Raw genomic sequence first — 56262 nt, 5'->3', positions numbered from 1 at the left:
GGCCGACTATCGCCGCCAGGTCCAGATGGTGTTCCAGGACAGCTACTCGTCGCTGAACCCGCGCCTCACCATCGAGGAATCGATCGCCTACGGCCCGAAGGTGCACGGCACGCCGCACCGGGAAGCGGGGGAACGCGCCCGCGATCTGCTTCAGGCCGTCGGGCTTGCGCCGCGGCAATATGCGCGACGCTTTCCGCACGAACTCTCCGGCGGCCAGCGGCAGCGCGTCAACATCGCCCGCGCGCTGGCACTGCGGCCGCGCCTGATCATCCTCGACGAGCCGGTGTCGGCGCTGGACAAGTCGGTCGAGGCGCAGGTGCTCAACCTTCTCCTCGACCTCAAGGAGCAGTTCGGCCTCACCTACCTGTTCATCAGCCACGACCTCAACGTGGTGGAGCACGTCGCCGACCGGGTGCTGGTCATGTATCTCGGCAAGATCGCCGAGCTGGGGCCGGTCGACGAGATCTTCGGCCGGGCGGGCCATCCCTATACCCGGGCGCTGCTGGCCAGCCGCCCGTCGATGGATCCGACCCGCAGGCGCACGCAGCCGCCGCTGGTGGGCGACCCGCCCAATCCGATCAACCCGCCGTCCGGGTGTCGCTTTCGCACCCGCTGCGCGCTGGCGCGCGAGATTTGCGCGGAGCGGCAGCCCGCCCTCTACGACATCGGCGCGGGCCATCAGGCGGCCTGCCACGCGACGCGGGCGGACAGCGGCTACGGCGACAGCCGGAGGCTCGCGGCATGACGGCCTCCGCTCCCCTCGTCCGCGCCCGCGACCTGCATGTCCGCTTCGTGTCGCGCGACGCGACCGTGAAGGCGGTCAACGGCGTGGATCTCGATCTGGAGGCCGGCGAGGTGCTGTGCATCCTCGGCGAGAGCGGCTCGGGCAAGTCGGTGACGCTGCGCGCGATGATGCGGCTGAACCCGCCGAACAAGACCGTCGTGTCCGGTGAACTCACGGTTGCCGGCAACGACATGATGGCCATTCCCGACCGGCAATTGTCCTCCCTGCGCGGCAAGGTCGTCTCGATGATCTTCCAGGAGCCGATGACGGCGCTCGATCCGGTCTACACGATCGGCCGCCAGATCAGCGAGACGCTGGTCCGGCACGAAGGCATCGGCCGGCGCGAGGCGGAACGGCGCGCGCTGGAACTGCTCGAACTGGTCCAGATCCCGTCGGCGAAACGACGGCTCCAGGCCTATCCGCACGAATTGTCGGGCGGTCTGCGCCAGCGCGCCATGATCGCGATGGCGATCTCCTGCCGGCCGCAGCTGCTGCTCGCCGACGAGCCGACCACCGCGCTCGACGCGACGGTCCAGATCCAGATTCTCCTGCTGCTGCGCCAGCTGCAGCAGGAACTCGGCATGGGCGTCATCTTCGTCACCCACGACCTCGGCGTGGCGGGCGAAATCGCCGACCGGATCGCGGTCATGTATGCCGGGCGCATGGTCGAGGCGGGCTCGACCGTCGACGTCATGCGCGGGCCGCTGCATCCCTACGCCAGGGGACTGCTGGGCGCCACCGTGCATTCGGGCCTGCGCGGGACGCGGCTGACGACGATCCCGGGATCGCCGCCGGACCTGCGCCATCCGATCGAAGGCTGCGCCTTCGCGCCGCGCTGCCCGCACGCGCTCGATGCCTGCTCCGCCGCCCTGCCGGAGCTCCGGCCCGCGCGGGCAGGCCGTGCGGTGCGCTGCTTCCGCACCGAGGAGATCGCGGCGTGACCGCCCGCATCGCCTCCGCGACGACCCGACCGGGAGTGGTACAGCCATGATTGCCTACATCCTCAGGCGCGTGCTCTACATCGTGCCGATCTCGCTCGCCGTCAGCCTCGTCTGCTTCCTGCTCGTGCACATCGCGCCCGGCGACCCGATCGACGCCATGGTGCAGCCCGACACGCCCAAGGAGGTGATCGACCGCGTCCGCGCCGAATACGGACTCGACCAGCCGCTTCCGGTCCAGTTCGGCCTGTGGCTCATGAAGGTCGTGCAGGGCGATTTCGGCACGTCGCTGATCAAGGGCCGCCCGGTGCTGCCCGACCTGATCTCGGCAAGCGGAGCCACCTTCGTGCTGGCCTGCACGGGCGGCCTGCTCGGTTTCGTGACGGGATGCGTCTTCGGCGGCATCGCCGGGGTCTATCGCGACAGCTGGATCGACCGCGTCCTGCTTGCCGTCGCGGTGGCAGGCGTCTCCGTGCCGCATTACTGGCTGGGCATGGTGCTGGTCATCATCTTCTCGGTGAACCTGAACATGCTGCCCGCCATGGGCGCCGGCCCCGGCGGCTCCGCGGTCTCGCTGTTCGACTGGGACCACGTCCGCTACCTGATCCTGCCCTCGATCACGCTCGCCGTCATTCCGGCGGGCATCGTGACGCGCACCGTGCGCGGCCTCGTCAGCGACATCATGAGCCAGGACTACATCACCACCCTGCGCGGCAAGGGGCTGCTGCGGCACGGCATCGTCGCCCATGTCGTTCGCAACGCCGCCCCGACCACCCTCGCCGTCATCGGCCTGCAGCTCGCCAACCTGATGGGCGGGTCGATCCTGGTGGAGACGGTGTTCGCCTGGCCGGGCACCGGCATGATGCTGAACACGGCGATCTTCCAGCGCGACATCCCGGTGCTGCAGGCCACCACGCTGGTGCTGGCGCTGTTCTTCGTCGTCCTCAACCTGCTGGTCGACCTCGTCCAGACCTCCATCGACCCAAGGATCAGCCGCCGATGACGACGACCTACGGCTCCGAACGCGCGGAAGACGCGGCGCCGCCAAAGGTGGCGGAGAACGACGACACCTACTGGCGGGCCGTCGGCCGCCGGCTGATGCGGGACAAGGTGACGCTGTTCTGCGGCGGCATCCTGATCCTGATGGCCGGGCTCATCCTGTTTGCTCCACTGGTGGCGCCCTATGGACCCACCGACGGCAGCATCGTCCGGCGCCTGAAGCCCATCGGCACGCCGGGCCACCTGCTCGGCACCGACGAACTCGGCCGCGACATGCTGAGCCGGCTCCTGCACGGCGGGCGCTATTCCTGGTTCGTCGGCATCACGCCGGTGGCCATCGCCTTCCTCGTCGGCGGCTCGATCGGCATCATCGCGGGCTTCGCGGGCGGCAAGATCAACATGGCCATCATGCGCGTCACCGACGTGTTCTACGCCTTTCCCTCGGTGCTGCTCGCCGTCGCCGTCAGCGGATCGCTCGGCGCGGGCATCGCCAACGCCATCATGTCGCTCACCATCGTCTTCATCCCGCCGATCATCCGCGTGGCGGAAAGCGTCACCACCGGCGTTCGCAGTCTCGACTATGCGGAGGCCGCGCGGGCGACGGGCGCCGGCGCGCGTTCGATCGTCGTCGTCCACATCCTGCCCAACGTGCTCGGGCCGATCTTCGTCTACGCCACCAGCCTCGTCGGCGTGTCGATGATCGTGGCCTCGGGCCTGTCGTTCCTCGGGCTCGGCATCAAGCCGCCGGATCCCGAATGGGGCCTGATGCTGAACACGCTGCGCAGCGCGATCTACTCGCAGCCGATGATCGCCACGCTTCCCGGCATCTGCATCTTCATGACCAGCGTCTGCTTCAATTTCGTCAGCGACGGGTTGCGGACTGCGATGGACGTTCGCGCCTGACCTTCACCTCCAACCGACAACCGGGGAACCTGCCATGCCATTCGAACCGACCCGCCGCGGCGTCCTCCAGGGACTGACGAGCACGCTGATGATGGCGACCGCCGCCGCGCCGTTCGTGCCGCGACCGGCGCGCGCGGCCGGCAAGACGCTGCGGATCGCCATATCGCTCAGCGACATCCCCAATCTGTGGGCGGTGCCGACCGGCGGCTTCGAGGGCGCGCGCTTCGGCGGCTACACGCTCTTCGACCCGCTCGTCTCCTGGGACATGAGCTCCGCCGACAAGCCCTCGGGCCTGGTGCCGGGGCTGGCCGAATCCTGGTCCGTCGATCCGGACAACCAGAAGCGCTGGATCTTCAAGCTGCGCGCGGCGACGTTCCATGACGGGTCCCCGTGGAACGCGGACGCGGCGATCTGGAACTTCGAGGGCTACCTGAACCGGGACGCGCCTCACTTCCATCCCGGACGGGCGGGAATGGCGGGCGCGCGCACCCAGTCGATCGCCGGCTACGGCAAGATCGACGACAGGACGATCTATCTCGAGACCAAATACCTCAACAGCCTGCTGCCGTTCGAGCTGTCGACGCTGTTCTTCGCCAGTCCGGCCCGCCACGCGGAGGCCGGCAGCTGGGAAAACTTCGCGATCAACCCGTCTGGGACCGGCCCCTACGCCTTCGTCTCGCTCACGCCCGGCTCGGAGCTCAGGCTGAAGGCCTTCGAGGGCTACTGGAACCCGGCGCGCGTACCGAAGACGTCGGAACTGGTGCTGCTGCCGGTGCCCGACGCCAACACCCGCGTGGCGGCGCTGCGTTCCGGCCAGGTGGATCTGGTCGACACCCTGCCGCCGGATTCGATCCCGTCGCTGGAGGCGGCCGGCTTCACGATCATCGAGAACACCTATCCGCACTCCTGGATCTGGCGCCTCAACTTCACCGCCGACTCGCCCTTCTCCGACATCCGGGTCCGCAAGGCGGCCAATCTCGCCATCGACCGCGACGCGATCGTGGAGTTCCTCGGCGGGCATGCCACGGCGGCCAAGGCATTCGCCCAGCCCGGCTCGCCCTGGTACGGCAAGCCGGCGTTCGAGTTCCGCTACGATCCGGAAGCGGCCAAGGCGCTGCTGGCGGAGGCGGGATACGGCCCGGACAAGCCGGTCGAGCTCACCATCGTGATCTCCTCGTCGGGCGGCGGACAGATGGTGCCGCTGTCGATGAACGAGGTGATCCAGAGCTACATGCGCGAAGTCGGCATCAACGTCACGTTCGACGTGCGCGATTTCGGCACCATGATCACCATGCTGCGGCAGGGCGCCAGGGAGTCCGGCGCCGACGCGCTGAACGTGGCGATGACCATGCAGGAGCCGGCGACCGGCGTCATCTCCTTCACCTCGACGCTGGCGCCGCCGGCCGGCGGCAACTGGGGCTTCTACGACAACCCGGCCTTCGACGAGGCGTTGACCAGGGCGCGCGCGACCTTCGACCCGGCGGCGCTGGACGAGGCCATGTCGCGGGTGATGGAAGTGGTGACCGACGACGCGGCGGCGCTGGTCGTGGTGCACGACACCAACCCCCGCGCCCTGTCGCCGAAGCTCAGGGGCTTCGTGCAGGCGAAGAACTGGTACCAGGACTTCACGCCGATCGAGGTGATGGACTGATGGACGCGATGGCCCCGTTCGAGATCGCGGAGGCGTCGGTCGCCGAGATCCAGGAAGCCTTCCGGACACGCCGGACGACGGCTCTGGCGGTCACCCAGGCATCGCTCGACCGTATCGAAGCCTTCGACAGGCGCGGCCCGCAATTGTGGGCCGTCGTCGCCGTCAACCCCGACGCGCTCGCCGATGCCCGCGCGCTCGATGCGCATCTGGCCGCGACCGGCGAACTCATCGGCCCGCTGCACGGCATCCCGGTGCTGGTGAAGGACAATTACGACGTCGCGGGGCTGCAGACGACCGGCGGTTCCTCGGCGCTTCTCGGATGGGTGCCGCGGCGCGATGCGACGGTCGTGGCGAAGCTGCGCGCGGCGGGCGCCGTCATCCTCGCCAAGACCACCATGTCGGAATGGGCCAGGGGCGGCTTCGACAACATCAATTCGGTGCTGCCGACCTTCGCGCGCAATCCCTACAACACCGCCCACGCCACCGGCGGTTCGTCCGGCGGCACGGGGTCGGGCCTCGCCGCCAGCTTCGGCGTGGTCGGGCTCGGCTCCGATACGCTGGGATCGATCCGCAACCCCTCCTCCAACAACGCGCTGGTGGGGCTGCGGCCGAGCTGGGCGCTGGTGTCGCGCGCGGGCATGGTCGGGCTCTACGACGAGCGCGACACGGCCGGCCCGATGGCGCGGAGCATGGAGGACCTCGTGGCGCTGCTCGACGTGATCGCGGGCGTCGACCCCGCCGATCCCGCCACAGCCCATGCGCAGGGCCATGTCGAGGCGAGCTACGGGCCGTTCCTGCGCGCCGACGGGCTGAAGGGCAAGCGGCTCGGTGTCCTGCGGCAGGCCGTCCCGGCCGATGATTCCGATCCGCAGGTCGTCGCCCTCTTCGACCAGGCGGTGCGCGATCTCGCCGGGGCCGGCGCCGAGATCGTCGACCCTTTCGAAATCCCGGAATTCGAGCGCTTTCCGCAGAACATGCACCCCCTGAGCAAGGTGCGCTTCGCGATCGAGACCTATCTGGCCGGCACCGGACCCGGCTTCCCGAAGACGCTCGCCGAGATCGTGGCGGCGGAGAAGTTCCACCCGGTGCACGAAGGCAGCCTGCGGGTGACCGCGGTCGCGCCGGAGCCCCTCACCGACCCGGTGGTGCTGGCACTTGAGGCACTAGAGATCCGGATGCGCGCGGCCTACGACGCCGCGATGACGGCGGCCGGCGTCGATGCCTTCGTGCTGCCGGTGGCCACCTATCCGCCCAAGCTCAACGGCGACCGCAACGTCACCCCCGCGGGCGCCAGGACCTGGATCGCGTCCGGCCTGCACTGGCCGGCGATGAGCGTCCCCATGGGCTACACCTATGTGGACCTCCCGTCCGGTCTCCAGATCGTCGGCCGCCCGTGGAGCGAAGGCAGGCTGATCGAGATCGCCTATGCCTACGAACAGGCGACGCACCATCGCAAGCCACCGTCGACCACGCCGGCCCTGCAGGCGCGGCCATGATCGGCGAGATCGACACGCAGACCACGGTCGCCGCGGTGCGCGACTGTTTCGAGCGCTACAACGCGGCGCTCGACCGGGGCGACGTCGAGGCGCTGAACGGCTTCTTCTGGAACTCGCCCGCAACGGTCCGGTTCGGCCCGACGGAGACGCTGTTCGGCTACGAGGCGATCGCCGCCTTCCGCTCCCGCACGTGGAAGGGCACGGCGGGCGGGCGCGTCATCGAGACGGTCGTCGTCACCGCCTTCGGCCCGGACATGGCGACGACCAACGCGCTGATCCGCTCCGCGGACGGGGCGGTGAGCCGGCAATCGCAGACCTGGGTCAACCTGCCCGAAGGCTGGCGCATCGTGGCCGCCCATGTGAGCGCAAGCCCGCCCTGACGCCGTCGGCGGGTAAAGCGACGAGACCGACACATTCAGGCAAGGACCAGAGGCGACAATTCATGGCGATCCATACACTCGACGCGACCCCGCTCACCATCCGCCGCGGCGTGCTGGACGGCAGTTTTCCGCCCGTGCTGACCATCCGGTCGGGAGACACGGTGACGATCCAGACGGTGTCGGGCAACGAACACGCGCTGCCGCCGGCCGGATCCGGCTTCGACATGCCGGCCGGCCTCACCGACATCCTCGCCGCCGTTCCGCCGGGGACGGGACCGCACATCGTCACCGGCCCCGTCGCGATCGAGGGCGCCGAGCCCGGCGACATGCTGGAGGTGCGCATCGACCGGATCGAACTCGGCATGAACTGGGGCTACTGCCTGTTCCGGCCGCTCGCCGGCACCGTGCCCGACGCCTTCCCCTATCGCGAACTGAGCTACATCCCCATCGACATGGAGAAGCGCACCTGCACGCTGCCCTGGGGACCGGAACTGCCGCTGGCGCCGTTCTTCGGGGTCATGGCGAGCGGACCGAAGCCGTCCTACGGACCGCTGTCGACCAAGGAGCCGCGCGACTTCGGCGGCAATCTCGACAACAAGGAACTGACGGCGGGAAGCACGCTGTTCCTGCCCGTCTGGGTTCCAGGCGCGAATTTCATCGTCGGCGACGGGCATGGCGTGCAGGGCGACGGCGAGGTCTGCGTGACCGCGCTCGAAACCTCGCTGACGGGCACCTTCACCTTCGTCCTGCACAAGGGCGGCGGCGCGGAAAACCCGAAGCTTCGTTTTCCCCGCGCGGAGACGCCCACCCACTATCTGAGCATGGGCATCGATGAGGACCTGGACGTCGCCATGCGCGAGGCGGTGCTCGAGATGATCGCCTTCATCTGCGAACGCACCGGCTGGTCGCGCGGCGATGCCTACAAGAGCTGCTCGCTGGCCGTGGATTTCCACGTGACGCAAACCGTCAACGGCGAAAAGGGCGTCCACGGGATGCTGCGCAAGGGGTTGCTGTTCTAGGACCACATCCGAGCGGCACGTTCCGACATGGGATACGGTATTCGGGACGCGATGCAGAAGCAGATGCATGCGTGTCGCCGCACCCGAACGGGGGAAGCGTTCGATGGCCCGGCTCTGCAGGCACGGAGGTGGCACGACCATCCTTTTGCGACGTTCGTGACCCGACCGCCAGCAGCTCTCCCATGTCCGTTCGCAGCGCCCCGGTCGCCGATGGCCCGGCTGGCCGGCGCCGCCTGGACGCTGCCGGGGACGATGCTGCCGGGTCGCGTCCCCCGGGCAGCGGCGACGCCCCGGCCTCAGCCGCCACCGGGCGGAGGCGCGAGGGCACGGAGGTCGTGGCGGCGGGATTCGCCGCGCAGCCACAGCGCGTCGATGCCGATCAGGGTGTCGATGCCAAAGGTCGGGTGGAAGACGGTGACGCTGCCGTTCGGCTGGCGCAGGATGCGGTAGTCGGACGCGGCGCCGTCATATTCGACCAGGTTGACGCCGCTGCCGCCCTCGTAGCTGTCGTCGCCGAGCCCGCCGTAGAAGGTGTCGTCCCCGGCGGAGCCGATGAAACGGTCGGGCCGGTCGGTGCCGGCGACGAAGCCGCCGGTGGCGGCGACCAGATTGTCGTCATAGGCCGCCTGGACGATGTAGCCGGGCGCGAGCCCGACCGCGGCGAGGCCGCCGAAGAGGCCGAGTTCCTTGGCGAGACGCCGGGGATCGACGCGCCGCCTGGATGGCGCGGCGGCGACGTCGGGCAGGTCGGCCAGCGCGGCGTCGGTGGCGCGGGGGCCTGCGCCGGGCGACGGGAGGCCGCGCGGGCCGGCGCCCGCAGCGCCGTCGGACGCGTTGCGGGCGAGCCGGGCGAAGGAGGGGCGCGGCAGACGCTGCAGCGATTTCGGAAGGAGCGCGGCAATGCGTGCGCCGAGCGTGCCGGCCGCGCCGAGATCGGCCGGCTTCGGCGGGGGCAGATTCAGGAACAGCCGGGCGCCCGGCGTAATTCGCGGCGGGGGAGCGGGCTTCGGCACGCGGGCACGCGGCGTCGGTATCCGGCTCAGGAAGCGGAAGGCGCCCGTCTGGGCGACGCGGTAGCTGCCGCGATCCGCACCGATCGGATCGACGGCCTCCCGGATCGCCGCCGACGGCGGGATGACGAACGGTTCGACCTCGGTCGGGCCGGGTCCGACCGCCGCCAAGGCACAGACCGGCAGGGCGGCAAGCAGCAGGACGAGCGCGTTTCGCAGCATCGGCATGATCGACCTTTCTCCATGAGACCGGCCGCCGCCGGCGGGCGGCACGGGGCCGCCCTATTCGACGAGCTTCTTCACTTCCTCGATCGCCGTCTCGAAGCCCTTCTCGACGTCGTCGAACGCCGCCTTCACGTCCGGCCCCATGTCGACGACCCCGCCCCGCTCGAGGCCGAAGGTCGCGGTGGCGGCGAGACCGGTGACCACGATCACCGTGCCGGTCCCGAGGACGGCACGCTTCAGATAATTGGGCCGCTGGACACGCGGCATGCCGGCCGGGGGCACGTAGAAGTTCACGCCGTTACCGGCGGCAACGGCGCCGCCCGGATTGGCGGGCGGCAGGCCGCCGCCCGGCACGGCATTGGCGTTGGCATTGAGAGCGCCAGCCGGCGGCAGGCCGCCGCCTGCGACGGGTGCCGCCTGGCCGCCGGGGGCCGGCGGGGCGCCGGCTGCGACGGGTGCCGCCTGTGCTCCAGGAACCGGCTGGCCGCCGCCCGCGACGGGCGCCGCCTGACCGCCCGGGGCCGGCAGACCGCCGCCTGCGACGGGTGCCGCCTGGCCGCCGGGGGCCGGCGGGGCGCCGGCATAGATGCCGACGTTCACGCCGCCGCCCGCCGGCGCGGCTCCGGGTGCGGGCAATGCGGCCGGCGCGGGCGCGGCCTGGCCCGCGGGATTGGCGGGACCGGCGGTGTAGATGCCGCCGGGAGCAGGCTGGGCGCCCGGTGCGGGCAACGCGGCCGGCGCGGGCGCGGCCTGGCCCGCGGGGTTGGCGGGACCGGCGGTGTAGATGCCGCCGGGCGCAGGCTGGGCGCCCGGTGCCGGCAGCGCGGCCGGCGCGGGCGCGGCCTGGCCCGCCGGGTTGGCGGGACCGGCGGTGTAGATGCCGCCGGGCGCAGGCTGGGCGCCCGGTGCCGGCAGCGCGGCCTGCACCGGCGCGGGAAGGGCGCCGGGCGCTGGCAGCGCGGCAGGCGGGGGCTGCAAGCCGCCGACGTTGCCGACGCCGCCCCATGGAACGGTGTTGGGAGGAAGGAGGGCAGGCGCGGCGCCATCGCCGGCCCCGCCCGCCGGAGCCGCCGCGGCACTGGCCGGTCCGGATGCCGGCGCCGCGGCGGCCGGACCGGCCGGCACGGCGGCCGCGGCCGGCAGGGCGTTGGGCGGAGGCAGGAGGTTCGGCGCGGGCACCGCGCCCGGGGCCGGAAGGGCGTTCGGTGCAGGCAGTGCCGCGGCCGGGGCAGGCAGAACGTTCGGCGCCGGCGCGGCGGCGGCGGGCGCAGGCAGCGCGCTGGGCGCGGGCAGCGCATTCGGCGCCGGCAGGGCGTTGGCGCCCGGCACGTCGTTCGGAAGTGCCGGCGCGGGGCCGTAATGGTGCGTCATCGGGGCCATCGGCACCGCGTTCGGATCCGGCGCGGCGGGGCGCGGCGGCTTCTTGAAGAGTTTCAGGGCGACCTGGAAGGAGCCGTCGTCGACGGGCCGAACGGCGAAGGTCTTCTCCCCTCCCCCCGGACGGTCGGCGCGCGCCGAAGGGGTCTCGGACACGGCGGCGGCGGCGCTGCCCGCCCATGCGAGCAGGCCGGCGGCGACGACGATCAAACGGGTTCCTGCCATCGGGACGATCCTTCTCTCGGCTGTCTGCACGGGGCTCATCGGGCGGCCTCGCGGTAGCGGATGACCTGGACGGCGGAGGCCGAGAGCCGGTAGTCGCCGACCCACTCGTCGTTCTGCGCCAGGGCCCAGAGCGTCTCCGGCGGCGCCATCTGGACCAGTTGCTGCCCCGGACCGACGGTCTGGACATAGGCCGGATCGGCGTTCGGAACGTCGAGGAAGACGTCGATGGGCGCGGCGGAAAAGTTCTGGACGTAGAGCTGGATCAGCGGCACGCCGGCCGCCGGCTGCGCCGGGGGGAGCGCGCCACCGCCCTGCGGCAGCGGGGCGGCGGCGACCGGCGCGGCTCCTGCCGGGGCCGGCCCGCCGGCGGGCGCGACGATCCACATGGCGGAATACCAGCCGGGCTGCACGGCCGCGGCCATGACGGGGCCCGTCTCGTTGGTGAGATACTGGTCGGGCCGGAAGCGGTTGCGGATGCGCACGTGCTGACCGTCGACGCTCTCCTGGATCCACATCGCCGACCACCAGCCCGGGTCGACCGGGCCGGCCTGCAGCACGCCGTACTCGACGTGGAGATAGTTGCCGCTCGCGGCGTTGCGCAGGCGGGCATGGTCCGTCCCCTCGACGAGTTCGGCGATCCAGATGGTCGCCTGCCCGTCCGGTCCGGGAAGCAGCGCCACCCCGCCGGCGTCGGCGAGAAAAGCCGACGTCCAGCGGTTCTGGATGGTGACGGACTGCGCCAGGGCGGCCGGGACCGACAGGCCGAGCGCCAGGGCGGCGAGAAGATAGAGCAGGAAGGAGGCGTAGGGTCTCATGGTGTGCTCCGCTGGCTTGCGTTCCAGGCCATGTGTCATCTCACGTCCGCACAGATCGGATGGTTGTAGGCGCGGACGATCTCGGCCACGCCCGTGGGGTCGAGCGATTCCCAGGGGAAATCGGCGGCCGGGTCGCTCTGCTCGGCGCCTTCGAGCGCGGCGGCGACGGCGGCATCGACGACCCTCGGATCGATCTCGCCGCCCGTCGCGTAGCCCGCATCGAAGGCGTCGCGGACCTGGCCGCGCATCGCGTCCTTGGCCTCGGCCGACATGGCACCGTAGATCGAGCCGGACAGGACGGCGGAGACGGCGACGTCGATGGCGAGGTCGGTCGCGACGGCCCTCGCCACGGCATTCGTCGACGCCCGCGTGAGGGCGGCCATGACCTGCTGCTTGAGGGTGGCCTCTGCGGCGGCGCGGCCGGCGGAGCGCGCGGCGATCTGGCCGGCGGTCTTGCCGGCCGTCGAGGCCGCCGCGCGGGCGGCATTGGCCGCCGCGGTGGCTCCGGTCGCGCCGCCCGCGGTGACGGCGATCAGCGTCACGCTGGCGGCGGTCATCAGCGGGCCGATCACCTGGTCGGTAACGTTGAGGGCGCATTCGGCCTGGTTGGCGGCGCAGCCCGCGCCGCAGTTGACCGGAAGTTTCGCGGGGCACTGGTTCCAGCAGACCGGTCCGACGCCGGCATAGCCGGGCTGGCAGCGGTCGTAGCAGAGGCCTGCGTCGCGGTCCTTGCCGGGGCCGCACTGCATCGGCTTGCCGACGCCGCGGTCATAGGTGGTCTTCTGACAGGAGAAGCCGATGTCGATGGTGCCGGCGGGACAGACCGGCGTGCAGAGGCTGGTGGCGACCGGTGCGGTCCTGTAGCCCGGCCGGCATTCCGAATAGACGATGGTGTTGGAATTGTAGGTCCCGCAGCCGTAGCGCCGGCCTTCGGCGCTGCTGCGGCAGCGCGCACGGGCGTCGTCCAGGCTGAAGGGCGTGTCGCCGAGCTTCCAGACGAAGGCGGAGCGCTCGTAGGGCGCGGGCTTCAGGCAATGGAGGCCGGTGTCGGTGAAACCGGCGGGACAGGTCGGGACGCACATGGTCACGAAGGGCTGGAAGCCGGCGCGGCAGTCGTCGTAGCAGAGCCCGGCGGTGGATTCGGTCTGCCCCGCCGGGCAGAGGCGCGGGATGGTGCCGACGCCGCGGCCATAGGTGTCCTTCCAGCAGAACCGCGTCTTCGCCTTGTCCTCCTCCGCCAGCCGGACCTGGTCGGCGGCGAGGCGCGCCAGCACCAGCTGCAGCTGGGCGTCGGTCAGGAGAAGGCATTTGCCGGGGTCGCTGTCGTCCGGCCGCGGCACGTCGACCTGCTGCCGCAGATCGCGCGAGACCTGGACCATGCCGCCGACCCATTCGAAGGTTTCCATGGAGGAGAAGCCGAGCATGGTGCAGGGACCCGACAAGAGGTCGACGGTCTCGCCGGCCCGGATGCTGCCGATCATCTCCGCGCTCGCCCCGTCGACGACGCTGATGCCGAGCGCCTGCCCGCCCGTGTTGGTGAGGCGCGTCGCGACCGAACGGTCGCCGGTCGTCAGCGGCAGCGGCGCCGCGATCTGCTGCATCGGGTCGGGGCCGACCAGATGATGACCCCCGGCATAGCCCTGGTCGTCGGCAAATCCCAGCCGGACGCCCGGATCGGCGAGGACATCGACGGTGCCTCCATCCGGCAGGATGCCGAGATTGCCAGCCACGCCATCCGCGCCAGCCGGCACGTCGACGACGGCCAGTGCCCGGCCGGAGCGGTTGACGACACGCACGGTGACGCTTCCGGTGCCGGTCCGGAGCGGGAGCGGCAGCGTCACCGCCTCGCCCGGCAGGCCGGCGACGACGAGATTGCCGCCCAGGAAGTCGCCGCCGGGCGAGAAGCCGAACCGCATGCCCGGGTCGGCCATGAGGACGACCGTCTCGCCCGGTCCGACGGATCCCAGCGGCTCGGACTCGTCGCCGGACAGGAGGAAGATCCCGAGTTCCTGGCCGAAGCCGTTCGTGACGGCGACCGGCGCCGACCCGGCGCCCGCCAGGAACGACCGCGGAAGCGGAAGGACCGGCTGCTGAAACGGCTCCGGCGTGACCATGTAGATGCCGCCGAACCAGTCCGTACCCGGCGAGAAGCCGATCCGGAACCCGGCCTGTGCGGGAAGATCGATCGTCGCACCGGGGTCGATCGCGGCGACCAGCTGGGTTTCGGCGCCGTCCTCCGGGACGACGTGGACACCGAGCGGCTGGTCGGTCGGATTGGCAAGGCGCAGCGTCACCGAACCGTCGCCGACCCGGCCGGGGAGCGTTCCGGCCGCGGCGGCCGGAAGCGGCAGCGACAGGATTTCCGGCGCGACGCCGGTCACCACGTGCTGGCCACCGATCCAGTCGACGCCGTCGGAAATCCCCAGGATCGCGCCGGCCTGGGCCGGGAGGTCGAGGAAGAAACCGGCGTCGATCTCGGCCACCAGCGGCGCATCGCTGCCGTCGTCGAGGATGTGGTGGACGAAGAGCTTGCGCGCCGAGGGATTTTCGAGCCGCACGACGGCCGAGCCGTCGCCGATCCGCACCGCCGCAGCGTTCTGACCAAGGTCCTCCCCGGACCGGGCGACGGGAAGCGCCACGACCTCCGGCGGCCGGCCGGTGACGCGGTACGGATCGCCGATCCAGGCGCTGCCGTCGGAGATGCCGATCAGCGCGCCCGCTTCGGCCGCGACGTCGATCGCGAACCCCGCCTCCAGCTGCGCCACGAAGGGTGCCGCGCTGCCGTCGGGAAGGACGTGGTGGATCTGCAGCCGCATGGCCGTGGGGTTCTCGAAGCGCACCATGGCCGAGCCGTCGCCGATGCGCGGTGCGGCCGCGGCGGGAGGCCCGGTCCCCGCCGGCGGCGCCGCCGCGACCGGAATCGTCACGACCTCCGGCGGCCGGCCGGTGACGCGGTACGGATCGCCGATCCAGGCGCTGCCGTCGGAGATGCCGATCAGCGCGCCGGCCTCGGCGGCGACGTCGACGAAGAAGCCTGCATCCACCGCCGCCACGAAGGGCGCGGCACTGCCGTCGGGAAGCACGTGGTGGATCTGCAGCCGCATGCCCGACGGGTTCTCGAAGCGCACCAAGGCCGAGCCGTCGCCGATCCGGGGAGGAGCGGTCGCAGCGGCGGGCGGGATCGGCAACGAGACCGCCTGGTTCGTCGCCTCCCCGACCACGTAGGACGCGCCGACCCAGCCCTCAGCGCCGGCGAAGGCGATCTGCCAGCCGGGCGCCACCGGCAGGTCGGCCACGGTGCCCGCCTCGATCCGCGCCAGTTCGACCGGTGCCGCGTCCGGCGCCGTCACGGCATAGGCGGCGAGGGGCTCGGCCGTCGGGTTGTCCACCCGCAGCATGACCCGGACCTCCTGCGCGCGCGTCGGGAGACAAAGCACCGCCAGGACCAGCAGGACGACCGCGACGACGCACTGAACCCGGTTGCGCAAGCTATCTCCGCACGATCAGGGGAGCCTGCCGGCTTGTCGACGGGACGAGCGGACGCGTTGCCGCCCGACCCTATTCGAGCCGGTCTGCCCGACATTGAGTTTCGCTCAACGACGTTCGTTCAACACACAAAGCAGGCACGACGGGCGCTCGATGCAGCGCGCGTCCCGGGAGCCCTTGTCAGGCTTCTCCGCTACAGTCGATGACACAGGGTAAAGCGCGACGTCTCCGGAAGTCAAACGCATTTCTTGCACCGATCCGTCACTATAGGTCTCGCCATTTTCCGCCCCCTGACGTAACGTCCCAGCGTTTTCGACTGAGGGGATCGACTGTCGCGGACACGTTCTGCTCGCGGGGCGTGTGGATGATAACTGCAGATAGCCGCCGATTTCGTTCTCCGCCTCGTCGCGTGACGGCTTAGACTTTGGTCCGAGGGCACTGTTTCATGCAGAAGATGTTTCTGTGCGTCGCTCTCCTGGCGAGCCTGATCGGCCCTGCGACGGCCGTCCGGGCGCAGACCGCCGACGACGACGCGTTCTCGGTGACGATCCGGCTGCAGAACGCGACGAGCGGTCTCGTCGACTATTATCTGCTCGATCCCGGGACGGGCGGGCTCGAATACTACGCGACGATGCCGCCGGGCGGGGTCGTCGAGCAGCTTTCGGCCGAAGGCATCGTCTGGGTGTTCGGTGCCAACCAGCGCGAGATCGCACGCTATTCGACCACCGGAACGCCGGACCAGATCTTCACCATCGCGCCGCAGACGGCACCCGCCGGCGCGGTCGCGCTCGTCCAGCCGCCGGAGCCGACCGGCATCCCCGACGGGGACATCCCGCAGAGCCTGAACGGCCCGGCCCATGCGGACGGCTTCAGCTGGAACTATGCGCGATACGTCGACGACGTCCGCAGTTTCGGCCTGACGGCGAGCCTGTCCCTCAGTGTCGCGGAAACGGACCAGTCGCGGTTCTCGGCGACCTGCAGCCGCGGGAGCGGCGGCCGGATCGCCGCCGAAATCGCGGCCGATCTCGGCGCCATCGCGCCGTTCTCGGACGTGGCGATCGATTTCGTCGCGCGCGGCGCGAGCCAGACCGTGCCGGCGCGGAGCTTCGTTCCGGAATCCTCGGAAGGATTTGCCGGTTTCCGGCTCGACACCGGTGCCGACGACCGGCTCTGGCAGGTGTTTTCCGCCATGACCGAACTGCGCTACGGCCCCCGTGGAGCGGCTGCGCTGCGGCTCGACCTCGCCGGCATCGGCGGATCGCTCGCCGCCTTCCTCGGCGATTGCCGCCGGTTCGCCGCGGAAGCGGCGAACCCCGCCCTGGCGATGACGATCCCGCCCGCCTGCGGGCCGCAAGGCGTCAAGCGGTCCTTTCCCGGGGCACCGGTGACGGTGGAATTCGTGAACGCGACGGGGGAATTCCGAAACCTGACCTGGGTGGATGCGCAAGGGACGTTCGTGCAGATCGTCGGCCTGAACGACGGCGAGGCGACCGTCGTGAGAACTTCCACCGGCCATGTCTGGGAATTCACCGACGGTCCCGGCAACTGCATCGAGGCCTACCGGCCCGCCGCTACCGAGACGCGGCTCACCATCTCGCGCAAGAGCCCCGGTTTCGGACCCGAATGACGATGCCCTGCGCCGATGTCCCGCCAAACCGCAGCCCGAGGTCCGCGATGAGACACCCGAACGTGCCGGCCCGCCTGTTCGCCCTGTCGCTCGCGATCGCCGCATGGCCGGCGGCAGCGCAGCAGCAGCCGCTGGGCACGCAGCAGCCCCTCGGCGGTGCCCGGGTCTCCCAGCCGCCGCCGGCCGCGCCGCAGGCGGTCCGGCTGCGCTTCGTCAACGCGATGAGCCAGCCCGTCGACTATTACCGCGCCGATCCGCGCACCGGCCAGTTCGCCTACGTGGCCACCATCGCGCCCGGCGCGAGCGCCGACCAGAATTCGGAGCCGGGCGGGGTCTGGGTCTTCGGCGTCGCCCAGCAGGAGTTCCAGCGCCATCAGGCCGGCCCGGAGCCCTACCAGAGCCTCGTGCTCGCTCCCCCCGGGCAGCAGCGGCCGGCCACGGTTTCGGCGGCACCGCCCGGCGGCCCTGCGCCGCAGGGTCAAAGTTCCGCCGGGGTGGTGGTCCCGCCCGAGGTCGTCTCGCCGCCGCGCCGGGTCGCGGCAGCCCCGACCGGCGGCGGGGGATCGTTCGGTCCCGCCGCATCGTGGGGCGGAGTCGTCCGGTCGGGACCGGGCATGGAGAACGCAAGGCTGGCGAGCCTGGCCGAGCGCGAACCGATCGAGCTTCTGGAGAATACCGGCGTGATGATGAACGGCTATCCGTGGTTCCGCATCCGTTACCGGGGCCAGACCGGGTTCCAGTGGGGCGGCATCATCTGCGGCGACGGCGCTCCGGTTCCCGGCACGCACGAGGTCTGCCGCTAAGCGTGTCGCCATCCTTCAGATTTGCGCCGCACGCTTCAGGTCCTTGTTTTCGCGCATGTCTTTCACCCCAAAACCGGGGCCCCACTCCCGGGAGACATGCTTCAGACCGGGCCGGACACGCACCGCCACGGCGCGCGCCCCATCGCACGCGAACGGGGGACGACGGGCGCAAGGTCTCCACCAGGCGACCGCCGTCGCAACCGCCCGGCCCTCGGTGGGGCATCCGTCTCCCGCACGTCGATCTCCCCGATACCCGCGGAACGGGGACGCAGCGCCCCGCGGCGGCTTTCGATCCATGCGTCGGCGACCGTCCCGCCCGTCAGCTGTTCAAATTCCCCCGCAAGGTGTCGTGGGTGTACTTCGTGCGCATCAGGCCGCGGCGCTGGAGTTCCGGGACGACGAGTTCGCAGAAGTCGCGCAGCGCGCCGGGCGCGGCGTAGCTCTTGGTCAGGATGATGCCGCCGTTGCGGCCGCCGGCCTCGTGCACGCCCTCGATGTGGTCGGCCACTTCCTTGACGCTGCCGACGACGAAGTTCGAGCGCTCGGTGATCCAGCGCCGGCCGAGATCCTCGATCTCGGTGTCGGGATCCTCGGTGTTGAGCAATTCCTGGAAAGGTCCCCAATAGGTCTTCTGCGACTTGATCAGGTCGACCATGTCGACGAGCTTCATCTTGCCGTCGAGCCTGGAAAAGTCGAAGCCGAACTGGAAGGACAGTTCGATCAGGCCGGCGTTGGGCGGCAGGGTCTCGAGGAAGCGGCGCTCCTTGCGGATGGCGTCCTCGCGGGTGTCGCCCGCCACCACCCTCACCTGCCAGAAGACGCCGAGGTCGCGCGGCTTGCGTCCGTGCTTGACGGTCAGGTCGTCGAGAACGGCGCGGTGGGCGGCGATGCTCTTGTTGGTGCGGCGCGAGACGAACTGCATGTCGGCGTGCTTGGCCGCGAGGTTCATGCCGTCGTCCGACTGGCCGGCCTGGATGACGACCGGCCTCCCCTGGCGCGAGGGCAGGCAGGGCAGCGGTCCGCGCACCTTGAAGTGCTTGCCGACGTGGTTGATCAGGTGGACCTTCGAGGGGTCGGCGAAGATGCCGTTCTCGCGGTCCATGAGGATGGCGTCGGCCTCGACGCTGTTCCAGAGGTCGATGACCACCTGCAGATGCTCGCGGGCAATGTCGTAGCGCTCGTCGGGCGGCAGCATGGTGTCGAAGCCCCAGTTCGCCGCCTCGTTCTTGTAGGCCGAGGTGACCGCGTTCCAGCCGACGCGACCGCCGGTGACGTGGTCGAGCGAGGAGAACAGCCGCGCGACGTGGAAGGGGTGGTGGTAGGTCGTCGACATGGTGATGCCGAAGCCGAGATTGGGCGCGGCCTTCGCCATCAGCGAGATCATCGGCATCATGTCGTGCTTGGGCCAGCGATAACCCTCGCGCAGCGGCGTGGCGTAGCCGTCGCCGAAATTCTCCGGCGTCTCGGCGGCGTCGCCGAAGAAGATCATGTCGAAGAAGCCGCGCTGGGCGATCCGCGCCAGGTCCTCGTAGAAGCTCGGGCCGTAATAGTCGTAGTTCATCCACGATCCCGGCGTGCACCACAGATGGTCGGTGTGGATGAAGGAACTGTCGATCGCGAGGTGGATGGATTCGGATTCACACATGGAGCGCTCGATCTCTCATTGAATGGAGCGCCCGCCAGGCCGTCCCTCCCGGGACATCGGCGGCCGTGCATGGCGGCCACCTGGTTCGTTCATGCGGCGACCGGCGAGAGGCGCCTGAGCCGCGAGCCGTGGAAGACCAGCGGCTCGACGCCGGGCTGCGTGCCCAGCGCGTGGATGGCCAAGAGCACGATGACGTGGTCGCCGGCATCGATGGTCGAATGCACCGAACAGTCGAGATGCGCGGCCGCACCTTCGACGAAGATCGCGCCCTGCGGCGTCGCGGACCAGTCGACGCCGTCGAAGCGGTCGCCGGTCTTCGACGACAGGCTGCGGCAGGCCGCGTCATGGCCCTCGCCGAGAACGGAGACGCCGATGCGCGGTGCGTCCTTCAGGCGCTGCCAGGTGGCGGAACTGGTCTGGATGCAGACCGAGACCAGCGGCGGATCGAGCGAGACGGAGGTGAAGGAGGAGGCGGCCATGCCCGTCGGCTCGCCCTGCGTCACCGCACAGAGCGCGGTCACCCCGCTCGGATAGCAGGCGAAGGCGTCGCGCAGGGCGCGGGCATCCTTCGGCACGTCGATGGCAATCGTCATGATCGGTCCTTTCCGGCAGTTGCGGACATGCTGTCCATTTCGTCTCTGGCTCCTCCGCAACCGTGAACGCCCGCAGGCACGTCCGTCGAGCCGGTCACCGCAGGAGCGGCCGCGTCTGATCCTCGAAGAAGTCGCGCACCGCCTTGCGGTTCGGCCGCTGATGCTCGACCATGGCCGCGACCGTCGCCTCCACGTCGCGGGCCGCCAGCGCGGCCAGCAGCGCGCGGTGTTCGCGATTGGCCTGGTTCAGGCGGTCCTCGATGCGCCGCACGGTGATGTTGAGCATGACCGTGAGCGAGTCGCGCAGCGGATTGATGATCGCGCTCAGCCGCGGCGCGCGCGTGCAGTTGGTCAGGAAATTGTGGAACACCCGGTTCAGCCGGACGAATTCGGTGACGTCGGTGACGACTTCGAGTTCGTCCTGAAGCGCGTTGGCGTGCTCGAGCTCGGCCTGCGTGATGTTTTCCGCCATCAGCCGCGCCGACAGCGGGATGAGGGCCGCCAGGATGCTCGTCGTCTCGATCATCTCCTCCTCGCTCATCTTGCGCACCACGGCGCCGCGATGCGGGTCGAGATGCACGAAACCCTCGGCGCTGAGCTCGTTCAGCGCCTCGCGCACCGGCGTGATGCTGATGCCGAGGCCCTCGGCCAGGTCCTTCTGCAGCAGCTTCTCGCCGGGCCTCACCTCGCCGGCGAGAATCGCGGCGAGGATGCCCTCGCGCGCGAACTGCTTCAGCGTCTGCCGCCGCGTGCCGTCGGCCCGCAGGTGCCGGACGGCGCCGGCGAAATCGGTCACGCCGGCGTCGCTCTGTGCGACGCCCTTCGGTGCGGTATTGTTCATGGCTTCCTCCCTGGTGGTGGACGAGCCCGCCGGAGCGGGCCCGCCCGTTCTAGCTGTTCAAGTTGCCGCGCAGCGTCGTCGATGCGTATTTCGTGCGGACCAGACCGCGCCGCTGCAGTTCGGGCACGACCATCTCGACGAAGTCGCGCAGCATGCCGGGAGCGGCGAAGCTCTTGGCCAGGATGATGCCGCCGTTGCGGCCGCCCGACTCATGCACCGCCTCGAGATGGTCCGCCACCTCCTCGACCGAGCCGACGACATAGTTGGAGCGATCGGCGATGTAGCGGCGCCCGACCTCCTCCAGCGTCGTCTCGGCCCCTTCGGTCTTCACCAGTTCCTGGAAGGTACCCCAGTGCACCTGCTGCTGCTGCACCACCTCGAGCAGGTCGCAGAGCTTCATCTTGCCGTCGAACCTGGAGAAGTCGATGCCGTAGAGGAAGGACAACTCGATGATGCCGGCATTGTCGGGCAGCGAGTCGAGGAAGCGCTTCTCCTTGCGGACGGCGTCCTCCTTCGTGTCGCCGACCTGCACCCGCACCGACCAGAACACGCCGAGGTCGCGCGGCGAACGACCGTGCTTCACGGTCAGGTCGTCGAGCACGGCGCGGTGGTCGGCGATGCTCTTCAGCGTCCGGCGCGAGACGAACTGCATGTCGGCATGGAGGGCGGCGAGATTCATGCCGTCGTCGGACTGGCCCGCCTGGATGACCACGGGGCTGCCCTGCGGCGAGGGCAGGCAGGGCAGCGGCCCGCGCACCTTGAAGTACTTGCCCGAATGGTTGACGAGATGGACCTTGGAGGGATCGGCGAAGACGCCGGTCTCGCGGTCCATGACGATGGCGTCGGCTTCGACGCTGTCCCACAGCGCCCGCACCACCTTCATGTGCTCGCGCGCCTTCTCGTAGCGTTCGGCGGCCGGCATCATGGTGTCGAAGCCCCAGTTCGCCGCCTCGTTCTTGTAGGCGGAGGTGACCGCGTTCCAGGCGACGCGGCCGCCGGTGACGTGGTCGAGCGAGGAGAACAGCCGCGCGACGTGGAACGGGTGGTGGTAGGTGGTGGACATGGTGGTGCCGAAGCCGAGGTTCGGGGCCACGCGTGCCATGTAGGGGATCATCGGCACCATGTCGTGCTTGGGCCAGCGGATGCCCTGCTCCAGCGGCACGTCGTAGTTTCCGCCGAAGTTCTCGGGCGTCTCGGCGGCATCGCCGAAGAAGATCATGTCGAAGAAGCCGCGCTGGGCGATGCGGGCCACGTCCTCGTAGAAGTCGGGTCCGTAGTACTGGTAGTTCACCCAGGAGCCCGGCTGCGCCCAGAGATGGTCGGTGTGGATGAAGGAACAGTCGACGGCGAGGTGCATGGTCTCGGACTGGCACATGGAGACGGCCTTTCGTGATGCGGTGAATGCGGCGGAGGCGACGGGTTCAGGCGTGGCTCAGACGGGGCGGCTCCAGGACAGGAAGTGGCGCGACGCGGCGACGACGATGGCGTGGAGCGCCACCCCCAGCACCGACAGCACGATCAGCACGGCGAAGATGCCGGCCGAGTTCATCCTCGCGTCGTAGATCTTGATCAGCGTGCCGAGCCCGACCAGCGTGCCGGAGCCGAGCAGTTCGGCCACGACGGCGGCGGTGAGGGCGAGCACCAGGCTGACCTCGAAGGCGGCGAAGACGAAGGGCAGCGCGACATAGGCCTTGACGCGCGTGAGCGTCTGCCAGCGCGTGGCGCGATAGGCCTTCATCAGCTCCATCTGTTCCTCCGAGGTGGAGTCGAGACCGGCCATGGTGTTCACCAGCACCGGAAAGAACAGGATGCTGATGACCAGCGCGATCTTCGATTCCATGCCGAAGCCGAACCAGATCAGGAACAGCGGCGCCACCGCCACCTTCGGCACCGCCTGCAGGGCGACGATGTAGGGCTGCAGGATCGCCTTGAGCACCGGGATCTCCGACAGGATCACGGCGAGCGCGATCCCCAGCAGCGCGCCGATCACGAAGCCGATCACGGTCTCCTGCATGGTGATCCAGATCGCACCGACCAGGATGCCCGAGACCGTGAGGGCCCAGAGCGATTCCAGCACCTCGGCCGGCCCCGGCACGATGCGCGGATCGACGTCGAGACCCCGCACCAGCAGTTCCCAGGCGAGGATGCCGCCGAGAAGCTGGAGGATCTTGATCGTGACCTGCCGAATGATCGCCCCGAGGCGGGAGTTCTGCAGCCCCGCCAGCGTGGCGGCCATCGCCGCCGTCGCACCGGCCTTGTCGTCGGTCATGGCCATGGCTTCCTCCGGTCAGTGCGGGATCAAGGCGCGGATCTCCGCGCCCAGCTTCGCGAAGCGCGCTTCGCCGCGGATGTCGGCCCGCCGCGGGCGCGGCAGGTCGATGCGGATGTCGGCCACCACCCGGCCGGGACGGGCCGCCATGACCAGCACCCGGTCGGACAGGTAGACCGCCTCGGCGATGTCGTGGGTGATGAACACGACGGTCGGGTGGCTGTATTCCCAGATCGCCAGCAGCTCGTCGTGCATGTGCTCGCGGGTCAGGGCGTCGAGCGCGCCGAAGGGCTCGTCCATCAGGAGCACGGACGGCTCCGTCATCAGGGCCCGGGCGATCGACACCCGCTGCTGCATGCCGCCGGACAGTTCGCCCGGATAGCGCTGCCCTGCCCCCGTCAGCCGGACCATGCCGAGCAGCTGCTCGACGCGCGCGGCGATCTCCGCCTTCGACTTGCGGCCCTCGAGCTCGGCCGGCAGCGCGATGTTGCGCGCCACCGTCAGCCACGGCAAGAGCACCGCCTTCTGGAAGGCGATGCCGATTTCCGGCGACGGCGCGGTGACGACGTCCTTGCCGAGCAGGACGGCGCCCTTGGAGGCATCGATCAGCCCGGCGATGATGCGCATGACGGTCGACTTGCCGCAGCCCGACGGACCGACGATCGAGACGAACTCGCCGCCGGCGATCTTGAAGGTGGTGTCGGCGAGCGCCGTCACCTCGTCGCCGGTGCGCGTCCTGAACACCTTGGTCAGGGCCGAGACATGGATGGGGCTGGCCTTGCTCGACGTCGGCAGCCCCGCCGCCTGCGAGAACTGCATGTTCATTGGCTGGCCGCCTGCATGATCGGTGCGCGGTCGAATTCGTTCGCCTTGGCGTTGAATTCATTGGTGAAGAACCGGGTCGGGTCGAAGTCGGTCTTGATCTGGCCCGTCTTCTTCAGGAGATCGTAGTGGCGCTGCCAGGTGGCCGCATCCTGCGAACCCCACATGAAGTCGATCGGGAACTCGTCGATGCGCATCTGGCCGATGGTGGCGCCGAGGATGCGCATCTCCTTCTTCATCGCAGCCGCGACGTCCTCGCCCGGCAGCGGTGCGCGCGTGGGATAGGTCTCCCAGAAGGTCTCGACCACCTTCTCCGGATTGGTCTTGATGAAGACCGCCGACTTGGCGACGCCGCGGGCGATCGTCTCGACGATGTCGGGGTTGGCGGCGATGTAGTCGTCGCGGGCGACGAGGCCGATGCCGTAATAGTCGTTCTGCCAGTCGCCGTAGGGCAGCAGCCGCAGGTCGTAGCCGGCGTTCTGGTAGGCGGCAAACAGGCCGGGCCAGGCAATGAAGGCGTCGATGGTGCCCGACTTCAGCGCTTCCATCGAGGTCACGCCATAACCGGTCTCGACCACGCTCCTGGCGGGCGCCTCGGCCTTGTCGTCGTCCATGCGGATCCTGGTGAAGGCTTCGAGCGTGGTCGACAGCGCGGGCATGCCCACGACCTTGCCGGCCAGATCGCCGAAGTCCTGGATCGGCGAACCGTCGAGCACGGCGGCGGTGTAGATGCTCTTGCGGATGAGCACGTAGATCATCTTGACCGGCAGGTCGCCGCCCTTCTCGGCGGTCAGCAGGACGCTGTCGGGTCCGAGCATGGCGAACTGCGCCTGGCCGGAGAGCAGGAGCTGCATCACCTGGCCGCTCGTGCCGGCGGTCTCGATCGTCACGTCGAGACCTTCCTCCTCGAAATAGCCAAGCTGCGCGGCGAGCGGACCGTAGGGTTCGTAGGAGACGTCCTGGTCGGTCGTGCTGAGCACGATGGTGGCCTTCTTCATGTCCTGCGCCGAGGCGGCAACGACGGGAAGCAGGGCGAGGACGGACGCACCGGTGATGGCGGCCCGGAGCCAGGCGCTGCCTCCGAGTGAGCCCGTGACCTTGAGATATCGAATTCCAGACATGACGGCGGTTCCTTGTTCGCTTTCGAGCTGCACAACGATCCGCCTTGGACGTTCCCCACGTTTTTTATAATTTATAAAATTCCCATGGCCAGCGGCTTGTCAAGCTGTTAAGCCTGTTTTTGTGACGATTTTCGTTTCTGCTTAATCCGTGTGCACGTCGTGATAAGAACCGCCATCTGCCGCCTCCCCCGTCCTGCCGAACCAGGCCTTGATCCGGCGTCGCCCCGGACCGCACCGCGGGCCGCGCGATGAAACAGAACGCCGCCTCCGTTCAGATCGGACGCACGGTCCTGCTCCTGTCGGCCTCCGGATTCGCCGCCAGCGTCAACCTGCGGTCGATGGACATCATGCTGCCGAGCCTCTCGGCGGATTTCGGCGTCACGGTCGGGCAGGCGTCGGTCGTCATCACCGCCTATGCGCTCGGCTATGGCGCCTGCCAGTTCGCGGTCGGGCTGATCGGCGACCGGTTCGGCAAGTACCGGCTGATCATGATCCTGTGCCTGCTCAGCGCGGTGGCCAGCGCCGCCGCAAGCCTCGCGGCGTCGATCGGCCAGCTCGCGGTGGCGCGGCTGTTCGCGGGGGTCGCGGCCTCGGGCATCGTGCCGCTCGCCATGGCCTGGATCGGCGACCACGTGCCGATGGCCGAGCGCCAGCCGGTGATGGCGCGCTACATGTCCGGCACGATCTCGGGCGGCCTGCTGGGCCAGGTGATCGGCGGGATCCTGGCCGAGCATTTCGGCTGGCGGATGACGACCATCGTCTTCGCCGCCGGCTTCCTGGTCGTGGCCGCCGCGCTCGCCTGGGGAACCCGCTTCACGCGCCGGAGCCTGGCTGCTCCGCCCGAACGCATGAGCATGATGACGCATCTCGGCGCGCTGCGGCACAACCGCTACGGTCTCATCGTGCTCGGCGGCGTCGTCATCGAGGGCATCGCCTTCTTCGGGCCGCTCGCCTTCACCGGTGCGAGCCTGCACCACCGTTTCGGGATCGATCTCGGCACGGTCGGCCTCGTCATCGCCTGCTTTCCGCTCGGCGGTCTGGTCTATTCGTTCTGGCTTTCGCGTCTCCTGAAACGCTACGGGCAGACCTCGATGATCGCCGCCGGCGGCGGCTTCGCGGCCGTCGGCCTCTGCACGCTGGGCGCGAGCCCCTATCTCTGGTCGATGCCGATCGCCGTCGCCGTGCTGGGTTTCGGCTTCTACCTGATCCACAACCCGCTGCAGGTGCATGCCACGCAGATCATCCCGGCGGCGCGCGGAACCGGCGTGGCGCTGTTCGCCACCAGCCTGTTCGTCGCCCAGTCGGCGGGCGTGGCGCTGGTCGCGCCGATCGTCGACCGCTGGGGGCTGCCGCCAGTCTACTTCCTGTCGGCCGCCGTGCTGGCGGTCAGCGCCCTCTGGCTTTCGAAGGGACTGGGGCGGCGCTCCGCGCCCGCCCCGGCAGCCGCGCCTGCAGACGTGTGAGGCAAAGCGCCCGGCTGGGGGCCACCACGCCGGTTCCCGGCCGCATCAGTCGGCCGGCCGCCAGAGCGGACCGCGCTGCCGGACCGGATCGAGCAGCGACCAGTCCGTCGCGGGCAGGTCGTAGCCCTGCGGAAAGGGCGGCCGCGCCTCCATGCCGATCGACGCGAGCACGCGGTCGTCGCGATAATAGGCGCGGGTCACGACCGCCTCCACGACGGCGAAGGCCGCGGGCTCGGCCGAACGCATCGCCGACAGCAGCGACGCCCGGGCGGCGGGATCGAGATCGACCAGACGTCCGCCCGCCGCCGCGTCCACGCTTTTCAGGAGGACCGCGAGAGCTGGGCCGTCCCGGCCGAGCGGGCCGGCCATGTCGGCCAGGATGGCCTCGTCGTCCGCGCCGGGAACGCCGAACGCCGCGCTCGCCGGGATCATGTGCCCGGCGATGCAGCGCAGGCAATCGGTCTCGGCCGCCGAAAGAAGCGGCGGTTGCGGTTGGAAAGCCTGTTTTCCGTCAGTCGAAGAGGTCATGGATGCGGCTCTTGATCTGGTCGGCGACGTAGAGCGCGATCGCCTGGATGGTCGACGTCGGATTGACGCCGCCGGAGGTGACGAAGACGCTGCCGTCGACGATGAACAGGTTCTTCACGTCGTGACTGCGGCCCCATTCGTTGACCACCGACGTCGCCGGATCCGTGCCCATGCGCGCGGTGCCCATCAGATGCCAGCCGGCATAGGAGAGCGGCGCGCGGGTGACGATGTCGCGCGCGCCGGCGGCCTTCAGGATCTCGGTGCCGCGGGCGACCGAATGGTCGAGCATCCGCTGCGTGTTTGCGCTCAGGCGATAGGTGATCTTCGGCGCCGGAATGCCGTTGCCGTCGCGCAATCGAGGGTCGAGCGTCACGCGGTTGATCGGCTCCGGCAGGTCCTCGCAGATCGAGACCATGCCCGCCTGATGGTCGAACAGTCTGCGGAAGGCGGCGTGATGCCCCTCCCCCCAGGGCAGCAGGCCGTCGGCCATGCCGTTGATGGCGGTTGCCACCGGCCCGGCGCCGCGCGTGAACTGGTAGCAGTAGCCGCGCAGGAAATTTCGCGCCGGATCGGTCTCGTAGAACTGCATCGACCACATGAAGACGCGCGAGCCGCGATAGCCGTCCATCGGCTGGTCGAAGCGGCCGCGTACCAGCGCATAGGGGTGGAACATCAGGTTGCGTCCGACCTGGCCGCTCGAATTGGCGAGGCCGTCGGGAAAGCGCTCCGACGCCGAGTTCAGGAGGATGCGCGGCGTGCCGATGCCGTTGCAGGCCATGATCACGATCTCGGCCGGCTGGAAGACCTCCTCGCCATCGGCGTCGAAATACCAGGCGCCGGTCGCCATCCGGTCGTCACTGGTCTCGATGCGGCTGACCCGGCAGCGCGTGCGCAGCTCCACGCGGGCGCGCAGAGCCTCCTGCCAGTAGGTGATGTCGGTCGAGGCCTTGGCGCCCTGCGCGCAGCCATGGCCGCAATGGCCGAGGTTGATGCAGGCCGCCCTGCCCTCGTGCTCGCGCGCATTGATGGCGGTGTCGGAGGGCCACCAGTGCCAGCCGAGCCCGTTCATCGCCTGCCCCAGAACCTCGCCGGTGCGGCCGAGCGGCAGCGGCGGCATCACCGCCTCCTTCGGCGGATAGGCCGGATCGCCTTCGAGCGCGGCCACGCCCGTCATGCGGTCGTTGAGCGCGTAGAAGGGCTCGAGCGTGCGGTAGTCGATCGGCCAGTCGTCGGCGACGCCGTCGAGGGTCCGCACCCGGAAGTCCGACGGGTGCATGCGCGGAAAATGGCCGGCATAGAGGATGGTGCCGCCACCGACGCCGTTGAAGTTCGCCACCTTGATCGGCGAGTCGTCGTCGTTGACGGGATAGTCGGCCGGCATGGCGCGCCGGTTGGGACTGATCGCATAGTCCTCGAACTGCCGCGCCTCCCAGTCGCGGCCCGTGCTCGGATAGCGCGACGACTGCTGCCAGTCGCCCTGCTCCAGGCACAGGATGCGCATGCGGGTGTCGGCGAGGCTCCAGGCGACCGCCGCGCCCGACGCGCCGGCGCCGATGACGAGCACGTCGACGGGATCGTTGATCTTCGAGCGGTTCACGAGGGATGCCCGGCGGTTCAGAGCGCCAGGCGCGGCGTCTGGGTGCGGTTGATCAGGCCGGTCTTCCGCAGCGGCGGATACTTCGCCAGCGCAGCCTCGTCGGGTTCGGTGCCCCAGCCGGGCCGGTCGGGCAGGATCAGATGGCCGTCCTTGTATTCCGGCGCGTGGGTGAACACCTCCGCATCCCAGGCGATGCGGTCGATGTCGGTCTCCATGATGCGCATGTTGGGCACGACCGCGCTGAAATGGGCGTTCATCATCGTGCAGAGGTGGCCGTAGAAATTGTGCGGCGCGACGTTGATCTCGTAGGCGGCGGCCGCGGCGGCAATCTTCAGCGACTGCCAGACCCCGTTCCAGGGCGTGTCGATGATGGCCACGTCGACCGCCTGGTTCTGGAAATAGGGCAGGAACTGCTGCAGGCCGATCAGCGTCTCGCAGGACGAGATCGGGTGCGGGCTGTGGGCGCGGATATAGGCCAGCGCCTGCGGGTCGAGCGTGTCGATCTCCACCCAGAACAGGTCGAGATCGGCCGTCTCGCGCAGGATCTTCAGGAAGCCCTCGGTGCGGGCGTTGAAGTTCAAGTCGAGCAGGATGTCGATGTCCGGCCCGGCCGATTCGCGCATGATCTCCAGATGCTTGCGCAGATCCTTCAAGGTCTTGCGTTCGACGTTGAGCGAGGGCTCGTGCGGCCGGCCGAAGCCCGGCGACCAGGCCTCGATGCGGTCGTCCGCGTCATAGTGGAAGATGTTGGTCTTGAGCGCAGTGTAGCCCTCGTCGCGCACGTCGCGGGCGATCTGGCGCACGCCATCGGCGTCGACGATGCCGGGCGAGAAATGCTCGGTGCGCATCCGGTAGGCCACGCAGTGCGACCAGTAGACCCGGATCCTGTCGCGCACCTTGCCGCCGAGCAGCACGTGGCAGGGGACGTCGAGCGTCCGCGCCTTGGCGTCGAGCAGCGCGTTCTCGATCGCGCCGAGCGCCTGGCCGACCACGCCGCCCGACGCCGGACGGGTGACGTTGTGCAGGTCCTCGCGGATGTGCTCGTGCAGCATGGCGCTCTGGCCGATGACGCGGTGGCTGATCTGCTCGATCACCGAGGTCACGCCCGGCGAGCCGAAGTTCTCGTCGTATTCGCTCCAGCCGACGACGCCGTCCTCGGTGGTGATCTTCAGGAAGTGGTAGTTGCGAAACGAGTTGCTGCAGGACAGCGTCTTCACCTCGCCCACGATCGCCTTGTTCTTCACGGTCATTCCTCGGCTTCAGAGTAGTCTGCTGATGAAGCGCTCGGCACTTGCCGGCGCAGTTGGATGAGTTCGATCCGCGCGAAGCACCCCCTCACCGTCACGCTTCGCGTGCCACCTCTCCCCCTGCCCGGGGGAGAGGAAAAGTGCTGCCGCGCTGCCGGCACTTGTCCAGCCTGGCTTCCTCTCCCCCGGGCAGGGGGAGAGGTGGACGCGAAGCGGACGGTGAGGGGGTGGTTGCCGCCGGGCATTCCTTTCGTTCAAGAGACTGGGAGGCGCATCAACTTCACCCCCAGCCCGAAATCGACTTCACGTCGGTGAACTCCTCGATGCCCCAGCGTCCGCCCTCGCGCGCCCGGCCCGAAGCCTTGACGCCGCCGAAGGGCGAGCCGGCGCCCCGCGGCTTGCCGTTCATCTCCACCATGCCGGACCACAGCAGCCGGGCGATCCGGTTGCGGCGCGCGCCGTCCTGGCTCTGCACGTAGTTGGTCAGCCCGTAGGGCGTGTCGTTGGCGATGGCGATCGCCTCGTCCTCCGTATCGAAGGGAATGATCGACAGCACCGGCCCGAAGATCTCCTCGCGCGCGATGGTCATCTCATTGGTCACGTCGGCGAAGACGGTCGGCTGGACGAAATAGCCGCGGTTGAACCCGGCCGGCCGGCCAGGCCCGCCGGCGACGAGCCGCGCGCCCTCGGCGATGCCCGTCTCGATCAGGCCCTGGATGCGATCGAACTGGCGCTGCGACACCACCGGGCCGATATGCGCGCCGGGCTGGCTCGGCGGACCGACGGCGATCGACCTGGCTATCTCGCCCGCCGTCTCGACGGAGCGTTCGTAGATCGAGCGCTCGACGAGCATGCGCGACGGCGCATTGCAGTTCTGGCCGCTGTTGACGAAGCACTGGCGCACGCCGCGCTCGACGGCGGTATCGTCGGCATCGGCGAAGACGAGGTTGGCGCCCTTGCCGCCGAGTTCCAGCGCCACCCGCTTCAGGCTGTCGGCGGAGGCCTTCGTGATCGTGATGCCGGCCCGCGTCGAGCCGGTGAAGCTCACCATGTCGACGTCGGGGTGGGTGGCCAGCCGGTTTCCGGCTCCCGGGCCGTCGCCATGGACGAGGTTGAAGACGCCGGGCGGCAGGCCGGCCGCGTCGACGATCTCGGCGAAGACGATGGCCGACAAGGGCGCGATCTCGGAGGGCTTCAGCACCACCGTGCAGCCGGCGATCAGCGCGGCGGCGACCTTCAGCGTGATCTGGCTGATCGGCCAGTTCCAGGGCGTGATCAGCGCCGCAACGCCCACCGGCTCCAGCACGATGCGGTCGTCCGGCGCATGGGCTCCGAGCGGCCGCACGAAGTCGAGATCCTTCGCCGCGGCGATGAAATTGGCCATGTGGCGCGGGCCGGATCCGGCCTGCGCGGCGCGTGCGAGGTCGATCGGCGCGCCCATCTCCCGCGAGATGGCGCGGGCCATGTCCTCGGTCCGTTCGAGATGGATCGCCCGCATCCTGTCCACGACGACGATGCGCGTTTCCGGCGCGGTCGCAGCCCAGGCCGGGAAGGCCAGCCTGGCGGCGGCCACTGCGGCATCCACGTCGGCGTCGCCTGCCAGCGCGACGGTGCCGAAAACCTCTTCGGTCGAGGCGTCGACCAGCGTCTGCCGGGCGTCGGAACGGGAGGGCACCCAGCGGCCGTCGATGTAGACATCGCGCAGTTCGATCATGGCATGGTCTCCCGTGTGGCTCACCGGTCCGCTCCTTCCAGCGCCCTGGCCGTCAGCCGCCGTCCCGAGCCGGTGTCGAAGACGTGGACGTCTCCGGCGCGCGCGGCGAGGTGGATCGTCTCGCCCGGCCGCACCTCGGTGCGGCCCCGGATCAGGACGCGGATCACGTTCTCGCCCAGGCGCGCGGTGATCTGGGTCTCCGAGCCGGTCGGCTCGATGACCGAGACGACCGCCGGCCAGCCGGCCGCAGCCAGAGCGAGATGTTCCGGCCTGATGCCGACCGTCACCCGGGCCTTCCCGCGGACGGGCAGCGGCAGCGCCAGGCGCGACCCGTCGTCGAGCACCAGGGTCTCGTCGCGGTCGACGATGCCCTCGAGGAAGTTCATCGGCGGCGAACCGATGAAGGCGGCGACGAACAGGCTGCCCGGCCGGTCGTAGAGGTCCAGCGGCGGCCCCATCTGCTCGACGATGCCGCCGTTCATCACGACGACGCGGTCGGCGAGCGTCATCGCCTCGATCTGGTCGTGCGTGACGTAGACGGTGGTGACGCCCAGCCGCTGGTGCAGTTCCTTCAGTTCGGAGCGCATCTGCACGCGCAGCTTGGCGTCGAGGTTGGAAAGCGGCTCGTCGAACAGGAAGACGTTGGGCTGGCGCACGATCGCACGGCCCATCGCGACGCGCTGGCGCTGCCCGCCGGACAGCGCGCGCGGCTTGCGGTCGAGCAGCTGTTCCAGCCCGAGGATGCGTGCGGCGTCCGCCACGCGGGCATCGATCTCGGCGCGCGGCAGCCGGCGCTGGCGCAGCGCGAAGCCCATGTTGTCGCGCACGTTCATGTGCGGATAGAGCGCGTAGTTCTGGAACACCATGGCGATGTCGCGGTCCTTCGGGACCACGTCGTTGACGACGCGCCCGCCGATGGCGATCTCGCCTCCGGTGATCTCCTCGAGCCCCGCGATCATGCGCAGCAGGGTCGACTTGCCGCAGCCCGACGGCCCCACGAGTGCGACGAACTCGCCGTCGGCGATGTCGAGCGAAACGCCGTGGATCACCTCCAGCTGCCCGTAGGTCTTGCGGACGCTCCTGATCGCGACTGTGCCCATGGCCCCTGCCCTCCCTGTTTCCTGCCGGCTTGCTGCCGGTCTGTCTCGTGTCTGTCGGCGGTCGGCTAGCCGACGTTCCTGGCCCTGGCCGGATCGTCGGATTCGAGGTCGCGGGTGATCGCCTCGTAGGCCGCGCGTTCGTGCAGCTTGACGAGCGCCGCCGCCGCCTCGAAGGCGCCGGCGCGGATGGCGTCGCGGATCGCCTTGTGTTCGGACAGCGAGTCCGCCATGCGGCCGGTGATCATCTTGAAGCCGCTGTGGACCGAGGTCAGCGCGCTCAGGTTCATCAGCATGCGCAGCGACCATTGCGAATGCGGCGTGTCGTAGAGCAGCGTGTGGAACTCGTGGTTGAGCTGGATGTAGCGCGCCGCATCCTGCGCCGCGACCGCCTCGGTCGCCGCCTCGATGTTGGCGTCGATCTCGGCGAGCCGCTTCGGGCCGTAGCTCGCCGCGCCGAGTTCGATCGCGAGCGCACCGATCAGGCCGCGCAGGGCGTAGATCTCGCGCAGCTGCTCGCGCCCGGCGCTCGCCACCACGGCGCCGACATGCATCTGGACCTCGAGCCAGCCCTCGGAGGCGAGGCTGCGGATCGCCTCGCGGATCGGGGTTTCGGAAATCCCGAGCGCCTCGGAGATCTCGCGGGTCGTGATCCGGTCGCCCGGCTTGACCTTCCGGGAGATGATCAGTTCCTCGATGTGCCGGCGTGCGAGGTCGGCCTTGGACAGATAGATATGCGGCTGCGTCATCGTTTCCCCCGCCCCTGCATTGCGTCCGTCATGTCGGTCATCCGGTTCACCCCTTCGTCGCGCCGTCGGCCAGTCCCTGGATCAGCCATTTCTGGACCAGCAGGGCGAAGACCACCACGGGGATGACGGTTATGGTTCCGACCGCCGTCAGGGCGCCCCAGTTCGCGCCGTTCACCGTGTCGCCGGCGATGCCGGCGATGGCGACGGGGATCGTCGAGGCGTAGCGGTTGGTCAGCACCAGCGCGAAGAGCAGTTCCTCCCAGGCGAGGATCATGCTGAAGATCATGGTCGACAGCAGCCCCGGCATCGAGATCGGCACGATGATCTTGAAGAAGGCGCCGAAGCGGCTGCAGCCGTCGATCATGGCCGACTCCTCCAGCTCCTTCGGCAGGGCCAGGAAGAAGCCGCGCATCAGCCACATCACGTAGGGGATGAGGAAGGTGCAGTAGGCCAGGATCAGCGTGATGTGCATGTCGGTGACGCCGAGCGAGCGGGCGACGAGGAACATCGGCACGGCGAGTGCGATCGGCGGCACGCCGCGCGACAGGAGGATGAGCACGCCGATGGTACCCGCGCCGCGCAGCCTGATGCGGGCCAGCGCATAGCCGGCCATGGCGCCGGCGACGATCGACAGCAGGCCCGAGCCGACGGCCACGATGATGGTGTTGATCAGGCGCCGCGAGATGTCGGCCCGCTGCATATAGCTGACATAGGTCTCGAGCGTCGGCGTGAAGAACAGGGTCGGCGGCACGGTGAAGATGTCGCGCTGCTCCTTGAAGGAGCTCAGCACCATCCAGAACACGGGAAACAGGAAGACGAGACAGGCGAAGACGCCGGCGGCGATGCGGACCTTGCGGCCGAACCGCGACCTCCTCCGCAGCGGAGGGTGGAGTGCGGCGGCGGTCAATAGCGTTGCTCCAGCTTGCGGGTGCCGAACAGGAAGAGGCCGGTGAGCAGCATCGTCAGCACCAGCACGATGACGGCCATGGCGGCGGATTCGGCAAAGCGCAGCGACCGGAAGGCTTCCTCGTAGATGAAGAGATTGATGACGTTGGTCGCGCCGCCCGGCCCGCCATAGGTGGCCGCCAGCGCGATGTCGAACATCTTGACCGCGCCCAGCCAGCGCACCACGAAGGTGGCGGCGATGATCGGCACGAGCAGCGGCAGCGTGATCGACCAGAGCATCGACCACCAGCCGGCGCCGTCGATCTCGGCCGCCTCGAAGAGGTCGCGCGGCAGCGACAGAAGTGCTGCGGTGGCGATCAGCACGACGAAGGGCGTCCACCGCCAGGTGTCGATGATGACGATCGCGGCCATGGCGAGGTTCGGATCGCCGAACCAGTCGAGCGGACCGAAACCCGCCAGGCCGATCACCCAGTTCATGATGCCCCAGAGCGGGTCGAGGATCATGCGCCAGATGCCGCCCGCGACGACCGGGGCCACGACCATGGGGATGATGAAGAGGGCGCGGACGGTGCCGCGTCCGCGCCAGTCGGCATTGATGAGGAAGGCAATGCCGAATCCCAGGACGATCTGCAGCGGCAAGGCAAAGACCAGATAGACCAGGGTCACCTTCATCGACGACCAGAAGCGGTAGTCGTCGAGCACGTGTGCGTAGTTCTCGAAGCCGATCCATTCGACCGCGCCGAAGGTCATCAGGTCGAAGCGGGAGAAGCTGATCTCGATGGTGTAGAAGATCGGATAGGCGAGCATCGCCCCGAGGATGACGGCCGCGGGTCCCATGAACGCCCAGCGCGACGCGACGTCCGACAGTCTCGTCCATGCGCGGGGTCGCGCCCTGCGTGCGCCCGCTGCCGTCACTGTGCTCATGGCGAAGCCCTCCCGCAACGTCCGATCAGTCGAGGACCTTCTCGATCTTTTCGGCCGCGACCTGCAAGGCTTCCGCGGCGCTGACGTTGCCGGCCATGAAGCGGGAATGTTCGTCGGCGAGAATCTGCTGCGCCGCATCGGAACGCGGATGGCGGATGCGCCACATCTTGCCCTTTTCGGCCGCGTCATAGGCCTGCTGGAGCGCGGCGAAGACCGGGCCGAGCCACTCGACGGAGGGCTTGGCGGCGAGCGTCGACTTGCGCGCCGGGAAGACGCCGAGATTGGCAGAGTGCCAGGCCTCGCCCTCCTTCGAGGACAGCCACTGGATGACGGTCCAGGCGGCCTGCCTGTTCTCGCTCTTGGCCGAGACCGTGCCGTTCCAGATGCCGCGATGCGCGCCGGGGCCGACGGAGCCCGCCGGCAGGACCTGGATGCCGACCTGATCCGGCTTCAGCGTCGTCGTCTTCTCATCGATCGCCGAGCCCTTGTAGACGCTGCCCCAGTTGAACATCGTCGCGACGAGGCCCTGGCGGAACGCCTGCAGCGATTCCGAGAAGCCGTGGCTCACGGCACCCGTCGGCGCGTATTCGAGCAGCTTCCTGTGGGTCTCCAGCGCGGCGATGCCGATCTCGGTGTCGAAGGCGGGCTTGCCGTCCGCATCGAGCAGCTGACCGCCGTTCGAGTTCATGATCGTCTGCCAGATGGTCGGCGTCAGCGGCTCGCGCACGAAGTAGGTGTCGACCGCCCAGGCATCGACCTTGCCGTCGCCGTCGGTGTCCTGCACCAGCTTCGGCGCCTGCTCCAGATACTGCTCCCAGGTCAGGTCCGGCGTCGGCAGCGGCACGCCCGCCTTCTCGTAGAGGGCCTTGTTGACGAACATCATCAGCATGTTGGAACGCAGCGGCACGCCGTACTGGACGCCCTTCCACTCGCCCGCGGCCAGCGGCGCGGCGTTGAAATCGTCCCAGTCGTAGCCGGCGTCGGTCCTGGCGGCCGCCTCGGCGCTCTTCAGGTCCATCAGCGCGCCGACCTCGGCCAGCTGCGGCACCCAGGGATCGTCGGCGATGATGATGTCGTAGGTCGGGCTCGGGCCGGTGGCGTCGAGCATGCTCTTGGCCAGGAGTTCGACATAGGGCACGCCGTCGATCGTGACCTTGATGTTCGGATAGGCCTTGTTGAACTCCGGCACCATCAGCGTCTGCCACTGGTTGGCGAAGGCCTCGTTGGCGATCATCCGCACCTCGACCGGCTGCTCGGGCGTGCCGAGCCCGTCCTGCGCCCGCGCCGCCGCCCCGCCGAAGGCCGCCACGGCGACCGTCGAGGCGGCCGCGACGATCAAGGCGCGGCGCGACACCGAGCCTGCTGCTTCATGAAATCTGGTCATGCATTCCTCCCTTGCGTGACGGCCGGCGCCCGAACCTCCCGACGCCGCCATCCTCTCTGCTTCAACCCTACATTCTATAGAATCCAGAATGCAGGAGACGGATAGTGCCGGTCGGGCGCCTTGTCAACGGGGTGAGCGAACGTCGAATGCAGCCCGCGCGGCTTCCCGGCCCGCCATCGCGCCTCGACTGAAGCGCGTCGCCACCGTCGCGGGAGGGGCGGAGGTCCGGGCCGCGACCGAGGCCGGCGCGTCACCGGTGAACCGCACCGCTGCCCGCGGGGTCGACGGCCGGGGTCCCACCGACTGCGCCGTGCGCCCGAAAGCGCCCGCCGCTTGAACGTCGGATGAACGGACCGGCAGGCCGGCATTCAGGCACGCCATGCCAGTGTTCATGACACCGGCCTCCATGCAGGTCCGGACATGACGCAGACGCATCGTCGCGCATCACAACAAAGGGGAAGTCGATGAAAGTTTCACTCGTGAGAACCATCCTGAGCGCGTCCATCGTCGCCACGGGTGTCGCGGCCGGCACGCCGGCCTTCGCCTATGCGACCAAGGAATCCTGCGAAAGCTCCGAAGGAAGCGGGAAGTGCTGCCTTCTCGGGCTGCAGGACGAAGGCGCGATCTTCCACTGGGGCCTCTGCGGGGCCATGCTGGAGGGCCGGAAGCCGACCCTGAGCGGAGAGGCGCTGCGCAAGCCCACCACCACGCTCAAGCCCGCGGGGACCGCGAACAGGAGCCTCCCGAAATAGGCGGTGCCCCCATAGGGCGATCCCGGCGGTGTAGACGGCGGGGATGGCGGGCGCTAACAGTCCCGACGCAATCGCGTCGGCGGCCATCCCGCGGTCGCCGATGCAGCCGCGACGATGGCCCCGCCGGTTTCGTCTCCTGGCCCGGCCGCGTCGTCGCGGCAGAGCCAGGCACCGGGGCGACGTCGCTGCCGAGAGGCGCCAAACGGAGCAACGCCGCATGAACACACCCGTCCGCCCCGACTTCGTCGCCGAACAGCGCGCCCTGCAATCGGCCTTCCTCGCCGCGACGATTCCCGGCCATGCCGGGCACGAGGGCAGCGCCTACCGCCTGCCGCCGGAAGAGCGGTGCCTCAATCTCAACCCCGCCATCCGCGAGACGGCGGAGCGATACTTCGCCGACAACGCCATCGCCTGGCACCAGCACGCAGCGCACGGCCTGTCCTCGCAGGCAGCCTGCCTGAACTTTCTCATGCCGCTCGCCACGCGGCCCGACGCGCTGGCCCGGCTCGTCCAGTCTGCCGTCGGCGGCGACCTGCCGGAGATGCTGCCGGTCGAGACGGGACCGGACGGCGCGCCGTGGCACGTCGGTTTCGAATGGATCGGCAGGGCGGACCATCTCAACGAATGGCCGCGCAGCGGCCAGCCCCGGCGCGGCGCCAACGTCACCTCGGCCGACGCGATCCTGCGCTTCCGGCAGGCCGGGCGCGTCGAGACCCTGCTCGTGGAATGGAAGTACACCGAGTCCTACGGAACGCCGCCGGAAGGGAAGCGCGAGGCCGAGCGCCTGCGCCGCTACCAGAAGCTCATCTTCGCGCCCTTCGGACCGATCCGCAGCGATGCCGGGCTGAAGCCCGCCGACCTGTTCTGGGACCCGTTCTACCAGCTCATGCGCCAGCAGATCCTCGCGCATCGCATGCAGGCGGCCAAGGAGGACGGAGCGGAGCGCGTGCGGGTGCTGCACGTGGCGCCCGCCGGCAACTGGCGCCTGCGCCGCGTCACCTCGCCCGCCCTGCGCGCGCTCGGCGACGACGCGTTCGCGGTGTTTCGCAGCCTGCTCGCCGACCCCGAAAGCTTCGTCGGCCAGTCGACCGAGGCGCTGTTTCATCCGCTCATCGCCGAAGCGCCCGCCGACGACGTCTGGGCGGGCTACCTGCGCGACCGCTACGGCCTCGCAGCGCCGCAGAGTGCCGTCGAATCCGCGGAGCCGGGGGACGCACCGCCGGCGGGGTGAACGCCCACTCGCGCCCGCCGGACACGACCGCGCCGGCAGCGGCACCGGCCGCGCGCGGCGAGCATCTGTGGATATCCCGGCCGCGCCGACCGCAATCGCCAGGCGAGGCTGGACGCGCCCGCCGGCCGGGTCATAGTCCGGCGACACCACCGGGAGCCGCCAGCCTCTTGATCCGTTTCCTTCACGCGAGCGACCTGCACCTCGGCAAGCGCTTCGGCAACCTGGCCGAGGATCTGCGCGGCCGGCTGCGCGAGGCGCGCCACGGCGCGATCGGCCGGCTGGCCGAGCAGGCGCGGCTGAATGGGGCCGACGTCGTGCTGCTGGCCGGCGACACCTTCGACAGCGAGACCCCGGCGCCCGAGATCCGCCGCCAGGCGATCGCGGCGATGGCCCAGCACGCGCCGCTGCGCTTCGTGATCCTGCCCGGCAACCATGATTCGCTGCAGGCCGCGCCGCTATGGTCGGCGCTGCGCAAGGACCTGCCGCAGAACGTGATCCTCGCCACCGAAGCCGCGCCGCTTCCGCTCGCGCCGGGCGTCGTTCTTCTGCCGGCCCCCTGCACGACGCGCCGGCCAGGCCGCGACCTGAGCGAATGGATGGACGCCGCCGCGACGCCCGAGGGCGCCGTCCGCATCGGTCTCGCCCATGGGCCGGTGCAGAGCTTTTCGGAAGACACGGGCGCGTCCGACATCCTGGCGCCGGACCGGGCACGGCGCGCGGGGCTCGACTATCTGGCGCTCGGCGACTGGCACGGCGCCGTCGCCATCGACGCGCGCACCCATTACAGCGGAACGCCCGAACCCGACCGGTTCAAGCACGACCGGCCAGGTCAGGCGCTCCTGGTCGGCATCGAGGCCGCGGGGGCGGAGCCCGCCGTCACGCCGGTCGAGACCGGTCTGTTCGGCTGGAGGACGCAACCGCTGCACCTGCTGCCGGCAGACGACTGCGAAGCGGCGCTGGCGGCCCTCCTGCCGCCGCCGCACCTGCGCCGGCAGACGCTGCTGCGCGTCGCCGCCTCCGGCCGCGCGGGCATCGCCGGCCGCACCGCGCTTGCCGCCGCCGTCGAGGCGGCCGCGCCCGACTTCGCGCTGCTCGAACTCGACGCGGCCGCGCTGGCGACCGAATACGAGACGACCGATCTCGACCGGATCGACCGCACCGGCGCGCTGCGCGACGCCGCCGACATGCTGATGGCTGAGGCCCGCGACGAGGCGCGCGCGGAGGCGGACCGCGAGGTCGCGCGCGGCGCGCTGCAGCGGCTGTTCTCCTATTGCGCGTCGGCCGCGTCATGAAGATCACCGCGCTCCGGCTCTTCAACGTCAAGCGTTTCGCCGGCCGCGGCGTCGCCATCGAGGACATCGGCGACGGCGTCAACGTGCTCTGCGCCGCCAACGAGTTCGGCAAGTCGACGAGTTTCGAGGCGCTGCACGCGCTGTTCTTCCAGGCCCATACCGGCCAGCCGAAGGACGTGAAGCGGCTCCAGCCCTACAGCGGCGGCAACCCGGTGATCGAGGCGGACATCGAGACCGAGGCGGGGCGCTACCGGCTCGCCAAGCAGTTCCTCGGCGGCAAGCGCGCCACGGTCACCGACATCGGCAGCGGCCGGCTGGTGGCGCAGGCCGACGAGGCCGAGGCCTTCATCGCCGGGCTGACGCGGGGCGGCACGGCGGGGCCGGCCGGCCTGTTGTGGGTGCGGCAGGGCATCACCGGCATCGAGGATCGCGACCGGCGCGAGGAGGAGGACGAGCGCCGGGTGCGCGCGAGCCTGCTCGAATCGGTGCAGGGCGAGGTCGAGGCCGTCACCGGCGGGCGCCGCATGGCCGAGGTCTCGGCGCGCTGCGCGGAGGAACTCGGCCGCCTCGTCACCGCCAGCGGACGCCCGAAGGCCGGCGGTCCCTACGAGGCAGCAACGGCCGAGCAGAAGCGGCTGGCGGCGGAAGAGGCGCGGCTCAGGGCCGACGTCGACGCCCTGCGCAAGGATCTCGACGAGCGCGCCACCGCGGCGAAGCACCTGAAGGAAATCGACGACCCGGACGAACGGGCCGCCCGGCGCCAGGCGCTCGACAAGGCGCAGGCCGCGCTCGACGCCGCCCGGGCGCATGGCGAGGCGCTGAAGACGGCGCAGGCGGCGCTCGCGCATGCGCGCAGCCGCCGCGACGCGACCGGGCGCGAACGCGAGGCCTTCCGCGGCGCGCTGGCGACGTCCGTCCAACTCGCCGGCCGGATCGCCGCCGCGGAGCAGGCGCGCGACGCGGCGCTTGCCCGGCACCGGGCGGCGACGGACGCGATCGCCCGGGCCGAGGCCGCCGCGCAGGCGGCCGAGACCGGGGAGAAGCAGGCGCGCGACCTCTTCGCGCGGCTCGACGCGGCGCTGAAGGCGAAGGACCGGGCCGAGCGGGTCGCGGCGCTCGCGACGACGCTGGAGACCGTCGAGACGCTGCGGACGGAGCGCGAGGCCGCCGAGGCCGCGCTGGCGCCGCTCGCCGTGCCGGCGAAATCGGTCGAGCGGCTGCAGGCGCTGGAGGTCGAGATCGCCGGGCTGGCGGCGCTGGCATCGGCGCGCGAGCCGAAGCTCGCCATCGCCTACGAGGCCGGTGCCACCGCCCGTGTGACGCTCGACGGCGTCACGCTCGACGACGGCGAGGAGCGCGGCCTCGCCGATCCGGCCCGGCTCGACATCCCCGGCATCGGGACGGTGACGCTGCGGACCAGCCGCCCGGCCGGCGACGACGCGGCGCTGCGCAAGGCCGTGACCGAGCGCGACGGCCTGCTGGCCAAGCTCGGTGCAGCCGGCCTGCCTGAGGTGCGGCAGCGCGAGGCGGCGGCGCAGCGCGCGAAGGCCGACATCGATCGCCTCGCCGCCCGCATCGAGGCGCTGGCGCCGCAGGGCCTGGCCGCGCTGCGCGAGGAGATCGCAAGGCTCGCCTCCACGGCACTGCCGGACCTGGAAATCAAGGGCGATCCCGAGGTGGCCCGGCTCGATGCCGAAGAGGCGAGCCGGCGCGTCGGCGCCGCCCGGCTCGCGCTGCGCGAAGCGCAGCCGTCACGCGGCCTCGCGGAGGACGCGCTGCGCAAGGCCGAGACGGCTCTGGCGGCGCTTCAGGGCGAACGCGCGCAGGTGGAAGCCTCGCTCGGCCCCGCGGACGCCCGCGCCGAGCGCGAGCGGGCGCTCGCCGAACAGGCCGACCTCGCCGCGGAACAGGCGGCCGAGGCGGAGGCGAAGGCGACGCGGCTCATGGAGGCCGCCCCCGACATCGCCTCGGCGGAAGCCGCGGTGAAGCGCCTGCGCTCCGCCGAAGAGACCGCGACGAAGCAGATCGCAGACCTGCGCGAACGCATCGCCGGGCTCGACGGGACGATCCGGGCCCGCGCCGACGAGGCCGTGGAGGAACAGTGGCGGGAAACGCGCGAGGCGCTCGACGCGGCCGACCGCCGCGTGGCGGCCTTCGCGGCGGAGGTCGCGCTCCTCGAGCGGCTGCAGGTCACACTGCAGGCTGCGCGCTCGGCCGCCCGCGACCTCTATCTGAAACCGGTGATGATGGAGCTTCGCCCGCTGCTGGCCTTGCTCTTCGACGACCTGTCGATCACCTTCGACGAGAAGACGCTGCTGCCGCACAAGATCATGCGCGGCGGCGCGGAGGAGGACGTCGAGCGGCTGAGCGGCGGCACGCGCGAGCAATTGTCGGTGCTGACACGGCTGGCCTTCGCGCGGCTGCTCGCCCGCGACGGCCGTCCGGCGCCGGTCATCCTCGACGATGCGCTGGTCTATTCCGACGACGACCGGATCGAGAAGATGTTCGACGCGCTGCACCGCCAGTCGGCCGACCAGCAGATCATCGTCTTCTCCTGCCGCCAGCGCGCCTTCGCCCGCCTCGGCGGCCGGGCGCTGCGGATGATCGACTGGCGGCCGGAAAGCTGACGCCGGCCGCGACGCGGTGCAGGACATGATTCAGGCACGGCGCCGAAGCTATTGATTCCGCTTCGCTTCCCGACATTCGCCGGCTGCGTCTCTCAGAAGTGTTCGCCGGTCTGGAAAGGGCCGATGCGCACGCCGGCCGCCACGAGGTAGGCGGTGGACCAGCCGATCAGCAGGAAGCCGTTGACGCCTTCGAGCGCGGCGAACAGGCGCCATTCGGCGGCAGGCACGACGTCGCCGTAGCCGAGCGTCGAGAAGGTCACGGTGGAGAAGTAGAGCGCGGTCTCGAAATCGCCGAACACGCCGAGCCAGAGATGGAAGGCGGCCCACAGCCAGACCTCGACGGTCATGATGGCGAAGATGCCGATGACGGTCGTGACCATGGCCAGCGTCCGGCTCCTGTGCCTGTGGACGCGGAACCGGGCGGTCAGGATGCGCATCATGTGCGTGACCGCGATCAGGCCCCAGGTGTGGATGACGACGGTGAGCGCGATGACGAAGGTGCCGAGGGCGAGATTGACGAGCATCGGATTTCTCTAGCCCTGTCGCGGGCCGGCGGCCTTGCGGCGGATCAACGTCCGGGCGACGTTCGACCGGCAAGCACCGCCGCGCCGGCCTCTTCGCCCGCCGGTTCCAGCGTCTTCAGGAAGGCGATCAGCGCCATCCGCCCCCGGTCCGTCAGCACGAAGGGCTCCAGTTCGGTGTGTCCGGATGGCGCCTCGGGGGCCAGCGCGTAGTGGTCGACCACCTGTTCCAGCGTCGCGATCTGGCCGGAGTGCATGTAGGGCGCCCGGCCGGCGACGCCGCGCAGCGACGGCGTCTTGTAGGCGCGTTCCAGTTCCTCGCCCTCCTTGACCATGAAGCGGATCTCGCCGCATTGCGAAGGGGCGGCATCGGAGAAGGCGCCGAGGCAGTTGAACGGATCGGCCAGCACCCTGGCCACGGCCACGGCCCGGCCGCGATCCTCGGGCAGGCCGGGCACGGCGGGAACGCCGGTGTTGTGGAAATGGTCGTCGGTGAGGCGCGGCCCGTTGTGGCAGTTGACGCAGGCGGCCGTGCCGACGAAGAGCTTCAGCCCCTCGACCTCGAGGTCCGACAGCGCGGCCTCGCCATCCGGCCGCCTTCCGGCGGCAACGGCGTCGGCGAAGCGATCGAAACGGGTCGCGACCGGGACGATCCGGCGTTCGAAGGCGGCGATCGCCTTGCCCATGTCGGAAAAGACGCGGTCGACGCGGAGACGCTCCTCCTCCGGCAGCGCCGCCCAGGCCGCGCGCTCCGCGTCGGTGCCGAGCGGCCCGGCGTTCTCGGGCAGTCCCGACAGGTCGGGCAGCGGCCCGAACACCGCCTCGTAGTCGGCGCGGTACGCCTCGGCGACGCGGCGCACCAGCGCGACACGGTTGCCGCCGTGTTCGAGCGGGTTCTCCCAGGGACCCAGCGCCTGCGCCCACAGGCTGTCGGCGCGGCCGTCCCAGAACTGCCACGGGCTCCAGGCGACGCCCTCCAGCGGCATGGTGCGGCGGTCGGCCTCGCCGACGCCGATCGCACGCGCGATGCCGTCCTGGAAGCGCCGCGTCGGCTGGTGGCAGGAGGCGCAGGACACCGAGCCGTCGGCCGACAGGTCATGATCGAAGAACAGCGCCTGCCCGAGTGCGGCGGCCGCCGGATCGTCGGCGACCCGGTTCGACGGATCGGCCGGCAGCGGCGGCAGGGCCGACAGCGACAGCGTGGCCACGATGCGCGCCTCCTCCTCCGTCAGGCTGGACGGCTTGCAGCCGGCCACCGTCAGCACCGATGCCAGGGCGACCGCGACGATGCTCAGCCGATCCGGGCGCACGGCCGCCTCACAGGACGAGGTTGAAGGTGACGGCGTCGCTGGCGCCGCCGGCGGAGATGGCGAGCTTCAGTTCCCACCAGCCGCTCATGTTGAAGCGAACGCCCTCGATGCGGTAGCGGCCGTCGCCGAGCGCGGCGGTCACGGCAGGCGCGGTCGGCAGGCCGTGGCCGTGCTGCGGCATGCCGCCGTCGACCGCGATCGTCGCGTCCTCCACCGGCGCGCCGGCAGGCGTCGTCACGGTTACGATCCAGCTGTGCAGCGGCCCCTGGCGCAGCGGTTCGCTCTCCGGTGCAACGGCGACCACGAACGTGCCGGCCTCCGTCGGTTTGGAACGGGCGAGATCGAGGTCGTTCGGCGGCGGCATCATCATGCGCCAGCCGACGAAGGCGGCGGCGAGAACCACGACGGCAACGAGGACGTAGATCAGCTTCTTCATGGTCGTTCCAAACTGCACGGCCGCGCCGGCGGCGGCTTGCCCGATGCCGGAGCCTGTCCCTCCCGCATCACGAGACGGACCCTAAGGCTTCCCGTCACGGGAAGGTCAAGGCCGGACGTCGACGCCCTCGCCTTCGCTCGGCTGCACGTGTAGAGGAGCCGCAAAGGGAGAGACACATGGCAGGCCAGGGGATCGCGTCGATCGGCGAATGCATGCTGGAACTGTCCGGCACCGGCGGCGACGCCTGGCGCATGGGCTTTGCCGGCGACACGTTCAACACGCTCTGGGCGCTGCGCGCGCTGACGGACGCTTCCCGTCCGGCAGACTATGTCAGCGCCTTCGGCGACGATCCGTTCTCGGAGCGGCAGATCGCCTTCATGCGGGACGCCGGCATCGGCATCGCGGCGAGCCTGGTCATCCCCGGCGCGCGGCCCGGCCTCTACGCCATCACGCTCACCGGCGCCGAGCGCTCCTTCACCTACTGGCGCGCCGATGCCGCGGCGCGGCGGCTCGCCGACGATCCCGCGGCACTCGCCGCCTCGCTGCCGGACCGCGCGCTGGTCTATTTTTCGGGCATCACGCTCGCCATCCTGGACGAAGGGTCGCGCCGGACGCTGCTCGCCGCTATCGCAGACGCGCGCCGGGCCGGTGCCCGCGTCGCCTTCGACCCGAATTACCGCCCGCGGCTCTGGTCCTCCGCCGATGCGGCCCGCACAGCGATCGGCGAGGCGCTCGCCGTCTGCGACGTCGCGCTGCCCACCTTCCCGGACGAACAGGCGCTGTTCGGCGACGCGATGCCCGCCGACACCGCCACGCGGCTGAAGCAGGCGGGCGTCTCCGAGATCGTGGTCAAGGACGGCGCCGATCCAGCACTGGTGGTCTGGGCCGACGGAAACGAGACGATTCCGGCGGTCGGCGTGGAAAATCCGGTCGACACAACCGGGGCCGGCGACAGCTTCAACGGCGGCTACCTCGCCGCCCGCCTCGCCGGCGATGCGCCCGACCGCGCCGTTCGCAAGGCGCACGCGGTCGCCGCCGCCGTCGTCCAGGTGCGCGGGGCGCTGGCGCCGTTCGAGGTGCTGCGGCAGGCCTTCGCGACGGGAACTATCCCAGCCTGAAGCGATACTCCGTCGTCTGGCGGTAGCGGTCGCCGGGATAGAGGAGCGCCTGCGGGAAGTACGGCCGGTTCGGCGAATCGGGCCAGACCTGCGGCTCCATGGCGAAGCCGGCATAGGCCCCGTAGGTGCGGCCGCCGAGGCCGGGGACCGTGCGGGCGACCTTGTGGCCGGCGTAGAACTGCAGGCCGGGCTCGGTCGACCAGACCTCCATCTCGACGCCCGAATTCGGCCCCTGCGCCCAGGCCATCTGCCGGAGCGGGCCGCGCGCGGCGGCGATGCAGAAATTGTGGTCGTAGATAACCTGCTCGCCATCCACCTTCATGCCGATCGGCCGCGGCAGCAGGAAATCGAACGGCGTGCCTTCCACCGGCTGCACGACGCCCGTCGGGATCAGGTCCTCGTCGACGGGCGTGTAGGCCTGCGCCGGCATCATCAGCCGGTGGCCGAGCACGTCGTTCATGCCGCCGTCGTTCAGGTTGAAATAGGAGTGGTGCGCGAGGTTGCACAGCGTCGGCTGGTCGGTGGTGGCCGACAGCTGGACCGAGAGCGCGCCGGGCAGCTTCAGCCGGTAGGTGCAGACGATCTCGAGGTTGCCCGGAAAGCCCATCGCGCCGTCCGGGTCGGTGAGCGCCAGGGTGACGAAATCGGTCCCGCGATCGGCGAGCCGCCAGACGCGCTTGCCGGTCCCCTTCGCGCCGCCATGCAGCGTGTGCCTGCCGAGGAAGTTGGTGTCGGCCTGAAACCGCTGGCCCTCGATGGTGAAGCGGCCGCCGGCGATGCGGTTGGCGTAGCGACCGGCGATGGCGCCGAAATAGGCGGAATGGACCGGGTAGTCCTCGAAGCGCTCGAAGCCCAGCACCAGCGGCGCGTCGTGCTCGGCCAGCCGCAGGTCCTGAACCACCGCCCCCCAGGTGAGGATGCGGGCGGTCAGCCCGCCGCCCCTGATCTCGACGCGGTGCACGGGCTCGCCCTCGGGCGTGGTCCCGAACTCCTCGACATCCGCCATTCGCCGCTCCCCTCAGCCAGACGATGCGGGCGCCGTTGCCGGGGGCGCCCTGCCCGTTCAGGCGCCGATCAGAGGCCGAGGCCGCCGATGCAGACGTATTTGGTGTCGAGATAGTCCTCGATGCCCTGGTGTCCACCCTCGCGGCCGAGGCCGCTTTCCTTGACGCCGCCGAAGGGCGCCTCGGGGGTGGTGATCAGGCCTTCGTTGACGCCGACCATGCCGTATTTCAGGGTCTCCATGACCCGGAAGACGCGGCCGAGGTCGGAGCTGTAGAAATAGCAGGCGAGGCCGTATTCGGTGTCGTTGGCGAGCGCGACGGCCTCTTCCTCGGTCTCGAACCGGAACACCGGTGCGACGGGGCCGAAGATCTCCTCCTTCATGAAGCGCATGTCGGGCGTGGCGCCCGAAATCACCGTCGGCTCGAAGAAGGAGCCGCCGAGCGCGTGACGCTTGCCGCCGGTGACCACCGTGCCGCCCTTGGCGGTGGCGTCGCCGATCAGTTCCTCGACCTTCTCGACCGCCTTGCCGTCGATCAGCGGTCCCTGCTGCACGCCGGCATCGATGCCGGGGCCGACCTTGAGCTTCGCCGACGCGGCGGCGAGCTTCTCCACGAAGGCGTCGTAGACGCCGGCCTGGACGAAGAAGCGGTTGGTGCAGACGCAGGTCTGGCCGGAATTGCGGTACTTGGCGACCATGGCGCCCTCGACGGCGCGGTCGACGTCGGCATCGTCGAACACGAGGAACGGCGCGTTGCCGCCGAGTTCCATCGAGACCTTCTTGACGGTCGCCGCCGACTTCTCGATCAGGATCTTGCCGACCTCGGTCGAGCCGGTGAAGGTGATCTTCTTGACCAGCGGGTTGGCGCAGATCTCGTCGCCGATCTCGCCGGCCGAGCCGGTGACGATGTTGACCACGCCGGCCGGAATGCCGGCCTCCTCGCACAGCGCACCCCAGGCGAGGCCCGAATAGGGCGTCTGCGACGCGGGCTTGACGACGGTGGTGCAGCCGGCGGCGATCGCCGGGCCGATCTTGCGGGCCAGCATCGAGGACGGGAAGTTCCACGGCGTGATGGCGGCGATGACGCCGACCGGCTCGCGCGTGACGATGATGCGGCGGTCGGCCCAGGGCGACGGCACGACGTCGCCATAGGTGCGGCGCGCCTCCTCGGCAAACCAGAGCACGTAGGCGGCCGACGCGCCGACCTCGCCCTTGGCCTCGGCCAGCGACTTGCCCTGCTCCAGCGTGAGCAGCTCGGCCAGCGCATCCTGGTTCTCCAGGATCAGGTCGTGCAGCTTGCGCAGCATCTTGGAGCGCTCGTTGGCGGTCGTCTTGCGGAAGGTCCGGAAGGCCTTGTCGGCCGCCTCGATGGCGCGGCGGGTCTCGGCCTTGCCGGATTTCGGCACGGTGCCGAGCTTCTGGCCGTTGGCCGGATTGGTCACGTCGATCGTCGCACCGGAATCGGCCTGGACCCACTCGCCGCCGATCAGATTGGCCTGTCGCATGTAGTGGTTGGATTTCTGCAGCATCGGTACGCCTCCTGCCGCCTCAGCCGGCGGCCAACACTTCGATTTCCCTGACGAGCGCGGTCTCGACCGAAAGGCCGTCGCGCCGGAGGCGGTCACGAATAGCCTGCCGCCTCGACCCTGGCAACCGGGCGCCGTCGGTGCCGGCAACCATCGCCGCCATCGCCGCGAAGCGGTCCAACGCCCGGGTGCCGCCGAAGGTTTCGGGATCGATGGCGATCAGCAGCTGCCCCGTTCCGGGCGCCTCCCCCTCGGCATCGAAGAAGGAGGTCTGCTCGTAGCCGTAGTTCGCGCCCGTCAGCCCGGCACAGAGCAGTTCCACCATCAGCGCCAGCGCCGTGCCCTTGGCATCGCCGAGCGGCACCATCGTGCCGGCGAGCGCCGCCTTCGCGTCGGTGGTCGGATGGCCGTCGACGTCGAGAGCCCAGCCTTCCGGGATCGGCTCGTTCTTCTGGTTCGCCGCCATGATCCGTCCGCGCGCGACCTTCGACATCGAGACGTCGACGACGATGGTCTCCCCGTCGGCCGTCGGGCAGGCGAAGGCGATCGGATCGGTGCCGAAGAGCGGACGGCGTCCGCCCCAGGGCGCGATGGCGGCCGGCGCGTTGGAAAAGAGCAGCGCCACCAGGCCCTTCTCGGCCAGCGCCTCCACCGTCAGGCCGGCGACCCCCGCGTGATGCGAACGGCGGATGCCGGCGGCGGCGATGCCCTGCGCCGGCGCCATGGCGGCGAGTTCGCGCGCCGCAAGCTCGAGGGCCGGATAGGCGAAGCCGCTCGCGGCGTCGATCGCCACGGCGCCCGGACGGACGCGGGTGGCGGTCGGCACGGCATGGCCGTCGACCTTGCCGGCCCTGGCCTGCGCGGCGTAGGCCGGCACCCGGCGCAGGCCATGCCCACCCTGCCCGGCGAGCTCGGCGCCGATCAGCGCGTCGGCGACGATCGCGGCGTTCTCCACAGACGTCCTCGACGCCGTCAGCGCCGCGCAGACCAGCGCGTGCGCCCCGGCGATCGTGAGCGTGGTGTCCGGCATCAGGCCTTCTCCAGATGGGCGATGACGGTACCGGCGATCAGTTCCGACACGCGCACGTTGGATTCGACGGTGACGCCGGCGACGTGCGGGGTGAGGATCAGGTTATCGATGCCCCTGAACCGCTCGCCGCCGGCCGCCGACAGCGGCTCCTCGGCGAAGACGTCGAGCGCCGCGCCGCCCAGCCGCTTCTCCCGCAGTGCCGTCGCCAGCGCCGCCTCGTCGACCACCCCGCCGCGCGCGGCGTTGATCAGGACGGCGTCGGGCTTCATCGCCGCGATCCGGGCGGCATCGATCATGTTGCGGGTCGCGTCCGTCAGGGGCACGTGCAGGCTGACGACGTCGGACAGGCTGAGCAGGCCGTCCAGCGAGACGTTGCGCGCCAGCTGCCAGGCGGGATGATCGGCCATCAGCATGGGATCGTATGCCAATACGGTCATGCCGAAGGCCTGCGCCCGCCAGGCGACCTCGCGGGCGATCGCGCCGAGGCCGACGAGCCCCATCGTCCTGCCCGCCAGTTCGCGGCCGATCAGCCTCTGGCGCGGCCAGGCGCCGCCCGCCACGTCTGCCGAGGCGAAGAAGGCGCCGCGCAGCAGCGTCATCGCCGCCGCCATGACGTATTCGGCCACCGAGAGATCATTGGCGCCGGTGGCGGGACAGACCGCGATGCCGCGCGCCCGGCAGGCGTCGACGTCGATGTTGTCGAGCCCGACGCCCAGGCGGCCGACGCAGGTCAGGGACGTCGCCGCGTCCAGCAGCGCGCCGCGCACCTGCGTGCGGTTGCGGACGATCAGCGCCCGTGCGCTGACCACGGCGGCGCGCAGATCGTCCGGCCGGTCGACGAGCGCCGGGTCGTAGAGCGTGTCGAAGCGGGCCTTCAGCCGGCCGACGGCCGCCTCGTCCATGAATTCGGTGATGACGACGTCAGGCATGTGCGCCTCCCTCGCGATCGCTCGCCGCATGTCGGACGAATGCCGCATCGGCACTCCCCCGACACGCCGCGCGTCCGGCCGGCTCGCGTAACGGCTGGAAATGCACTATATTCGAAGGGTCCCGAGACGAACCACGGCCACCCGCCATGACCCGCGACGAGATCATCGCCCGGCTGAAGGAGATGGAGCCGGCGCTCCGAGCCCGCGGCATCACGCGCCTGCAGATGTTCGGCTCGCGCGCCCGCGGCGACAACCGCGAGGACAGCGACCTGGACCTGCTGGTGGAGTATGATCCGCCGCCGAACGCATCAGGCTTCGACTTCTTCGGGATCGGACCGGATTTGTCCGACGAACTCGGAATTGAGACGCGATTGATCGACGAGTCGGCCCAGATGAAGCCCCGCTTCAAGCAGAGGATTTCCGACGATCTCCTGACGGTGTTCTGATGAAGCGCCTCGACACCGACTGGCTGGAGGATATCATCGACGCCATCGACGACATCAACAGCACACTTTCCGGCGTCAACCGATCCGCGTTCGAAAATGACCGTATGCGTCAGGGTGCGGTCAGTCATTTCGTGATGATTATCAGCGAGGCGTCGGGCAACATTCCAGAGACCTACAAACGGGCTTCTCCCATGATCGAATGGGGCGAGATTGCCGGCATCGGAAATCGCATCAGGCACGGGTACTTCGCGATCCGGACCGATGTCCTCTGGAATATCTATGAGCTGGAACTGCCAGCGCTCCGCCACACGATGCTCCAGATGCTCGCAAAGTCCGGCATTCAACGCACCTGACCCTCACGCGCTCCGGTAGAGCTTCGTCATCACGAATTCCCGATGCCCCAGCGCCTCGGCCGCCGTGCTGCGGCCGTTGGCGGTGCGCACGATCATGTCGATCAGCGCGTCGCCGGCCTCGTCGATGGTCATCTCGCGGCGCAGGATTCCCGAGACGTCGACGTCGACATGCTCGCCCATGGTGCGCACCGTGCGCGGGTTGGCGGTGATCTTGATGACCGGCACGATCGGGTTGCCGACCACGTTGCCCTGCCCCGTCGGGAAGGTGTGGATGACGAAGCCGCCGGCCGCCATCAGCGTCACGCATTCGGCCGCGGCCGACGAGCTGTCCATGAAATAGAGGCCCCTGCCCGATTTCGGCGTCTCGGCAGGCTCCAGGATGTCGATGTAGCGCGAGGTGCGGCCGATCTTCTCCAGATTGCCCAGCGCCTTCTCCTCGATGGTCGTCAGCCCGCCCTCGATGTTGCCGCGCGTCGGCTGGCTCTCCGAAAGGTCGTCGGTCTTGAACTGCTCGATCACGTCCTCCTGGTAGCCCTTCCACATCGCGTACCAGCGCTCGCCCACCTCCGGGTTGATCGCGCGGGCCTTGGCGATGTGCTCGGCGCCGGTGATCTCGGACGTCTCGCCGAAGCAGCCGTAGATGCCCTCCGGCAGCAGCTTGTCGTACATGTTGCCGACCGTCGGGCAGGAGCCGAGGCCGGTCGTGGTGTCGCTCTCGCCGCATTTGGTCGAGACCCAGAGCTCGGAGATCGAGCATTCCTCGCGCTGGAGTTCGGTCGCATAGTGGACGAAGTCCTTGGCCGCGCGGCTGGCGTCCATGATGGTCCTGAGGTCGCCGTTCTGCTCGATCGAGAAGCCGGCGACCGGCTTGCCGGTGGCGGCGATGCCGTCGACGATGCGCTTGGTCCAGCCCGGCTCGATGCCGATGACCACCACGGCCGCCACGTTGGGATTGGCGCCGGTGCCGATCATGGTGCGGAAGTGCAGGTCGAGGTCGGCACCGAACTGCAGCCGGCCATAGGCGTGCGGCAGGGCCATCGTGCCCTTGATGTTGTTGGCCACTGCCTCGCAGGCGGCGTTGGAGATGTCGTCGACCGGCAGGATGACGACATGGTTGCGCACGCCGACGCGGCCGTTCTCGCGGCGATAGGCGCGGATCGTCATGTTGGAATACTTCGAGGCCATCAGACCGCCCTTCCCTGAAACGAATGTGACCGAGCGTCGGGCGCGGGCGAGGCCGCGCGCGGCGCTCCGCCGCTACCAGCGCTTGGTCTTGAGATTGTGGACGTGGACATGCTCGCCGCGCGCGACGGCGGCGACGAAGCGGCCGATGTCCTCGCCGTACTTTATGGCCGTGTCGCCGGCCGCGAGATCCTTCAGCGCCACCTTGTGGCCGATCGGGATGTCGGCCTTCGCCTCGATCTCGAACGACGAATTGTCGGCGGTGACCACGGCCAGCATCGTCGTGCCGGCCTCGAGGCCCTCCACCACGACGACGCCGACATTGTCGTCGTGCTCGTGAACCAGGAGATGCGGAATGCCCATGCGCGTATCCTCTTCGCGCCCGGCGGCGCAGTCAGTTGGCGCCGTTCGACGCCGGCAGTCTTATATAAGATATAAGATAGGAAATGCTGGCAGAGTCAATCCGGCGGGTGCTATCAGGAGACGCTTGCCTTCGGGTTTTCGACACCGGACGTCGTGATGGACCAGACCGCCTTCGCCTATCGGCCCCTCTACGTGCAGGTGCGCGACCAGCTCGTGCGCCGGCTCATCGACGGCGAGTGGCAGCCGGGCCAGCACATTCCGTCGGAGATCGAGCTGGCGCGCGAGATCGGCGTCAGCCAGGGGACGATCCGCAAGGCGCTCGACGCGATGACGGCCGAGAACCTCCTGATCCGGCGTCAGGGGCGCGGCACCTTCGTGGCGCGGCCGGAGGAGAGCCGCATCCTGTTCCAGTTCTTCCGGCTGGTGCCGGACGACGGCAAGCCGCGCTTTCCCGATTCCGCCATCCTCGACCGGCGGCCGGCTGCGGCGACGGCGGCGGAGGTCGACTCGCTCGGCCTTTCCGCCGGCGATCGCGTCTGGCGCGTCGAGCGGGTGCGCACGCTCGACGGCGCGCCGCTGCTCGTCGAGACGCTGACCCTGCCCGACGCGCGCGTGCCCGGTTTCGGCGACCTCGAAGCGATCCCCAACAACGTCTACGGCCTCTATTCCGAACGCTGGGGCATCACCATCGGCCGGGCGAGCGAGAGACTGAAGGCGATCGCCGCCACGGAGACCGATGCGGCCGCACTCGGCTGCGCGCCCGGCACGCCGCTGCTCGCCGTCACCCGCATCGCCCTCGACCTCGAGAACAAGCCGGTCGAGCTGCGCGTCTCGCGCTGCCTGACGCAGGCCGTGCACTATTCGTCCGAGCTCGGCTGACGGGCGGCCCGCGCCGTCCTCACCCGTAGACGGCGTGCAGGACCATGATCCAGAAGGAGGTGGTGGCGACGCCGAGGCCGGTGGCGAGCGTGATCGTGTTGGAGGCGAGCGCCTGGCCGGTGCCGAACTGGACCGCGATCAGATAGCAGTTGACGCCCGCCGGAAGTGCGGCCGTCAGCACGGCGACCGAGGCGACCAGCGGCGGCAGTCCGAACAGCGTCGCCATGCCGAGCATGATCGCCGGCATGACCATCAGCTTCAGGAAGGCCAGCGTCAGGCCCGGCCGCAGATTTCCCGAGATGCCGTAGCGCCGGAGCCCGAGCCCCATGGAAAACAGCGCCAGCGGGCCGGCGATGTTGCCCAGCCCGTCGACGAAGCGCGCGGCGAGCGAGGGCAGCGGCACGCCGGTCATGCGCCAGGCGAGGCCGGCGACGATGCCGACGATCAGCGGGTTGACGGCGAGCTTGCCGACGAAGGTGCGGGCGAGGTCGAGCGGGCGGAAGCCCCTGTCGCCGCCCTCCAGTACCGCGAAGACCACGATGGTGGCGGCCATCATGGCGCCGAGATGCACAGAGACGATCAGCGCCAGCACCTCGAAGCCGGCCTGGCCGTAGACCCCGAGCACCAGCGGGATGCCGAGCAGGACCGTGTTGGAGAAGGAGCCCGAGACGCCGCCGACGACGCCCGCCCGCGCGTCGCGGCCGAACAGCCGCGTCGTCATCAGATGGCCGAGGGTCCAGGCTATGGCGACCGAGGAGAAGTAGGCCGCCCACAGCGCCCAGGGTGCGGCGCCGTGGAAATCGGCCGACAGCATGGTTCGGAAGAGCAGCAGCGGCAGCGCCACGCCGACCGCGAACTCGCCCAGTGCCTCGCCCGTCTCGGCGCGCAGATAGCCCGTCAGCCCGGCCAGATAGCCGATGGCGACGAGACCGAAGATGAACAGCGCGGCTTCGACCTGGGGAGACATGCGCCGGGTGATAGGGGAAAGCGGAGGCTTCCGAAAGGCCTGCCGGAACGGGCCTTCTCGGCCCCGGCGCCCTATTCGCCCGTCCTCCAGCCGCCGGCCGCGTCGTACTCGCCGCGTTCGTGCACCACGCTGGCGCGGCCGACGAGCAGGTCGTCGACCCGGCCGATGCGCGCCGGGTCCTTGCCGGAATAGGGCAGCGCGTGCAGCACGCAGCGCATCGCGTTCAGCCGCGCCCGCATCTTGTCGTCGGACTTGATCACCGTCCAGGGCGAGTCGGCGGTGTCGGTGTGGAAGAACATCGCCTCCTTGGCCTGGGTGTAGTCGTCCCACTTATCGAGCGAGGCCATGTCGATCGGCGACAGCTTCCACTGCTTCAGCGGATGGACCTTGCGCTCCCTGAACCGGCGCGCCTGCTCCTGCCGGCTGACCGAGAACCAGAACTTGATCAGATGGGTGCCGCTGCGCACCAGGTTGCGCTCGAAGTCGGGCACCTGGCGGAGGAACTCGCGGTATTCCTCCTCGCTGCAGAAGCCCATGACGCGCTCGACGCCGGCCCGATTGTACCAGCTGCGGTCGAAGAGCACGATCTCGCCCGTGGTCGGCAGGTGCTCGACATAGCGCTGGAAGTACCACTGGCCGCGCTCCACGTCGCTCGGCTTCTCCAGCGCCACCACGCGGGCGCCGCGCGGGTTGAGATGCTCCATGAAGCGCTTGATGGCACCGCCCTTGCCGGCGGCGTCGCGCCCCTCGAACAGGATGACGAGGCGCTGGCGCGCCTCCTTGACCCAGGACTGCAGCTTCAGGAGCTCGGTCTGCAGCACGAACTTCTCGCGCTCGTAGTCGCGGCGCAGCATCTTGAAGCGGTAGGGATAGCGGCCGTCGCGCCAGTCGTCCGACAGTTCGTCGCTGGTGCGGCGCGGCTTGCCCTTCGGCTTCGGCAGGCCGAAGGCCTCGCTGAGCAGGGCGGCGTCGTCGGGCGCAGCCCCGTCGATGATGGCGCCGATGCCGCCGCGCAGCTCGGCGTCGAGGTCGGCATCGGCCGCGAGGCTCTGCGCCGCCGCCGCCGCCGCGCCATGCGCGGCCCGCGTCTGCTCGTCGGCGAGCCCGGCCTCGGCGGCGGCCGACAGCGCAGGCTCGGCCTCGCCGCCGGCGTCCTGGAACGTCTTCTGCATCATGCGGCCTTCCCCTCGCTCATCCCGGCCTGCCCGATCGCACGGAAGGACCGCTGCCCGGCGAGCCCCGCACCGTCCGATCCCGTTGGCCGTCCACCAGCCTAGCAGCGGCAGGCGGACGCTCGTTGACGTGGATCAAGAATTCCTTCGCCGGCAACGGATTTGCGGGCACAGGGGCAGCGCGACGCGTCCCCTCCCGATACGCGACCTACGCCCCGCCCGCTCACGACTGTCGGGTGCGTAGCGCCCAGTCACCCGGGTGAGACGCTGGAACGAGTGATGGCGGGCGGCAGCGGGTCTGGCGAAGAGCCTCTCGGGGCTTGATCTGTGTCAATTGGTATTGTCCTTCTATGTGTCAATCTTTATTGACAGTCCAGGGAGGGCGACGGCGGTGAGGATCCTTTTCGTTCATCCGAACTATCATTCCGGCGGGGCCGAGATCGCCGGCACCTGGCCGCCCGCCTGGGTGGCTTATCTGTCGGGGCAT

Annotated in this window: 51 protein-coding genes (2 of these 51 running past the window's edge); 20 read left to right on the top strand and 31 right to left on the bottom strand. The window is 69.9% G+C overall.

The features are described from left to right. From IAI54_RS02395 to IAI54_RS02360, 8 genes are all read left to right on the top strand, one after another. Positions 1–745, top strand: the 3' portion of a protein-coding gene (locus IAI54_RS02395; RefSeq protein WP_187970838.1) for an ABC transporter ATP-binding protein. It extends 293 nt beyond the left edge of the window; only the last 745 of its 1038 coding nucleotides appear in the window; its start codon lies off the left edge, out of view; its stop codon occupies positions 743–745. After that, positions 742–1725, top strand: a complete 984-nt coding sequence (locus tag IAI54_RS02390; RefSeq protein WP_187970837.1) for an ABC transporter ATP-binding protein — start codon at positions 742–744, stop codon at positions 1723–1725. Before IAI54_RS02395 ends, IAI54_RS02390 begins: the two co-directional genes overlap by 4 nt. 46 nt (positions 1726–1771) lie before the next feature. After that, a complete protein-coding gene (locus tag IAI54_RS02385) occupies positions 1772–2725 on the top strand; it encodes an ABC transporter permease (RefSeq protein WP_187970836.1) in 954 nt (317 codons plus the stop codon). After that, positions 2722–3624: an ABC transporter permease gene (locus IAI54_RS02380; protein WP_187970835.1), complete on the top strand. Its 903-nt coding sequence runs from the start codon at positions 2722–2724 to the stop codon at positions 3622–3624. Before IAI54_RS02385 ends, IAI54_RS02380 begins: the two co-directional genes overlap by 4 nt. A 34-nt stretch (positions 3625–3658) precedes the next feature. Then, the gene (locus IAI54_RS02375; RefSeq protein WP_187970834.1) at positions 3659–5275 is read left to right on the top strand and encodes an ABC transporter substrate-binding protein; all 1617 of its coding nucleotides are present in this window, start codon (positions 3659–3661) and stop codon (positions 5273–5275) included. Further along, positions 5275–6771: an amidase gene (locus tag IAI54_RS02370; RefSeq protein WP_187970833.1), complete on the top strand. Its 1497-nt coding sequence runs from the start codon at positions 5275–5277 to the stop codon at positions 6769–6771. The genes IAI54_RS02375 and IAI54_RS02370 overlap by 1 nt, the downstream gene beginning before the upstream one ends. Next, complete coding sequence (locus tag IAI54_RS02365) at positions 6768–7151, top strand: AtzH-like domain-containing protein (protein ID WP_187970832.1); 384 nt, start codon at positions 6768–6770, stop codon at positions 7149–7151. Before IAI54_RS02370 ends, IAI54_RS02365 begins: the two co-directional genes overlap by 4 nt. A gap of 62 nt (positions 7152–7213) precedes the next feature. Next, positions 7214–8170 carry an acetamidase/formamidase family protein gene (locus IAI54_RS02360; RefSeq protein ID WP_187970831.1) on the top strand — a complete coding sequence of 319 codons (957 nt, stop codon included), beginning with the start codon at positions 7214–7216 and terminating at the stop codon, positions 8168–8170. A gap of 296 nt (positions 8171–8466) precedes the next feature. Here IAI54_RS02360 and IAI54_RS02355 read toward each other — a convergent pair whose 3' ends face one another. The 4 genes from IAI54_RS02355 to IAI54_RS02340 are packed head-to-tail and all read right to left on the bottom strand — an operon-like array spanning position 8467 to position 15310. Continuing rightward, the gene (locus IAI54_RS02355; RefSeq protein WP_187970830.1) at positions 8467–9408 is read right to left on the bottom strand and encodes a hypothetical protein; all 942 of its coding nucleotides are present in this window, start codon (positions 9406–9408) and stop codon (positions 8467–8469) included. Between the two features lie 54 nt (positions 9409–9462). Continuing rightward, entirely contained in the window at positions 9463–11007 is a 1545-nt protein-coding gene (locus IAI54_RS02350) for a hypothetical protein (RefSeq protein WP_187970829.1), read from the bottom strand. A gap of 35 nt (positions 11008–11042) precedes the next feature. Then, complete coding sequence (locus IAI54_RS02345; protein WP_187970828.1) at positions 11043–11822, bottom strand: RICIN domain-containing protein; 780 nt, start codon at positions 11820–11822, stop codon at positions 11043–11045. A gap of 35 nt (positions 11823–11857) precedes the next feature. Beyond that, a complete protein-coding gene (locus tag IAI54_RS02340) occupies positions 11858–15310 on the bottom strand; it encodes a hypothetical protein (protein ID WP_187970827.1) in 3453 nt (1150 codons plus the stop codon). A 443-nt stretch (positions 15311–15753) separates the two neighbouring features. On the opposite strand from IAI54_RS02340, the gene IAI54_RS02335 reads away from it, so the two are divergent. Together IAI54_RS02335 and IAI54_RS02330 are read left to right on the top strand one after the other, a co-directional pair. Next, a complete protein-coding gene (locus tag IAI54_RS02335; protein WP_187970826.1) occupies positions 15754–16935 on the top strand; it encodes a hypothetical protein in 1182 nt (393 codons plus the stop codon). 47 nt (positions 16936–16982) lie between these two features. After that, entirely contained in the window at positions 16983–17738 is a 756-nt protein-coding gene (locus tag IAI54_RS02330; protein WP_187970825.1) for a hypothetical protein, read from the top strand. A 319-nt stretch (positions 17739–18057) separates the two neighbouring features. Here IAI54_RS02330 and IAI54_RS02325 read toward each other — a convergent pair whose 3' ends face one another. The 7 genes from IAI54_RS02325 to IAI54_RS02295 all read right to left on the bottom strand — a co-directional run bounded on the left by IAI54_RS02325 (position 18058) and on the right by IAI54_RS02295 (position 25029). Next, positions 18058–19383 carry an NtaA/DmoA family FMN-dependent monooxygenase gene (locus IAI54_RS02325; protein ID WP_187970824.1) on the bottom strand — a complete coding sequence of 442 codons (1326 nt, stop codon included), beginning with the start codon at positions 19381–19383 and terminating at the stop codon, positions 18058–18060. An 89-nt stretch (positions 19384–19472) separates the two neighbouring features. Beyond that, the gene (locus IAI54_RS02320) at positions 19473–19976 is read right to left on the bottom strand and encodes a flavin reductase family protein (RefSeq protein WP_187970823.1); all 504 of its coding nucleotides are present in this window, start codon (positions 19974–19976) and stop codon (positions 19473–19475) included. 94 nt (positions 19977–20070) lie between these two features. Next, positions 20071–20817, bottom strand: coding sequence for a GntR family transcriptional regulator (locus IAI54_RS02315; protein WP_187970822.1), 747 nt, complete (start codon positions 20815–20817; stop codon positions 20071–20073). 49 nt (positions 20818–20866) lie between these two features. Beyond that, positions 20867–22192 carry an NtaA/DmoA family FMN-dependent monooxygenase gene (locus IAI54_RS02310; RefSeq protein ID WP_187970821.1) on the bottom strand — a complete coding sequence of 442 codons (1326 nt, stop codon included), beginning with the start codon at positions 22190–22192 and terminating at the stop codon, positions 20867–20869. Positions 22193–22249: 57 nt separating this feature from the next. Then, positions 22250–23092, bottom strand: a complete 843-nt coding sequence (locus IAI54_RS02305) for an ABC transporter permease (protein WP_187970820.1) — start codon at positions 23090–23092, stop codon at positions 22250–22252. 12 nt (positions 23093–23104) lie between these two features. Further along, complete coding sequence (locus tag IAI54_RS02300) at positions 23105–23911, bottom strand: ABC transporter ATP-binding protein (RefSeq protein ID WP_187970819.1); 807 nt, start codon at positions 23909–23911, stop codon at positions 23105–23107. Next, positions 23908–25029 (bottom strand): ABC transporter substrate-binding protein, encoded by a 1122-nt coding sequence (locus IAI54_RS02295; protein WP_187970818.1) that lies wholly within the window; start codon positions 25027–25029, stop codon positions 23908–23910. The genes IAI54_RS02300 and IAI54_RS02295 overlap by 4 nt, the downstream gene beginning before the upstream one ends. 248 nt (positions 25030–25277) lie before the next feature. On the opposite strand from IAI54_RS02295, the gene IAI54_RS02290 reads away from it, so the two are divergent. Next, entirely contained in the window at positions 25278–26492 is a 1215-nt protein-coding gene (locus IAI54_RS02290; protein ID WP_187970817.1) for an MFS transporter, read from the top strand. Positions 26493–26537: 45 nt separating this feature from the next. On the opposite strand, the gene IAI54_RS02285 is transcribed toward IAI54_RS02290, so the two are convergent. The 9 genes from IAI54_RS02285 to IAI54_RS02245 all read right to left on the bottom strand — a co-directional run bounded on the left by IAI54_RS02285 (position 26538) and on the right by IAI54_RS02245 (position 36638). Beyond that, on the bottom strand, positions 26538–27020 hold the full coding sequence (locus IAI54_RS02285; protein ID WP_187970816.1) for a hypothetical protein: 483 nt from the start codon (positions 27018–27020) through the stop codon (positions 26538–26540). Continuing rightward, complete coding sequence (locus IAI54_RS02280) at positions 27004–28602, bottom strand: GMC family oxidoreductase (RefSeq protein WP_187972984.1); 1599 nt, start codon at positions 28600–28602, stop codon at positions 27004–27006. The genes IAI54_RS02285 and IAI54_RS02280 overlap by 17 nt, the downstream gene beginning before the upstream one ends. A 32-nt stretch (positions 28603–28634) precedes the next feature. Continuing rightward, entirely contained in the window at positions 28635–29867 is a 1233-nt protein-coding gene (locus IAI54_RS02275) for a mandelate racemase/muconate lactonizing enzyme family protein (protein ID WP_187970815.1), read from the bottom strand. A gap of 277 nt (positions 29868–30144) precedes the next feature. Further along, the gene (locus IAI54_RS02270; protein ID WP_187972983.1) at positions 30145–31578 is read right to left on the bottom strand and encodes an aldehyde dehydrogenase family protein; all 1434 of its coding nucleotides are present in this window, start codon (positions 31576–31578) and stop codon (positions 30145–30147) included. Positions 31579–31598: 20 nt separating this feature from the next. After that, on the bottom strand, positions 31599–32678 hold the full coding sequence (locus IAI54_RS02265) for an ABC transporter ATP-binding protein (protein WP_187970814.1): 1080 nt from the start codon (positions 32676–32678) through the stop codon (positions 31599–31601). 65 nt (positions 32679–32743) lie between these two features. Next, positions 32744–33424, bottom strand: a complete 681-nt coding sequence (locus IAI54_RS02260) for a GntR family transcriptional regulator (RefSeq protein WP_187970813.1) — start codon at positions 33422–33424, stop codon at positions 32744–32746. 46 nt (positions 33425–33470) lie between these two features. Continuing rightward, a complete protein-coding gene (locus IAI54_RS02255) occupies positions 33471–34331 on the bottom strand; it encodes a carbohydrate ABC transporter permease (protein WP_187970812.1) in 861 nt (286 codons plus the stop codon). Continuing rightward, positions 34328–35254 carry a carbohydrate ABC transporter permease gene (locus IAI54_RS02250; protein WP_235679228.1) on the bottom strand — a complete coding sequence of 309 codons (927 nt, stop codon included), beginning with the start codon at positions 35252–35254 and terminating at the stop codon, positions 34328–34330. The genes IAI54_RS02255 and IAI54_RS02250 overlap by 4 nt, the downstream gene beginning before the upstream one ends. A gap of 25 nt (positions 35255–35279) precedes the next feature. Then, entirely contained in the window at positions 35280–36638 is a 1359-nt protein-coding gene (locus tag IAI54_RS02245) for an ABC transporter substrate-binding protein (RefSeq protein ID WP_187970811.1), read from the bottom strand. A gap of 464 nt (positions 36639–37102) precedes the next feature. On the opposite strand from IAI54_RS02245, the gene IAI54_RS02240 reads away from it, so the two are divergent. From IAI54_RS02240 to IAI54_RS02225, 4 genes are all read left to right on the top strand, one after another. After that, positions 37103–37390: a hypothetical protein gene (locus tag IAI54_RS02240; RefSeq protein WP_187970810.1), complete on the top strand. Its 288-nt coding sequence runs from the start codon at positions 37103–37105 to the stop codon at positions 37388–37390. Positions 37391–37607: 217 nt separating this feature from the next. Continuing rightward, positions 37608–38621, top strand: a complete 1014-nt coding sequence (locus IAI54_RS02235; RefSeq protein WP_187970809.1) for a PGN_0703 family putative restriction endonuclease — start codon at positions 37608–37610, stop codon at positions 38619–38621. Positions 38622–38788: 167 nt separating this feature from the next. After that, a complete protein-coding gene (locus tag IAI54_RS02230) occupies positions 38789–39913 on the top strand; it encodes a metallophosphoesterase family protein (RefSeq protein WP_187970808.1) in 1125 nt (374 codons plus the stop codon). Beyond that, positions 39910–42540, top strand: a complete 2631-nt coding sequence (locus IAI54_RS02225; protein WP_187970807.1) for an AAA family ATPase — start codon at positions 39910–39912, stop codon at positions 42538–42540. Before IAI54_RS02230 ends, IAI54_RS02225 begins: the two co-directional genes overlap by 4 nt. Positions 42541–42632: 92 nt before the next feature. Here IAI54_RS02225 and IAI54_RS02220 read toward each other — a convergent pair whose 3' ends face one another. Genes IAI54_RS02220 through IAI54_RS02210 form a run of 3 tightly spaced genes read right to left on the bottom strand, consistent with a single transcriptional unit; the run spans position 42633 to position 44807 of the window. After that, positions 42633–43064 carry a potassium channel family protein gene (locus IAI54_RS02220; RefSeq protein WP_187970806.1) on the bottom strand — a complete coding sequence of 144 codons (432 nt, stop codon included), beginning with the start codon at positions 43062–43064 and terminating at the stop codon, positions 42633–42635. 44 nt (positions 43065–43108) lie between these two features. Beyond that, positions 43109–44371, bottom strand: a complete 1263-nt coding sequence (locus IAI54_RS02215; protein ID WP_235679227.1) for a cytochrome-c peroxidase — start codon at positions 44369–44371, stop codon at positions 43109–43111. A gap of 7 nt (positions 44372–44378) precedes the next feature. Next, positions 44379–44807 carry a FixH family protein gene (locus tag IAI54_RS02210; protein WP_187970805.1) on the bottom strand — a complete coding sequence of 143 codons (429 nt, stop codon included), beginning with the start codon at positions 44805–44807 and terminating at the stop codon, positions 44379–44381. Between the two features lie 176 nt (positions 44808–44983). Between IAI54_RS02210 and IAI54_RS02205 the strand changes: the two genes are divergently transcribed. Continuing rightward, positions 44984–45925, top strand: a complete 942-nt coding sequence (locus IAI54_RS02205; RefSeq protein ID WP_187970804.1) for a sugar kinase — start codon at positions 44984–44986, stop codon at positions 45923–45925. Here IAI54_RS02205 and IAI54_RS02200 read toward each other — a convergent pair. From IAI54_RS02200 to IAI54_RS02185, 4 genes are all read right to left on the bottom strand, one after another. Further along, positions 45912–46931: an aldose epimerase family protein gene (locus IAI54_RS02200; protein WP_187970803.1), complete on the bottom strand. Its 1020-nt coding sequence runs from the start codon at positions 46929–46931 to the stop codon at positions 45912–45914. The genes IAI54_RS02205 and IAI54_RS02200 overlap by 14 nt on opposite strands. Before the next feature lie 68 nt (positions 46932–46999). Next, complete coding sequence (locus tag IAI54_RS02195) at positions 47000–48457, bottom strand: NAD-dependent succinate-semialdehyde dehydrogenase (protein ID WP_187970802.1); 1458 nt, start codon at positions 48455–48457, stop codon at positions 47000–47002. Between the two features lie 19 nt (positions 48458–48476). Next, complete coding sequence (locus tag IAI54_RS02190) at positions 48477–49484, bottom strand: Ldh family oxidoreductase (RefSeq protein WP_187970801.1); 1008 nt, start codon at positions 49482–49484, stop codon at positions 48477–48479. After that, the gene (locus IAI54_RS02185; protein ID WP_187970800.1) at positions 49484–50413 is read right to left on the bottom strand and encodes a hydroxyacid dehydrogenase; all 930 of its coding nucleotides are present in this window, start codon (positions 50411–50413) and stop codon (positions 49484–49486) included. The genes IAI54_RS02190 and IAI54_RS02185 overlap by 1 nt, the downstream gene beginning before the upstream one ends. 146 nt (positions 50414–50559) lie before the next feature. Between IAI54_RS02185 and IAI54_RS02180 the strand changes: the two genes are divergently transcribed. Then, a complete protein-coding gene (locus IAI54_RS02180) occupies positions 50560–50859 on the top strand; it encodes a nucleotidyltransferase family protein (RefSeq protein ID WP_187970799.1) in 300 nt (99 codons plus the stop codon). Then, positions 50859–51212 (top strand): HepT-like ribonuclease domain-containing protein, encoded by a 354-nt coding sequence (locus IAI54_RS02175; protein ID WP_187970798.1) that lies wholly within the window; start codon positions 50859–50861, stop codon positions 51210–51212. Before IAI54_RS02180 ends, IAI54_RS02175 begins: the two co-directional genes overlap by 1 nt. Positions 51213–51215: 3 nt before the next feature. Here the strand turns inward: IAI54_RS02175 and IAI54_RS02170 are convergent, their stop codons facing one another. Further along, positions 51216–52397, bottom strand: coding sequence for a UxaA family hydrolase (locus IAI54_RS02170; RefSeq protein WP_187970797.1), 1182 nt, complete (start codon positions 52395–52397; stop codon positions 51216–51218). A 72-nt stretch (positions 52398–52469) separates the two neighbouring features. Further along, entirely contained in the window at positions 52470–52757 is a 288-nt protein-coding gene (locus tag IAI54_RS02165) for a UxaA family hydrolase (RefSeq protein ID WP_187970796.1), read from the bottom strand. Between the two features lie 156 nt (positions 52758–52913). Between IAI54_RS02165 and IAI54_RS02160 the strand changes: the two genes are divergently transcribed. Beyond that, positions 52914–53636, top strand: coding sequence for a GntR family transcriptional regulator (locus IAI54_RS02160; protein WP_187970795.1), 723 nt, complete (start codon positions 52914–52916; stop codon positions 53634–53636). A gap of 19 nt (positions 53637–53655) precedes the next feature. Here IAI54_RS02160 and IAI54_RS02155 read toward each other — a convergent pair whose 3' ends face one another. Both IAI54_RS02155 and ppk2 read right to left on the bottom strand, forming a co-directional pair. Continuing rightward, on the bottom strand, positions 53656–54603 hold the full coding sequence (locus IAI54_RS02155; RefSeq protein WP_187970794.1) for an AEC family transporter: 948 nt from the start codon (positions 54601–54603) through the stop codon (positions 53656–53658). Between the two features lie 71 nt (positions 54604–54674). Next, positions 54675–55778 (bottom strand): polyphosphate kinase 2, encoded by a 1104-nt coding sequence (gene ppk2 / locus IAI54_RS02150; protein WP_235679226.1) that lies wholly within the window; start codon positions 55776–55778, stop codon positions 54675–54677. A gap of 388 nt (positions 55779–56166) precedes the next feature. Between ppk2 and bchE the strand changes: the two genes are divergently transcribed. Next, positions 56167–56262: the 5' end (the start) of a magnesium-protoporphyrin IX monomethyl ester anaerobic oxidative cyclase gene (bchE, locus tag IAI54_RS02145; RefSeq protein ID WP_187970793.1), read on the top strand. 1530 nt of this gene lie beyond the right edge of the window; the window shows 96 of its 1626 coding nt (coding positions 1–96); the start codon lies at positions 56167–56169; the stop codon falls past the right edge of the window.

Source organism: Aquibium microcysteis (genome assembly GCF_014495845.1).
GTDB lineage: Bacteria > Pseudomonadota > Alphaproteobacteria > Rhizobiales > Rhizobiaceae > Aquibium > Aquibium microcysteis.
This window is presented reverse-complemented; position numbering and strand designations above follow the sequence as displayed.

What these genes read in the sequence shown, in the direction of transcription:
- IAI54_RS02390 (WP_187970837.1), top strand. Translation starts at nt 742, where the DNA reads ATGACGGCCTCCGCTCCCCTCGTCCGCGCCCGCGACCTGCATGTCCGC.
- IAI54_RS02385 (WP_187970836.1), top strand. Translation starts at nt 1,772, where the DNA reads ATGATTGCCTACATCCTCAGGCGCGTGCTCTACATCGTGCCGATCTCG.
- IAI54_RS02380 (WP_187970835.1), top strand. Translation starts at nt 2,722, where the DNA reads ATGACGACGACCTACGGCTCCGAACGCGCGGAAGACGCGGCGCCGCCA.
- IAI54_RS02375 (WP_187970834.1), top strand. Translation starts at nt 3,659, where the DNA reads ATGCCATTCGAACCGACCCGCCGCGGCGTCCTCCAGGGACTGACGAGC.
- IAI54_RS02370 (WP_187970833.1), top strand. Translation starts at nt 5,275, where the DNA reads ATGGACGCGATGGCCCCGTTCGAGATCGCGGAGGCGTCGGTCGCCGAG.
- IAI54_RS02365 (WP_187970832.1), top strand. Translation starts at nt 6,768, where the DNA reads ATGATCGGCGAGATCGACACGCAGACCACGGTCGCCGCGGTGCGCGAC.
- IAI54_RS02360 (WP_187970831.1), top strand. Translation starts at nt 7,214, where the DNA reads ATGGCGATCCATACACTCGACGCGACCCCGCTCACCATCCGCCGCGGC.
- IAI54_RS02355 (WP_187970830.1), bottom strand. Translation starts at nt 9,408, where the DNA reads ATGCCGATGCTGCGAAACGCGCTCGTCCTGCTGCTTGCCGCCCTGCCG.
- IAI54_RS02350 (WP_187970829.1), bottom strand. Translation starts at nt 11,007, where the DNA reads ATGGCAGGAACCCGTTTGATCGTCGTCGCCGCCGGCCTGCTCGCATGG.
- IAI54_RS02345 (WP_187970828.1), bottom strand. Translation starts at nt 11,822, where the DNA reads ATGAGACCCTACGCCTCCTTCCTGCTCTATCTTCTCGCCGCCCTGGCG.
- IAI54_RS02335 (WP_187970826.1), top strand. Translation starts at nt 15,754, where the DNA reads ATGCAGAAGATGTTTCTGTGCGTCGCTCTCCTGGCGAGCCTGATCGGC.
- IAI54_RS02330 (WP_187970825.1), top strand. Translation starts at nt 16,983, where the DNA reads ATGAGACACCCGAACGTGCCGGCCCGCCTGTTCGCCCTGTCGCTCGCG.
- IAI54_RS02325 (WP_187970824.1), bottom strand. Translation starts at nt 19,383, where the DNA reads ATGTGTGAATCCGAATCCATCCACCTCGCGATCGACAGTTCCTTCATC.
- IAI54_RS02320 (WP_187970823.1), bottom strand. Translation starts at nt 19,976, where the DNA reads ATGACGATTGCCATCGACGTGCCGAAGGATGCCCGCGCCCTGCGCGAC.
- IAI54_RS02315 (WP_187970822.1), bottom strand. Translation starts at nt 20,817, where the DNA reads ATGAACAATACCGCACCGAAGGGCGTCGCACAGAGCGACGCCGGCGTG.
- IAI54_RS02310 (WP_187970821.1), bottom strand. Translation starts at nt 22,192, where the DNA reads ATGTGCCAGTCCGAGACCATGCACCTCGCCGTCGACTGTTCCTTCATC.
- IAI54_RS02305 (WP_187970820.1), bottom strand. Translation starts at nt 23,092, where the DNA reads ATGGCCATGACCGACGACAAGGCCGGTGCGACGGCGGCGATGGCCGCC.
- IAI54_RS02300 (WP_187970819.1), bottom strand. Translation starts at nt 23,911, where the DNA reads ATGAACATGCAGTTCTCGCAGGCGGCGGGGCTGCCGACGTCGAGCAAG.
- IAI54_RS02295 (WP_187970818.1), bottom strand. Translation starts at nt 25,029, where the DNA reads ATGTCTGGAATTCGATATCTCAAGGTCACGGGCTCACTCGGAGGCAGC.
- IAI54_RS02290 (WP_187970817.1), top strand. Translation starts at nt 25,278, where the DNA reads ATGAAACAGAACGCCGCCTCCGTTCAGATCGGACGCACGGTCCTGCTC.
- IAI54_RS02285 (WP_187970816.1), bottom strand. Translation starts at nt 27,020, where the DNA reads ATGACCTCTTCGACTGACGGAAAACAGGCTTTCCAACCGCAACCGCCG.
- IAI54_RS02275 (WP_187970815.1), bottom strand. Translation starts at nt 29,867, where the DNA reads ATGACCGTGAAGAACAAGGCGATCGTGGGCGAGGTGAAGACGCTGTCC.
- IAI54_RS02270 (WP_187972983.1), bottom strand. Translation starts at nt 31,578, where the DNA reads ATGATCGAACTGCGCGATGTCTACATCGACGGCCGCTGGGTGCCCTCC.
- IAI54_RS02265 (WP_187970814.1), bottom strand. Translation starts at nt 32,678, where the DNA reads ATGGGCACAGTCGCGATCAGGAGCGTCCGCAAGACCTACGGGCAGCTG.
- IAI54_RS02260 (WP_187970813.1), bottom strand. Translation starts at nt 33,424, where the DNA reads ATGACGCAGCCGCATATCTATCTGTCCAAGGCCGACCTCGCACGCCGG.
- IAI54_RS02250 (WP_235679228.1), bottom strand. Translation starts at nt 35,254, where the DNA reads ATGAGCACAGTGACGGCAGCGGGCGCACGCAGGGCGCGACCCCGCGCA.
- IAI54_RS02245 (WP_187970811.1), bottom strand. Translation starts at nt 36,638, where the DNA reads ATGACCAGATTTCATGAAGCAGCAGGCTCGGTGTCGCGCCGCGCCTTG.
- IAI54_RS02240 (WP_187970810.1), top strand. Translation starts at nt 37,103, where the DNA reads ATGAAAGTTTCACTCGTGAGAACCATCCTGAGCGCGTCCATCGTCGCC.
- IAI54_RS02235 (WP_187970809.1), top strand. Translation starts at nt 37,608, where the DNA reads ATGAACACACCCGTCCGCCCCGACTTCGTCGCCGAACAGCGCGCCCTG.
- IAI54_RS02225 (WP_187970807.1), top strand. Translation starts at nt 39,910, where the DNA reads ATGAAGATCACCGCGCTCCGGCTCTTCAACGTCAAGCGTTTCGCCGGC.
- IAI54_RS02220 (WP_187970806.1), bottom strand. Translation starts at nt 43,064, where the DNA reads ATGCTCGTCAATCTCGCCCTCGGCACCTTCGTCATCGCGCTCACCGTC.
- IAI54_RS02210 (WP_187970805.1), bottom strand. Translation starts at nt 44,807, where the DNA reads ATGAAGAAGCTGATCTACGTCCTCGTTGCCGTCGTGGTTCTCGCCGCC.
- IAI54_RS02205 (WP_187970804.1), top strand. Translation starts at nt 44,984, where the DNA reads ATGGCAGGCCAGGGGATCGCGTCGATCGGCGAATGCATGCTGGAACTG.
- IAI54_RS02200 (WP_187970803.1), bottom strand. Translation starts at nt 46,931, where the DNA reads ATGGCGGATGTCGAGGAGTTCGGGACCACGCCCGAGGGCGAGCCCGTG.
- IAI54_RS02195 (WP_187970802.1), bottom strand. Translation starts at nt 48,457, where the DNA reads ATGCTGCAGAAATCCAACCACTACATGCGACAGGCCAATCTGATCGGC.
- IAI54_RS02190 (WP_187970801.1), bottom strand. Translation starts at nt 49,484, where the DNA reads ATGCCGGACACCACGCTCACGATCGCCGGGGCGCACGCGCTGGTCTGC.
- IAI54_RS02185 (WP_187970800.1), bottom strand. Translation starts at nt 50,413, where the DNA reads ATGCCTGACGTCGTCATCACCGAATTCATGGACGAGGCGGCCGTCGGC.
- IAI54_RS02180 (WP_187970799.1), top strand. Translation starts at nt 50,560, where the DNA reads ATGACCCGCGACGAGATCATCGCCCGGCTGAAGGAGATGGAGCCGGCG.
- IAI54_RS02175 (WP_187970798.1), top strand. Translation starts at nt 50,859, where the DNA reads ATGAAGCGCCTCGACACCGACTGGCTGGAGGATATCATCGACGCCATC.
- IAI54_RS02170 (WP_187970797.1), bottom strand. Translation starts at nt 52,397, where the DNA reads ATGGCCTCGAAGTATTCCAACATGACGATCCGCGCCTATCGCCGCGAG.
- IAI54_RS02165 (WP_187970796.1), bottom strand. Translation starts at nt 52,757, where the DNA reads ATGGGCATTCCGCATCTCCTGGTTCACGAGCACGACGACAATGTCGGC.
- IAI54_RS02160 (WP_187970795.1), top strand. Translation starts at nt 52,914, where the DNA reads ATGGACCAGACCGCCTTCGCCTATCGGCCCCTCTACGTGCAGGTGCGC.
- IAI54_RS02155 (WP_187970794.1), bottom strand. Translation starts at nt 54,603, where the DNA reads ATGTCTCCCCAGGTCGAAGCCGCGCTGTTCATCTTCGGTCTCGTCGCC.
- ppk2 (WP_235679226.1), bottom strand. Translation starts at nt 55,778, where the DNA reads ATGATGCAGAAGACGTTCCAGGACGCCGGCGGCGAGGCCGAGCCTGCG.